This window comes from Vibrio sp. 03_296 (genome assembly GCF_002265885.1).
Genome location: NZ_NPKW01000140.1, coordinates 1 through 56,517 on the forward strand (window position 1 = coordinate 1; position 56,517 = coordinate 56,517).

A 56,517-nucleotide genomic window follows, 5' to 3' on the forward strand; every position below is an offset into this window, starting at 1 on the left:
GAGCAGATTAAGAATATCGCGAGCTAGTTTACGTCCCGGAGGGCGTAGCGAGCATCCATGTTGGTTTTCGCACGCTGATGTGCTGTGCTGACAATTCTGATTTCTTCCAGCGTTTCCTTTTCTTTATTATTTCTCACCACTTTTGCTTTTCTGACGTTTCTCATTTGGTTTGTCATTCTTGCGAACGCGGGGATCCATCTTAAAGCGAATGGATGTTTTTGAACCGATTAAATCAACGAAAAGAGTGCGTTCACGCTTGCTGAGGAATGGACTCCCTCCTGCGCGGGAATAACGAATGTAGACAGTGGCAAAATTTCTKACTGCCCTCGCTTGTGCTTRCTCGCCTCGCTTTTGCTCGTCATCCTCGCGAACGCGGGGGATCCATACTTAAAGCGAGAGAGGTATGTTTTGAATCGATTAAACCAACGAAAAGMGTGCGTTCAGCGYWTGCTGAGGAATGGATTCCCGCCTGCGCGGGAATGACGGATATCGAAAGTGGCGAAATTTCTTACCGCCCTTGGCTCTTGCTCGTTATCCTTGCGAACGCGGGGATCCATCTTAAAGCGAATGGATGTTTTTGAATCGATTAAACCAATGAAAAGCGTGCGTTCAGCGCATGCTGAGGAATGGATTCCCGCCTGCGCGGGAATGACGGATAGAGACAGTGGCAAAATTTATTACTGCCCTCGCTTGTGCTTACTCGCCTCGCTTTTGCTCGTCATCCTCGCGAACGCGGGGATCCATTTGACAGCGAATGGAGGAGATGGAGAGTCCCAACGTGAGGTGAAAAACATCAGTGAAGAAAAACAGGCCAAGACATTGAAAATCTAAGCCTATTTTCTTTAAAGCATATCCACCGCTTTCTCTAACGCAGCAATCAACTTCTCCACATCTTCCATGGTGTTATAAATGGCGAAAGAGACTCGGACGGTGCCTTTGACACCTAACGCATCCATGAGAGGATGGGCGCAGTGATGGCCCGCTCGCACGGCGATACCCTGCTGATCGAGCAGCGTTGCAATGTCTTGATGGTGAACGCCATCCATGACAAAAGTAATCACCGAAGCGTTATTTTGGTATCCGATCACACGGATATCCTCCATCCCACTGAGTGCTCGAAATGTGGCCGATTGAAGTTGGTGCAAGTGCGCTTCCACCTCGTCTCGAGCAAAACCTTGATACCACTCTATTGCCTTAGCAAGCGCAATGGCACCCGCGACATTGGGTGTCCCTGCTTCGAACTTCCCCGGTAGAGCTGAAAAGGTGGTTTTCTCAAACGACACTTTTTCCACCATCTTACCGCCTCCATGCCATGGTGGCATGGCTTCCAGCAGCGCCAGTTTGCCGTAAAGCACGCCAATTCCAGCGGGCGCATAGAGTTTGTGGCCGGAAAATACATAGAAATCGGCGTCCAATGTGCGCATATCGACAGGTTCGTGAACGATGCCTTGAGCGCCGTCCACCACCACAATGGCGCCGTGTTGATGGGCCAACTCGATGATGGACTCGATGGGTTGACGAGTGGCCGTGACGTTGGTGGTTTGAGCCACCGCAACAATCTTAACCCGCTCATTCATCAGTGTTTTAAGCGATTCAATGTCCAACTGACAGTCTGCGGTCATGGGGATTTTGACCACTTTGGCGCCCGTCTGCTCAGCTACCATTTGCCAAGGTACAATATTGGCGTGATGCTCCATTTCGCCGACGAGAATTTCATCGCCAACTTGAAGGGTGCTTCGGGCGTAAGTTTGAGCAATCAAATTGAGCGCTTCGGTTGCGCCACGTGTCCAAATAATCTCTTTACTGCTTTGTGCGCCAATAAAATGAGCGACGCATTCGCGGGCGGCCTCAAATTGGCTGGTCGCACTGGCGGTCAAACTGTGGCTGCCGCGGTGAACGTTTGCATTTTGGCTGCTGTAATACTGGGTGATTGCGTCAATCACGCACTGCGGCTTTTGTGTTGTCGCCGCACTATCTAAGTAGACCAGCTCATTTTGATTAACTTGTTGCGCCAATGCAGGAAATTGTTGGCGAATGGCTTGAACGTCAAACATTACTCATCACTCAATTTGTGGTAGTTGAGTACAGGCACTGTCACCATAGGTTCTGCCACTTGGCGCGCGTGCTGTTTGCCAGAAAGTAAGATGATAATTTCCATCGCAAATTCCAGCGCAGTGCCGGGCCCTTGACTGGTAAGAAGATTGTGGTTCACATCGTAAGTAACGCGCTTAGGACGCCAGTTTTGCTCGGCAATATGAGACATAAAGTTCGGATGGCAAGTCATGATGGCTTGAGGGTAGAGATTGTGATGTTGCAAAACCAGTGCGGGGGCGGCGCAAATGGCAGCGACCAGTTTTCCTTCATACATATGCTGTTTTAACATCTCAATCAGAATTGGGCTATCGCGGAAGGTTTCCGCTCCCGCGACACCGCCGGAGAGAACAATGACGTCGAACTGTTCATCGGCCACATCCACCAAGCGACATTGTGCGCCGAGGATAACGCCACGAGAGGCTGTTAGGGTCAGCTTGCCATCAAAATCGGCACTGGCGACCGTGACTTCATAACCTGCTCGCGCCATCATATCGATGACCGTTACCGCTTCCATCTCCTCGGTACCGCAAGCAATAGGCACTAAGATTTTTTTCTTCATTGTTCTGTCCAGCTTTGTTCAATCTGTTTGATGTGTTGATAAAGTTTAGCGTTTTCCGCTGCATCAATCTGGTGTTTATGCGCCGCTTGCAACAAATATCCAGTGATAAAGTCGATTTCAGTGCGGCGTTGATGGAAAACATCTTGGTGCATCGAGGAATAGTTTTCCGCCGTTGCATGAATCACGTTCATGATGGTTTTCTGTAAGGTATCGAAAGTAACCTCGATCCCTTCTTTGACCATAACGTCGACCAACTCTTGAGTGATGCGCTCAAGCCGTTGATGAAACCTCTCATCGGCCAGCTCGCCATTTTTACATTGATGAATCGCTGTTAACGGGTTGATGGCACAGTTGATGGCCAGTTTGGTCCAAAGTGCCTGTTGGATATTGGGATTCCATGTGACAGACGGTAAGGCGTGATCGAGCACCGCTTGAAGGAACTCGCATTGCGCACCTTGTGCATTAAAACCACCCAACTGCGTGATGCCTTGTCCGGTGTGTAAGACCTGCTGTGAATGGGGCTTATACGCGCCATGAGTGGTGGTTGCGACAACGATTGGGTTGTGCGCGAGCTTCTCTTCAACCTGAGATGCGGTTCCCATGCCGTTGTGCATCAGCAGGATGATGGTATCTGAGTGGATGTGTGGCAATAAAGGCTCAATCGCTGCCATCACCTGCCATGCTTTCACTGTGACCAAGATGAGATCAGCACTTTGCAAAGAGGGTTGGTGACGATGTTTAAACGTCATGACTGATGAGTCATCTAGTTGCAACGGCTGCTCAGGTATATCGCGTCTTCCCCACAATGTAACATTGTGCCCTGCGAGTTTGAGTTTTGTCGCCCAAAGTGAGCCAACGGCTCCCGGGCCTAAAATGAGGATATTCACCAAACACTCTCAGTAATAAGGTTTGCTGCAAGGATAATGAGGGAAATAAGGAAAGCAAATAAAAATGGCGCCAACAGGCGCCATTTATACAGAACTTAGGAGGTTCAATTAGAACTTGTAAGTCACTGCTACGTAGTGACCAAAGCCAGTTGACTTGAATCCGTCAGTGTCTTTGATACCGTAAACATCTTTGTAACCTTTAAGGCCGTAACCTACAGCAAAGCGATCTGAGTGCCAGTAGATACCGTTAAACATTGCACCGCCACTGCTTGCAGTTGAGTACTCAGACTTCAAGCCAAATTGGTAGTCAATGTAACCTTGGTAAGAAATGAAAGAACCGTTTTCGAAGAAGTAGAAAGGTTTAAACCAGTTGGTCGAAATTTGGAAACCGTTCCAATCTTTGCGGTTGCCATCGTAAGTACCGTAAAGGTTTAGACCGATTTTGCCTAACCATGGAACCATCACATCAGAACCAAGACCAACTTTTTGGTTGTTTACAGAAAACGGGTTAGTTTTGTAATCAGTACCGTCCCACTCAAATAGAGTTGCAACGTATAATTCTTGAACTGGACCGAAAGATAGGTCTTTACCTGTCAGGCCATCAATAGACATACGTGGAGCAAACTTCATGAAGATCTTAGGATCGCCAGCTTTATCACTGCCTTTGTCTGACGCAAGGTTGAACACATCAACGTAGCCATATAGGTCGAAAATACCAGAGCGACCACCAAATTCCATCTCTAGGTAATCATGTGAAGATTCACCTGGCAGCTCATCGATTGCAGCCATTAGGTTAAATTGCATCCACTTGTAATCGTTTTTGTGGATATCGCCATCTGAGTAGTCAGCGGCCATTACTGGTGCTGAAGTTGCTGCTAACAGACCAAGAGTTAATAGTGATTTACGCATAAGGGGAACTCTCTATATTTGTAACGGTGTTTAGACGCTAATCCTTGCGCTACGTGTTATCCGATTTGCGCGCATCATAGCGATTTAAATCGCAAATAAAAGTGACTTGAGTGCAATTTTTCATCAATTTGAGTGATGTAGATCTCCTTTTGAATCGAAAGTTGGGAACTTTTCTTTTGCTATAAATCTAGATGCATTTGTGATTTTGTTGAAACTGAGAGCTGTATGTAATTTGTTAATGCGTGGAGGGAATGTGATCTAGGTAAAGGTTTGCGCGTATAAAGTAGCGTGATTTTTAAGCGGGGTGATTATGAGAGAGTTAATGCTTTTTCCGTTAAGTTCGACGGTTTTGCCGGATGGAAAAATGAAACTTCGTATTTTTGAACCTAGATACCAACGAATGGTGAAGCAGTGCTGTGAACAAAATATCAGCTTTGGTATGTGCTTGGTCGATAGTAGTGGTGGGGCAAGCCGGTTGTCGTCGCTTGGTACAGAAGTCAAAATTATTGATTTTGATTCATTGTCGGATGGATTGCTGGGGATTACGGTGTTGGGATTACAACGCTTCACCATCAAACAAGTCCGTGTTGAGGAAGATGGCCTGCGCATAGCTTCGGTGGAGCAATTGACACAGTGGCCAACCATTGAGCTCAAGGCCCCTCAGAAATACATTGGCGACCAATTACAGCTGGTCCACCGTCAATTTCCAGAGCTTGGTGAGCTGTATCCTGAAAGTGACTACCAAGACGCCAATTGGGTGGCAAGACGTTGGCTTGAGATATTACCGCTCTCAGTCAAACAATTTGACCATTTGGCAGGAACGCAAAACTGTGATGCGGCGATGCGCTTTTTGTCTGAAGTAGTCGAGAAGTCTTCAGGCGAGGGAAAGGCTAAACTGAATTAAATGGCAAATAATTTGTAGGATCTGATGATCGTTTTTCTGTGGAATACGTATCAGGGTAAGTTTAAGTAAAGTCGGCGACAAAAAGGATAAGTTATGCGGACTCCGGTAGCGAACAGCCCTAGCTCGATGTCTAAGCAAGACTGGGCCGAGTGCATGGCGAAAGTGAAAGACAAAGACAAGCAAGCATTTGCCGTCGTGTTTCAACACTTTGCGCCCAAGTTAAAACAGTTTGCGTTTAAACATGTTGGCAATGAGCAAGTTGCCATGGAAATGGTGCAGGAAACCATGACAACAGTGTGGCATAAAGCGCATCTGTTTGACTCTGAGAAAAGTGCGCTGTCGACTTGGGTCTACACCATCATCCGTAATCTGTGCTTTGACTTACTTAGGAAGCAGCGCGGTAAGGATTTGCACATTCACGCGGACGATATTTGGCCGTCAGATTACTATCCTTTAGATCTTGTTGAACGCTATAGCCCAGAGCAAGACATGCTCAAAGAGCAGGTTATGCGTTTTTTGGATTGTTTACCCAAGGCCCAGCGAGATGTTCTGCAGGCTGTTTATATAGAAGACTTACCCCACCAGCAGGTTGCTGAAATGTTCGACATTCCTTTAGGTACCGTTAAATCACGATTGAGATTGGCAGTAGAAAAGCTTAGACACACAATGCAGGCGGATAAATTATGAGTACACATCCTAACAACATGTTGCTACAGGCGTACGCAAGTGGAGAAATTGATGCTGTCTCTGGTTTAGTCGTTGCAACGCATCTAGAAGTTTGCCCTGATTGTCGAGATCTGGTTGCTCAATTTGAAGGCGAGCAAGCGCAACATTTTGCTTCTGAGAAGCAAGATGAAATGAGTGCTCTGTCGCTGTTTGATGCGATGTTTGATGACATTGTTCAAAGTGATGTGAAAGAAGATGCACGAGAGGTCTACGAACCGAGACACATTGAGGTGAAGGGGAAACGTTTTGTTCTTCCACAGACACTTTGCCGCTATGCAGACCTGATGTCGGAATGGCGCAGCTACGGTGGCAAGGTGTTCAGTTCACAACTGGACTTTGGTGAAGAGGCAAGAGTGAATCTGATGTACATCAGCGAAGGTGTTCAGATCCCGCAACACACCCATAAAGGGTTGGAAACGACGCTGGTGCTGCATGGCAGTTTTAGTGATGAAGATGGTGAATATCAGCAGGGTGATTTCATGCAGCGTGACGCCAGTGTGAAGCACAGTCCTAAAACCAAAACTGGGGAAGGTTGCTTGTGCCTAACCGTGCTGACAGACCCACTGATTTTTACCCAAGGGGTGGCCAGAGTCTTTAATTTGTTTGGTAAAGGACTTTACCCTTAACCAGAGAAGAACAGCGCTGCCTTCAAAATGAGAATGCATCAAACGAGAAAAGGCTTGCCAATGCAAGCCTTTTTCGTGAAGGAACCACGCACACGAAGTGGCTTTAACTTTGTGGTGCGTCGATGTTGTCGTGAGGTTTTGGCTCTTCTTCGCTCGATTCCTTTCTCGCTTTTTCAAGCAAATCGTGGAAGTAATGACGCAGCGAATAGAGCATGATCAAGCTTGGGATAACCATCAGAGCCGTAATAACAAAGAACACAGACCAGTTGTCCAAGTAGTCAACCAACTCACCACTAAAGGAGGCTAAGGTCGTTCGACCAAAGTTACCGAGCGATGCCAGCAGAGCGTACTGCGTTGCCGAGAAGGCTTGCCCGGTCACCATGGTTAAGAAGGAGACAAACGCAACGGTTGAAAACGCAGAGGTAAAGTTGTCGACAATCAACGTCGCCAAGAACAGGTTTTCATTCGGACCAACTTCTGCCATCCAAGCGAACATCAAGTTACTGGCTGCCATGGCGATGCCGCCGATCATTAGACCGCGAACAATGCCAAACTTCACGTTGATCATACTACCAACCAGCGTAAAGAAGATGGTGATGCCCCAGCCCAACAACTTAGAGTAATAGCCAATTTGTTCGTTGCTAAAGCCCACTTCTTTATAGAACGTAATCGACATTCGGCCTAAGAACGCTTCACCAATCTTAAACAAGAAGACAAAGAGCAGTAGAGTCAGTGCCACTCGGACGCCATTGCGCTTGAAGAAATCAAGGAAAGGCTCGACCACGGTGACCGTCAACCATGCGACCACTTTGGAACCCACCAATTGGTTGTGGCGCTGTTCGGCCTCTTGTTGCAATTGCTCTCGGCGTGTGGTTGGCTCGCCAACCAGTAACGTAAAAATCATCAAGAGCGCGACAATGGCCGCCATGCCATAATACACGCCGTTCCAGCCGATTGAATCGGCGTTGATAAAGGCGAGGTAACCCGGTAAAGAGTAACCCGTCCACCAACCAATAACGGCCATCGCCGATGCTTGTGGCAGTTTGGATGAATCGGATTTCGGGAAGGTATCGATACGGAAAGCGTCGATAGCGATATCCTGTGTTGCTGACGCGATGGCGATGCCAAGTGCAAGTGCTGACGTCAGCATGAGATTGTTGGCCGGATTGACTCCCGCGATCAACAAAGTACAAATCAGTACAAAGGATTGGCAGAGAAATATCCAACTGCGGCGTTGACCCAAAGAGCGATGAAGTAAAGGAAGCTTTACTCGGTCTACCAAAGGTGCCCAAAGAAAGTTAATGGCGTACACAGCAAAGACACTGCCAAAGTAGCCAATAGCAGCACGCGTCAACCCCGCATCTTTTAGCCAGCCAGACATGTTTGAGCCAATGAGCACCCACGGGAAACCACTGGAACAGCCCAGCATAAAAACCCATAGCAAGCGTCGATCAAGATAACTTTGTACAGTTTCACGCCATGAAACTGTTGGTGATGAAGACATAACCTATCCTTGTAGTTAGTAGAATACGCCCCTTGCATTGCAAAGGGCGAGGATATTTATGGGAGCAGTGTGGCTTTGGTGATCACGATAGGTTCCACGGGAATATCTCTCATGTAGCCTTGGCTTTTTGTCGGCTTGCTCGCCATCTGTTGAATGACGTCAAACCCTTCGGTGACTTGACCAAAAACGGCGTAACCTGGAGGTTGTAGGTCATAGTCGAGAAACTCGTTATCCACCAAGTTGATAAAGAATTGTCGTGTCGCGGAGTTAGGATCTTGAGTTCGAGCCATTGCGATAGAGCCCGTCACGTTCTTCAGACCATTACTTGCTTCGTTCTTGATTGGTGCGTAACTGGGTAGACGATTCATTTTCTCATCAAAGCCACCACCTTGTGCCATAAAACCTGGAATGACACGGTGAAATTGAGAACCTACGTAACTGCCATCTTTCACGTATTTTACGAAGTTTTCGACGCTAATCGGCGCTTTTTCTTCATTTAACTCAACAGTGAAATTCCCCAGAGAGGTTTCGAATTCAACTTTTGGCCCAGCCAAGGCGAGGCTACTCGTGAGTACGAGTGAAGCACAGATAACTTTGAGCATTAGAAACGTTCCTTCATGTAGCTTTGCAGTTCTTGGTCATTGGCAATCTCAGCAAGTACCAATGTGATCACGTCATTTAGCACTTTTTCCACTTCTTGATCTGAGGCACTTAACATGCCACTGCGGCTTGCTGCACCGTTATAGGTTTTGACTAGCTTTCCTTTGGGTGTTTCTGCGGTGACTTCTAGAATCACTTTTGCGTCCATTTCGTTTTCCATTACGGAATGCTTTACATTGACCAATGCTTCTTGAACTTCAAGACTGATCAGGTTGTTGCTGTTTAAATCTGCTTTGTAGCCTTGTGACGCGAACTGCTGCTGCAGCAAGGTTTCAAGCGTAATGCGCATGTTTTGTTTAGCGTGTAGCGGTAGGATGTTCGAACGGCCACTGTCGATCAGCGCTACGTACTGCGCTGCACGTACATCTTTACTGGTCATGCTGTACGTTTTGTTCTGCACCATTGGATTTGTGCTTAACGTTGCGGTTGGTGCAAGATTAAGTTGTTCTGGTTGAGGGGCTGAACAAGCAGAAAGTAGTGCGATAGACGCAGCTAAAACCAATTTTTTCATCGTATATTCCTTTTCTAGCAGCAGAGGCTGTACGTAAACGTATATTAAAGTGAAGATTGTCTTTAATTAAAACTAGCAGGCTATTTAGTTGCCTGTAAAATCACAAACTTACTATTAGAAGCGACTAATTTCACATTCTTGTCACCATAAAGGCGTTTGAGTTTGCCATCATAACCAAGGTGGCGATTACCAATCACCTGCAGTTTTCCCCCTCTTTTAAGGACGCGTTTGGAGTCGCAAAACATCTGCCAAGCAATGTGATCCGTGATCGCTTGTTGTTGATGGAAAGGGGGGTTGCATAAAATCAGATCGGCGATCTCGCCAGCAAACCCGTCCAAACAGTTATTGGCAATATACTCAGCATCTATTGGCACTGTGACATTTTCTTGTAAATTGAGGCGAGCGGACTCAATGGCCATGTAGCTTTCATCCACCAAGGTTAACTTCGCCTTCGGGTTGAGCTGCGCGGCTTTGACGGATAACACCCCGTTACCGCAGCCTAAATCGATAATGTGCTTGAGGTTCTCATCTTGCGGGATGTGCTCGAGCATAAAACGCGCGCCCAAATCGAGACTCTCACCAGAATAGACGTTTGGCAAGTTGTTGAGTGTCATCTTGTGTTCTTCAACATTCCAACGAGTCACTGGGCTGATGTCATTCATTTGCGCACAGTCTGCTTGGCAAAAAACGAGACGATGTTTTTTCCAAGCAAGGGAGGTTTTTGTGGTCCCTAGGTACTTTTCAAACAGTTTGAGGGTTGAGGTATGGATTTCTTTGGCTTTATTCACGGCGACCACTGGGACGTCTGGTGAGAGCGTTTTCCGCAATTGAGTTAACTGCCAAGTCAAATGACGGTTGTTTTTGGGAAGTTGAAATAACACCAAATTGGTCTCTACTGGAATTGCGTCTAGCGTTGTCAGTAGCTTTACTTCACGGCATTGATTTCGTTGTAAATTTTCTTTTGTCCCTTGCTGAGAGATAAAAGAATCGCTCATCATAGTGACTTGGTGTTGAGCAGAAAACCAGCATGATAGAGCGCCGAAGTGATCGTTCAGGATAAGAATATTCTGTGGGGTGTCTAAGGCCAACTCTTCCACATAATTGATCAAGTATTCATCGCCCGCGTCCCATGCTTGCAGGGTTTCATTGGCGTTGTTTGGGTATCTGAATAGGGTGAGTTGTCGGTCAAAGAGATTGAGTTCGGTTTTCATACAATGGTGTTTGTTTCATTGAGTTTTAACGATATTCTCGCAGAAGGATAGCAAACAAGATAGGCACAGCTAGCAAAAAACACTCAGGGATCTTCGTCTAAGTAGTGAGACATTGTTAGAATGATGGCTGTTATTTAAGTGTGTGTAAGAAATTTCACGTTGGTTCGACTTATACTTTTTAAGTCGGTGAGTAGAGAGGGTTTGAATATGATTCAAGAAATCATAGAGACAAAATTACACAATACATTTGAACCTAGTCACTTGAGTGTGGTGAATGAGAGCTACATGCACAATGTACCACCGGGTTCGGAAAGTCACTTCAAGGTGATTGTGGTGAGCGATCTTTTTGAAGGTAAAAGATTGATCGCCAGACATCGTTTAGTGAATCAAGCATTGGCGAATGAGCTGGAAAATAACATCCACGCTTTGGCGATTCATACCTATACTGATCAGGAATGGAAGCTACAGCGAGATGGCGCGCCAGATAGCCCAATGTGTATGGGTGGTACCAACCACTGAGCAATTTCTAACCTGAAGTGTTAAATTTTCAGTTATTCTATTCAAAAAGATGGTCAAGCCATCTTTTTTTCTATGTGTACAAAACCGACAAATTGCGTGACAAATTTGGTTAAGAAATGCGTTAACACTGTTTCAACAAATGAACAGAATGAATAGGATGTTTCAAACTATGAATCTCACCTATTCATCTGGCACGATGGTTTTGGGCCATTTGTGCGACGTGTCAAAGTTATGAACAATAGTTAGCCTATATCTATCAATTCTTTCCAAATAATACGGCTAATGCGTTTATTGGTCATGGCATCGCGTTTGGAAAAGATGCTAAACTATCGCACCTGATAAATCTCTCCACTAAACTGTGAAGCGATTTTTAATAGGATGTTGCGATTTTGGCGTTTAAAACATCGCCAAAACCGGACACTGATGTCGTGTCTAAAAGTTACGCAATCATAAAGAATCTTTTTCCCGATAAAAGTAGTGCAAGTGCGTATGATTACAATAAAGAAGGGTTTGGACCTTCCTATCGCAGGAGCTCCTTCCCAGGTGATTAATGATGGTAAATCCATCACAAAAGTCGCCTTGCTTGGCGAAGAGTACGTTGGCATGCGTCCTACGATGCATGTTCGCGTTGGTGATGAAGTGAAGAAAGCCCAAGTTCTTTTTGAAGACAAAAAGAACCCAGGCGTGAAATTTACTTCTCCAGTGAGTGGTAAAGTTATCGAAGTGAATCGTGGCGCGAAGCGTGTACTTCAATCTGTAGTGATTGAAGCCGCAGGCGACGAGCAAGTGACCTTTGATAAGTTTGAAGCCTCTCAACTAGCAGGTCTTGATCGCGAAGTGATCAAAACTCAGTTGGTTGAATCTGGCCTTTGGACCGCTCTACGTACTCGTCCGTTCAGCAAGGTTCCAGCAATTGAATCGACAACTAAAGCGATTTTCGTTACCGCAATGGATACTAATCCATTGGCAGCGAAGCCAGAGTTGATCATCAATGAACAAGCGGAAGCGTTTGTTGCTGGTTTGGATGTGCTTTCAGCCCTAACAGAAGAGAAGGTTTACGTTTGTAAATCTGGTACGAGCTTACCTCGTTCTTCTCAGTCTAATGTGGAAGAGCACGTATTTGACGGCCCACACCCAGCTGGTCTAGCGGGTACCCACATGCATTTCCTATACCCAGTGAATGCAAGCAACGTGGCATGGAGCATCAACTACCAAGACGTGATTGCGTTTGGTCAGTTGTTCCTAACTGGTGAACTTTTCACTGACCGTGTTGTTTCTCTAGCGGGTCCTGTTGTGAATAACCCTCGTCTAGTTCGTACCATCATGGGTGCAAGCTTGGATGAGCTAACCGACAGCGAAATGATGCCAGGCGAAGTTCGTGTGATTTCTGGTTCAGTACTGACTGGTACTCATGCCACAGGTCCTCACGCTTACTTGGGTCGTTACCACCTGCAGGTTTCTGTTCTGCGTGAAGGTCGTGACAAAGAACTGTTTGGCTGGGCTACGCCTGGTAAGAACAAGTTCTCTGTAACCCGTTCTTTCCTTGGTCACTTGTTTAAAGGTCAGTTGTTCAATATGACAACCACCACAAACGGTAGTGATCGTGCAATGGTTCCAATCGGTAACTACGAGCGTGTAGTGCCTCTTGATATGGAACCGACTCTGCTGCTTCGCGATCTATGTGCAGGCGATACTGACAGTGCTCAAGCACTGGGTGCGCTAGAACTGGATGAAGAAGATCTAGCATTGTGTACCTTTGTATGCCCAGGTAAATACGAGTACGGTCAACTGCTGCGTGACTGCCTGAATACAATTGAGAAGGAAGGGTAAGTTTCATGGGCCTTAAGAAGTTTCTTGAAGACATCGAACACCACTTTGAACCAGGCGGCAAACACGAAAAATGGTTTGCTCTGTACGAAGCTGCGGCAACGCTATTCTACACGCCAGGTTTGGTGACGAAAAAGAGCTCACACGTTCGTGATAGCGTTGACCTAAAACGCATCATGATCATGGTTTGGTTTGCAGTGTTCCCAGCAATGTTCTGGGGTATGTACAACGCTGGTGGCCAAGCTATCGCGGCTCTAAACTACATGTACGCTGGTGATCAACTGGTACAAATCATTGCAGGTAACTGGCACTACTGGCTAACCGAGATGCTGGGCGGAACGATTTCTGCTGACGCAAGCTGGGGTAGTAAGATGTTGCTAGGTGCAACCTACTTCCTACCAATCTACGCAACGGTATTCCTCGTTGGTGGTTTCTGGGAAGTGCTATTCTGTATGGTGCGTAAGCACGAAGTTAACGAAGGTTTCTTCGTAACCTCGATCCTTTTCGCATTGATCGTTCCTCCAACGCTACCTCTATGGCAAGCAGCGCTAGGTATTACCTTTGGTGTTGTGGTTGCTAAAGAGATCTTTGGTGGTACTGGTCGTAACTTCCTGAACCCAGCGTTAGCAGGTCGTGCTTTCCTATTCTTCGCTTACCCAGCACAAATCTCGGGTGACGTAGTGTGGACAGCAGCAGACGGCTTCTCTGGTGCAACTGCGCTAAGCCAGTGGGCTCAAGGCGGCAACAGTGCACTAGTAAACACAGTGACTGGCGCGCCAATCACGTGGCTAGACGCGTTCATCGGTAACATCCCTGGTTCAATCGGCGAAGTTTCTACGCTTGCACTGCTTATCGGTGCAGCAATGATCGTTTACATGCGAATCGCATCTTGGCGCATCATTGCCGGCGTAATGATCGGTATGATCGTGGTATCGACACTGTTCAATGTGATCGGTTCTGATACTAACGCAATGTTCAGCATGCCATGGCACTGGCACCTAGTTTTAGGTGGTTTTGCATTCGGTATGTTCTTCATGGCAACCGACCCAGTATCGGCTTCATTTACCAACAAAGGTAAGTGGTGGTACGGCATTCTTATCGGTGCAATGTGTGTCATGATTCGTGTTGTTAACCCAGCATACCCAGAAGGTATGATGCTGGCGATTCTATTCGCGAACCTGTTTGCACCACTGTTTGACCATCTAGTGGTTGAGAAGAACATCAAGCGGAGACAAGCACGCTATGGCAAGTAATGACAGCATTAAAAAGACGCTGGGTGTTGTTGTCGGGTTGAGCCTTGTTTGTTCAATCATCGTATCAACAGCAGCAGTCGGTCTGCGTGACCAGCAAAAAGCTAACGCTGTTTTGGATAAGCAATCCAAGATCATCGAAGTAGCTGGTATCGACAGCAAAGGTAAGAAAGTACCAGAGCTTTTTGCTCAGTACATCGAACCACGTCTGGTTGATTTCGCAACAGGCGACTTTGTTGATGGTAATGCAGCAACGTATGACCAACGCAAAGCCGCGAAAGATCCTGCACAGTCTATCAAACTGACCGCTGAGCAAGATGACGCGAAAATTCTACGTCGTGCAAATACAGGTGTTGTGTACCTTGTGAAAAATGGCGACAGCATTTCTAAGATCATTCTACCGGTTCACGGTAACGGTCTTTGGTCAATGATGTACGCTTTCGTTGCAGTTGAAACCGATGGTAACACAGTATCAGGTATCACCTACTACGAGCAGGGTGAAACTCCGGGATTGGGTGGTGAAGTTGAAAACCCATCTTGGCGTGCACAGTTTGTCGGCAAGAAACTGTTTGACGAAAACCACAAACCAGCTATCAAGGTAGTGAAAAGTGGTGCGCCAGTTGGTTCTGAGCACGGTGTTGACGGCCTGTCAGGTGCGACACTAACTAGTAACGGTGTTCAACACACATTTGACTTCTGGTTAGGTGATATGGGCTTTGGTCCATTCCTAGCAAAAGTTCGTGACGGAGGCCTGAACTAATGTCTAGTGCACAAAACATTAAAAAGAGCATTCTTGCGCCAGTATTGGATAACAACCCAATCGCGCTACAAGTTCTTGGTGTATGTTCTGCGCTTGCAGTAACTACCAAACTAGAAACAGCGTTTGTTATGACACTAGCGGTAACGTTTGTAACTGCATTGTCTAACTTCTTTGTTTCTTTAATCCGTAACCACATTCCTAACAGTGTGCGTATCATCGTTCAAATGGCGATCATCGCATCTCTAGTAATCGTGGTAGACCAGATCTTGAAAGCTTACTTGTACGATATCTCTAAACAGCTATCGGTATTCGTAGGTCTTATCATTACTAACTGTATCGTAATGGGCCGTGCAGAAGCGTTCGCGATGAAATCTGCACCCGTTCCATCATTGATCGACGGTATTGGTAACGGTCTTGGTTATGGTTTTGTTCTTATTACTGTGGGCTTCTTCCGTGAACTATTCGGTAGCGGTAAGTTGTTTGGTATGGAAGTACTACCACTAGTGAACAATGGTGGTTGGTATCAGCCAAATGGTCTGATGCTTCTAGCGCCATCTGCATTCTTCCTAATCGGCTTCATGATTTGGGCGATCCGTACGTTCAAACCAGAGCAAGTAGAAGCGAAGGAGTAAGGGCAACATGGAACATTACATCAGTCTGTTAATTAAATCGATTTTCATCGAGAACATGGCTCTGTCTTTCTTCTTGGGTATGTGTACCTTCTTGGCGGTATCTAAGAAAGTAAAGACCTCTTTCGGTCTAGGCGTTGCGGTAGTTGTGGTATTGACCATCGCCGTACCAGTAAACAACTTGGTTTACAACCTAGTACTTAAAGAAAACGCGCTGGTCGAAGGCGTGGATCTGAGCTTCCTAAACTTCATCACCTTTATCGGTGTAATTGCGGCACTTGTACAGATTCTAGAGATGATTCTTGACCGTTTCTTCCCGCCTTTGTACAACGCGCTAGGCATCTTCCTACCGCTGATCACAGTTAACTGTGCCATCTTCGGTGGTGTATCTTTCATGGTACAACGTGATTACAACTTCGCTGAATCTGTAGTCTACGGTTTCGGTGCAGGTGTGGGTTGGATGCTCGCGATCGTGGCCCTTGCAGGTATCCGTGAGAAGATGAAGTACTCAGATGTACCTCCTGGTCTACGTGGTTTAGGTATTACCTTTATCACTGTAGGTTTGATGGCGTTAGGCTTTATGTCTTTCTCTGGTGTTCAACTGTAAGTCGGGTAAACCGCAACAATTAAGGAATAGTCAATGGACATTATTCTTGGTGTCGTGATGTTTACTCTGATCGTACTGGCTCTAGTACTAGTGATTCTTTTCGCTAAGTCTAAGCTTGTACCAACAGGTGACATTACAATTTCTATCAACGGCGACGCAGATAAGTCGATCGTTACTTCTCCAGGTGGCAAGCTACTAAGCGCGTTAGCTGGTGCAGGTGTATTCGTTTCTTCTGCTTGTGGTGGCGGTGGCTCTTGTGGTCAGTGTCGCGTAAAAGTGAAGAGCGGTGGTGGTGATATCCTTCCAACTGAGTTGGATCACATCACTAAAGGTGAAGCGCGTGAAGGTGAGCGTCTAGCGTGTCAAGTGGCTGTGAAAACAGACATGGATATCGAGCTACCAGAAGAAATCTTCGGCGTTAAAAAGTGGGAATGTACGGTTATCTCTAACGATAACAAAGCAACATTCATTAAAGAGCTTAAGCTACAAATTCCAGATGGCGAATCAGTACCTTTCCGTGCTGGTGGTTACATCCAGATTGAAGCACCAGCTCACCACGTTAAATACGCAGATTTCGACGTACCAGAAGAGTACCGCGGTGACTGGGACAAGTTTAACCTGTTCCGTTACGAGTCTATCGTAAAAGAAGACATCATCCGTGCATACTCAATGGCGAACTACCCTGAAGAGTTCGGCATCATCATGCTAAACGTACGTATCGCGACTCCGCCGCCAAATAACCCAGACGTAGCACCGGGTCAGATGTCTTCTTACATCTGGTCACTAAAAGAAGGTGACAAGTGTACGATTTCTGGTCCATTTGGTGAGTTCTTCGCGAAAGACACTGATGCAGAAATGGTCTTCATCGGTGGTGGTGCAGGTATGGCTCCTATGCGTTCTCATATCTTTGACCAACTTAAGCGTTTGAAGTCTAAGCGTAAGATGTCTTACTGGTACGGCGCGCGTTCTAAGCGTGAAATGTTCTACGTAGAAGATTTCGATGGCCTAGCGGCTGAGAATGATAACTTCGTATGGCACTGTGCACTGTCTGATCCGCTTCCAGAAGATAACTGGGATGGTTACACAGGCTTCATCCACAATGTGCTTTACGAAAATTATCTGCGTGATCACGATGCACCAGAAGATTGTGAATACTACATGTGTGGTCCACCGATGATGAACGCGGCTGTTATTGGCATGCTGAAAAATCTCGGTGTAGAAGATGAAAACATCCTACTGGATGACTTCGGTGGTTAATTTCATCTAACCCATTGAAACTATGGCTGGCTCGTAGGAGCCAGCCATTCTTTTTTTTCCTCGCTATTCTTTTTTGAATAGTGCGCCAAATGGCCATAGAAAATCGGTGTATTAACCGTGAACCTATTTTCCATATCCATTTAATAACAATAGGAGTTTAACAAGTGAAAAAGTGGCTTGTTGCTTTTGCTTCTCTATTGGTGCTTGCTGGTTGCGAAAAGCCCGCAGAGCAGGTACATCTTAGCGGCCCAACGATGGGCACGACATACAATATCAAATACATCGCTCAAGAAGGTTCGCCAAAACCAGACGTGCTTCAGCAAGAGATCGATCGCTTGTTAGAAGAAGTTAACGACCAGATGTCAACGTACCGAAAAACCTCTGAATTGAGCCGTTTTAATCAGTCTCGTGATTCTGCGCCGTTTGCGGTTTCACAACAAACGGCCACCGTTGTTAAGGAAGCGATTCGTCTCAATCATTTGACCTTGGGGGCATTGGATGTCACCGTTGGGCCTTTGGTTAACCTGTGGGGATTTGGTCCTGAAGCGCGCCGTGATGTTGTGCCTAGTGCTGAGGATTTAGCTGAGCGTAAAGCACAAACAGGCATTGAGCATTTGTCGGTTGTCGATAACACGTTGATCAAAACCTTGCCTAATCTCTATGTGGATCTGTCGACGATCGCGAAAGGTTGGGGCGTTGATGTGGTTGCAGACTATATTCAATCTCAAGGTGTACAAAACTACATGGTCGAAATCGGCGGTGAAATTCGCTTAAAAGGGGTTAACCGTGAGGGTGTGCCTTGGCGTATCGCGATTGAAAAACCGTCGGTAGAAGAGCGCGCTATCCAAGATATTATCGAACCGGGCGATATGGCGATCGCGACTTCTGGTGATTACCGTAACTACTTTGAGCGTGATGGTATTCGTTATTCTCACATCATTAATCCAAAAACAGGCATGCCAATTAACCATAAAGTGGTTTCTGTCACCGTGTTAGACAAATCCTCGATGACAGCAGATGGTCTTGCAACCGGTCTAATGGTGTTGGGCGAAGAAAAAGGCATTGAGATCGCTAATCAAAATGGCATCCCAGTGCTAATGATCGTGAAAACAGATGATGGCTTTACAGAAATCGCTTCTGATGCGTATAAGCCATATTTGAAGAATCAATAAGTGATATAGGTTTGTTGATATGAGTACATTTCTAATTACCTTTGGTGTGTTTGTTGCCGTGATTGCCGCGATGGCAGTGGGCTACATCTTTCAGAAAAAGGTGGTGAAGGGAAGCTGTGGCGGTTTGGGTGCTGTTGGCATTGAAAAAGTGTGTAACTGCCCTGAACCCTGTGATGCGCGTAAAAAACGCGAAGCACGTGAAGCCGCGCGAGCGGAAAAATTGGCTCAGTGGGACAAAGACCGCATCGCTTAAAATGAAAAACGCCCGCATCGGGCGTTTTCTTTATCGGCTAACTATTTGGTTTCGCCCGTTGGCTTTGGCTTGGTACAAGTAGCCGTCGGCTTCTTTGATTTGATTTTCGAGCTCATCTTGCAAAGAGGCTACACCAATACTGATGGTAATATGAATGTTGTGCTCTTTGTGTGTAATGGTGGTTTTTTCGACCCGCTGCCTCATGTGCTCTAAGCGAGTGACAAAGTCGTCGTAACTTTGACAGGATTGGATACAAAACTCCTCGCCACCAAATCGTACCACCACTTCATTGGGGAAGTAAATTTTTAGAATGTTAGCGACAGTCTTTAAGGCGATATCGCCACCATCATGGCCATAGGTATCATTCACTTTTTTGAAATGGTCGATATCAAGCATCGCAATATGGCGCAACTCACAGCCTTTGCACTCTTGTCCAAAGAGATAGCGCCGATTCCAGAGCCCAGTGAGTGCGTCTTGGTTCGCCATACGATAGAGCTCATTCGTTGCTTCTTTCATGTCGAGTATTTGATGGACACGGCAGAAAAACTCTTCCTGATTAAAGGGCTTATAGAGAAAGTCATTCGCGCCTGCTTTCAAGAAACGTGCAGTCATCGTTCGATCGTCGCTGCCAGACAGCCCCAAAATGGCCAACTTGTTCTTATCGGTATGTACGCGAATTTCACGAATCATGGTGATGCCGTCTTTTTCTGGCATGTCGTGGTCGGTGATCACAAACGTCACTTCGGGATGTTGTTTCAGGACCTCGAGCGCTTGAGTGCCATTTTCCGCTTCCAGTGCTTCTATATATTGGTGTTCCAGTAACTGTGTAATGTGTTTTCTCACCACTTTGGAATCGTCAACCACCAATGCTTTATGCTGACGGTTGTTAGTGAGGCGTTTAATTAGAGGCAACAGGTAAGAAACTGACGCCATACTGTCTTTCAAAATGTAATCCAAAACCCCTTTGGCAAGCACTTTAGAGCGAATCTCTTCGCTAAACATGGCCGTTAGGACGATCACTTTTTGCTGGTGATGTAACGCAAGATCAATCACTTCACCATCTTGACCGTCCGGCAGACAATAATCCAAAACGGCGCAAAGAAACTCGTGATTTTCTGCAAGGAAAGTTTGCGCTTCAGCTAAATTCTCTGCCGCAAAAACGTCATATCCCGCTTGGGAGAGTTGTTGCTGGAGGTAATTACGAAAGGCTCGGCTATCTTCTACAACTAGTATTTTATTACCCAAGGAAGAGGCCTCCGGACCATTATTAACAACTAACATAAATAATATGTAGGACTAACAAAGTTGCCACAAATAAGCGATTTTTTTGTTTGCTAATTGGGCTGAATCTCAAAATAACGACATGCATACGGATTCATTAGTGGCGATAGAGAGCGATTGAGAATGTCCCATTTGTCTGTATACTGTGTTTTTATCCAGTTATTAATTGTGTTGTTGTATGTCTACGCAAATGCGAAAAATCATCCATATCGATATGGACTGCTTCTATGCCGCAGTAGAGATGCGTGATAACCCCAATTTCCGCGGTCGACCTCTGGCGGTTGGAGGGCACGAAAAGCAGCGTGGGGTCATCAGTACCTGTAATTATGAAGCGCGTAAGTTTGGCGTGAGAAGTGCGATGCCAACGGCACAAGCGCTTAAACAGTGCCCTAGTTTGCTGGTTGTGCCTGGGCGAATGCAGGTATACAAAGAGGTTTCAACGCACATTCGCAGTATTTTCTCACGTTACACTCACTTGATTGAGCCACTCTCGCTCGACGAAGCCTATTTGGATGTAACGGATTCCACGCAATGTCATGGTTCGGCAACCTTAATTGCCGAAGCGATTCGTCGTGACATTTGGAATGAGCTGCAACTCACGGCCTCGGCAGGCGTTGCTCCGATTAAATTTCTCGCCAAAGTGGCCTCGGACATGAACAAACCGAATGGCCAGTTTGTGATTCCACCAGAGCAAGTTCAGAGTGTGATTGATACTTTGCCTTTACAAAAAATCCCTGGGGTTGGCAAAGTGAGTTTAGAGAAGTTGAACCAAGCGGGTTTGTACGTTTGCCAAGATGTGAAAAACAGTGATTATCGTCAGTTACTCAAGCGATTTGGCCGTTTAGGGGCGTCGCTATGGCAGCGCAGCCATGGTATTGATGAGCGAGAGGTGATCGTCGAGCGAGAACGGAAATCAGTTGGAGTCGAACGCACTTTTACGCAAAACATTGTGACATATGAACAATGTTGGCAAGTGATCGAAGAGAAATTGTTTCCCGAGCTGGCCATTCGTTTAGAAAAAGCCAATCCTGAAAAAGCGATCATTAAGCAAGGGATCAAAATGAAATTCGCCGACTTTCAATTGACGACGATAGAGCATGTTCACCATGAGCTCGAACTGGCCTATTTCCGAGAATTGTTGCAGGACATTCTTCAACGTCAAAAGGGGCGTGAAATTCGCTTACTAGGGCTTAGTGTGATGCTTAAGCCAGAAGAGCAAGCCCGGCAACTCAGCTTGCTCTAATCGCTTTGTATTGTTGTTTCCCTAGGTCTGATTAGCGTCGTTTACTGACAAGTGCGAGTACTTCTCCATAAGGTGCGCGTTCTAACTGCGCAAATCCCTTCAACTTTTTCGCTTTTAGTTGAGTGAGCTTAGGTGTGCTGATCCCACAAAGGAAACGCGTGATGAGCTCTGCACTCAGCGGCTGTGAGGTTTGACTCTTCAACTGAGCAATCCATTCATCAAGCGCTTGCTGAGGAATGTCCGTCAGCATTTCTTTAGGAAGAGTGGCTTGGTGTCCTCGGCATGCTGAGCAGTGGCCACATTGCTGTGGTGCGTTATGATCAGAAAAGTAGCGCGCGAGCTTATGACTGAGGCAGTCACCTGATTCAAAAAAGTGGAGCATATGATGAATCCGTTCGACATCACTTTGCTCTTTGTTTTTGAAGAGATGATAAATCTGTTCGGTGAGATCTTCTGTGGAATACTCAATCGGCTTTACCGCAAACACGTCCGTCATTTGCTTACTTTCCAGTTCTATCCAGCCTTGTTGATGAAGGTAATCTAGCGCAGCCACACAACGTGATCGTTCGGCATGATAGCGATGCCAAAGTGCCTCGAAATCGGTTTGACACCAGACCCTCGCTTGTGGAGAACAATCAAAAACAGCCTGCAAAAAGGCGCCTCGTTCACCCTGAAAACGCTGCACAATTTCACTGGCAGGACGAAGAAACTTGAAACGATACTCGGCAAAATAGGCGTACATGGGTTCGATCAGGCCAGCCATTTCGAGGTATACCAATAGTGTCTTTAGTGGCAGTTGGCGAATGTTGGTATCGTTAGAAAGTCGGGCGATAATCACCTCCCATCGTTCACCAGAGGCTTGTATTTGTTGGATCACCGAGCTGATGTCATCTCGTTCAGGCGTATCGCCATAAATGAAATTTTCCAGTGTGCTTAACCCACTTTGATTGGCCAAGACGATGCAATCGGACTTCTGGCCATCACGACCGGCTCGACCGATTTCTTGGGCGTAGTTTTCAATCGATTTGGGTAAGTCAAAATGGATCACTCGGCGAATGTTGGCTTTATCTACCCCCATTCCAAAAGCGATGGTTGCCACGATACAGTCCACTTGGCCTTGCATAAACTGCGTTTGGATCGTGCTGCGCAACTCGTTATCCAATCCTGCGTGATAGGCTGAAGCGCGTATGCCTTCGTCTTGCAGTAGGGTAGCAACTTGGCTTGCGGTCTGTTGCAACGTGACATAGACAATGGTTGGGGCGTTAGGGACTTGTTGTACTATTTTCAGCAGTGCGTCAGCTTTGTCTTCATTGCGACAAGGGGTCACGTGGAGATCAAGATTGGCGCGATAAAACCCGGTGACAACCACATTGTCCTTGTTGATGGAAAATTTGCGTTGCATGTCTGCTATCACATTTTCAGTTGCAGTGGCGGTCAGCAGCAGAACTTGTGGAATGTTTAATGCCGCTTGATAGCTCGGAAGTTTGAGGTAATCCGGGCGGAAATTATGCCCCCACTCAGAAATACAGTGCGCCTCGTCGACCACGAGCAGTGAAATCGGTACTTGGGCGATGAACTGTCGGAAACGTTCGTTCTTGAGGCGCTCGACAGAGATCATCAGTATTTTTATTTCCCCGGCATTGACCGCTTGCATAATCGTCTGAGTTTGTTCTTTGCTTTGGCCTGATTCGATGGCTGCGGCCGCAATACCTTTGCTATGCAGAAAAGCCAGCTGATCTTTCATTAAGGCAATGAGCGGTGAGACCACCAGCGTTAAGTGGGGGAGGTGCAAAGCGGGTAACTGATAACAAAGAGATTTACCTGAGCCGGTTGGGAAAATGGCGGCCGCAGAATGGCCTGACAGTACCGCATCGACGACTTGTTGTTGGCCTTGGCGTAATGTCTCAAAACCAAAGATATGGTGTAACGTATCGCGAATGTCGTGTTGCATCGTGGGGATGGCTCTTGCTAGGGAAATCAGAGTGCTATCATACCGAGAAAGTCCGTTTTTCTCACCTTCAAGATGGGGTGAAAAAGTATGATGTTTCGCGTCTCTACCCTCAATGACGGGAATTTGTGCGTGTGAAAAGAGGCGAATAACGAGACAAGAGTTGTGACAATTTACTGACAAAATACACATCACCAACTGTTATAGTTCGGCAAAAAACAATTAAGGAAAAGTCATGAAAAAGCTGGCCATCTTTCTTCCACTGGTTGTGACCACTTCGGTTCATGCAGCGCAGTGTCGTGTCGATATCAAAAATGAAGTCCGCCTAGATGGTGAAGTCTTGGAAATTCATCAAACCAACGGCGACAAAGCCGTGGTGGATGCGAGCAACAATCTTTACATCCATGGTGAGAAAATCGAGCTCAACGGTGATCAACAAGCGGCCATTGAAGAGTATCGTGAAAACCTTAATGCCTATCTGCCAAGAGCGAAACAAGTGGCGGAAGAGAGCTTAGCGCTGGCGAACGACATCATTGATGATATTGCCGTTAGCCTTGATGCACCCAACGCATTTGATAACGTAAAAACGGCGGTAAAAGATTTTTTTACCGATGTTGAATCTCGTTATTACAAAGATGGTGATTTGATTTTACCTGCAGATAGCTTTGCGTCTATGACGGAGTCTTGGCAGGATGACTTCCAACGAGCGCAAGAGATCTTCAACAAAGAGTTTATCAGCAGTGCGTTTGACGCGATGTCGAGCAAAATGAAGCAAGAAGGCGGTTTGAATCTGTCTGCGATGTCGCAGAGCATGACGGAGTTGAAGCAGAAAGTGCAAGAGCGTTTGCAGCAGCACAGCAAAGAAATTGAACAACAAACTCAGGATTTTTGTGATTCGTTAGACGATATGGCCGTGCAAGAGCAAGACTTGCTGAAGAAGATACCGGAGTTAAAAAACTATCAGGTATTTACCATCTAATTTCGTAACAAAGAGAGCACCCGTCGTGGTGCTCTCTGGTTTTACAGACATTTGTGTTTAGCGGGCATTCATTTGCGTTAGTTTATCTCCCACAGGTTTGGAGAAATTGAAACCATCATGCTCATCCCAGTTGATTGACCAAGTCATTACGCCAGCATAATTCGGGTAGTTGAACGCTGGTCGCACCGTGGTGCATTTTGTGCCTAATGTTAAACAATCGAGTGCATCTAGGATATTTTGAGTCGGCGCTTGGCCAGAGTTCGCTGAGCTTGGCCCTGAAGGAAGGCCAATGGCTACCTGGTCGTCGCGAAGCGGCTCAAAACGAGTGCCATCGGCGAGTTCAAAGCCTTCGATCAACATCTTAGATTGTGCAACCATCATATCGACAGAGCCTTCAGGAGCGGCGCTCGGTAGGTAAGGGTTGGGTAAGCCACCATTGTTGTAGAGCTGAACATGAAGTAAGTCGAGTGTGCTGCGAGTGGCGTTAATGACCGGAATGTAGGCGCCCCAAATTCCGCTGTAGGCCACCATACCGCCTTGAACGTAAGGATGTTCTGGTGCCATGGTGAGGTACATGTCACCACCGATATTTTGTTCAATTTGCAGTAGGGCTCTGCCCAATCTTGCCTGAATTTTCGAACCGTGGACAAGGTTTGAGCCACTTTCTAGATCCACATCGAGTCCATCAAATCCCCATTCTTTGATCAGCGCGGTTAAGCTAGAAACAAAATTCGCTTCATCTTGATCGGTATTCAGAGTAATGGTGCCTTCTGCTCCGCCAAGGGAAAGTACAAACTTTTTACCTTGCGCTTGCAGTGCCGCCATATCTTGTTTGAACTGGACCGGATCAAGCGGCGCACAGCTGCTGTAAATATCCCCTGAGTAAAGGTTGAAGTGGACCGTACCATTGCTGTTGCGATCGTTTTCAGCAAAAGCAATATCAATCACATCCCATGTGTTTGACATGTCTGCGAGACGTATCGGACAGCCAGCCCCATTCACAAAGTTGTGCCAATAGCCAATCAGTTTGTGGCGTTTTTCCGACTGTTCAACCACCTTGATTGCTGCCGCTTCCGAGAGTGCTTGATTACCCGCTAAGTCGACCGCTTGAGCACTGACGGTAAAGTTACCGATCGCCGCAGGTGTCCAAGAGACAGAGTACGGAGCGCTATTGTCGGTTGCAATCACACTGCCGTTGACGACAAAGTCGACTTGTTTGATCGCGGAAGTGAGGGAGGTCGCGTCGGCACTTAGGGTCACGTTTTTACCCAAACCAACCGTTTGGCCAGCCGTTGGTGAAGTGAGCGTGACGACAAGCGCTTGATCACTGACCGTGACATTGACCAGCGACTCACTCACGTTATTGTCATTGTCGGTTGCGATCGCTTTTAGCTGATTGGCCCCAACGAAAGTTGCACTCCAAGTCTGTACGTAGGGAGGCTGAGTCACCACACCTAAGCTCGAGTTATTCGCGAAAAACTCGACTTGGGTGACGCTGCCATCTGCGTCACTAGCATCAGCGCTGAGGGTTAGGTTACTGCCTGCGAGTACCACCGCACCGTCATTAGGTGAGGTGATGGTAATTTGCGGTGGGGTTGAGCACGCGCCCAATCCACTCCAAGCATCTTGCCAGTATTGGCCTACGCCAGGCTCGTAAGCCCAAGCAGCATTAGAAGAACACCAGCCTGCGACATCGCAACGGTATTTCTGATTGAGATTGGAGACCAGCGCACCCGCTTCGTAGCGTGTGCCAGCCAGATAAGGAACCGCATCCGCGCAGCCATCAGAATGGCTGCCACTGACAACCAATGAGACGTTTTGGCTCATGGTGGTTAAATTGGCATCATCGGTCGCTTGTGCTTTGAATGTATGGGTGCCCGCAACCGCATTCCAGAGGTACTCGTAAGGCGCGTTGGTATCTACAAAGACCGATTGATTATCGACGAAGAACTCCACTTGCGTCACGATGCCATCGCTGTCTGCCGCTTGAGCGCTCACGACTAAGCGGTCTTTATCGCTCAGTGTTTCACTTCCGGTTGGGCTGGTCAGAGAAATCGTTGGTGGCGCAAGCTCTCCTTGAGGCAACACGCTGATGTTGACGTTGGTGGACTGGATTGCCCCTTCATTGTCCGTGGCAATGGCCGTTAATTGAGAGGTACCTTTTACCGCTGTCCATGGGGTTTCAAATGGTGCTTGTGTGACCACCGCAATCAATTGTGTTCCTGCAAGAAACTCGACTTGGCTAACTTGGCCATCTTCATCGCTGGCATTCGCCAACAAAGTGATGCTCGCGCCTTCTGGAATTTCTGCATTATTGGTTGGAGAAGAGAAGGTGATGCTTGGTGGTAGATTACCTCCGCCGTTGTCACATTGCCCAAGAGATTTCCATGCCTCCCAAGGGCCAGAGTTCGTGATAGGATCATTGCCTTGAGTCCAGTAGGCGGCTTCGAATGCTTGGTTCTCTTTTTGAACTTGACTACCGGATGTGTAGATCTCGCTGCTATTCCATGTTGCTAGGCTTTGGCAGTTATAAGCCTGCGCTTGATAGCTGACGCCAAGCGCACTGATCAGCGCGCTTGATAACAAAGTGACTCTCATTTTTCTCTCCATTAATAAAAACATCTCAAGAGTAATAAGTAGCCAAGTTGGAGCGTTTTGCAGGCTAAATTGCTGATTAAATGATATTTACTCCCTCGATATCACGTACAGTTCACTGATGTAACAGCACTCGACATGAATTTTTCGGCGCACTTCAAGGTGTTCTATGGAAAGTAAAGCTGGTGTGTATGCCAAATTTTACGATGTGATTGTCTGATATTTTTGTTAAGTGTCGAGTTATTGACCAGCTAAAGATTGTTATGCCAAACATGTTTCTGTATTGTACTAGCTAACTAGTTCACAAGTGCAGTTAGGTCGTATGTCACAGCAAACAACTTCTCAACCGAGGGAACATTTTGGTTCTCGATTAGGCTTTATTCTAGCGGCAGCGGGTGCGGCTGTTGGCTTAGGGAATATTTGGGGCTTCCCGACACAAGCCGCCTCAAATGGTGGTGGTGCTTTTCTTTTAGTTTATTTAGTCATGATTTTGATCGTTGCTTTTCCAATGCTGGTGGTGGAGATGGCGATTGGTCGTCATGGGCAAGCGAACCCCGTCGATAGTATGCGCGCACTCGCCAGTCACCCTGTCGGTAAAAAAGTTGGTGGGCTGGTTGGTTGGATTGGTCTTAGCGTGCCAAGTGCCGTGTTGGCATTTTATTCGATTGTCGGCGGTTGGATCATCTGCTTCATGCTAGGCGCAATCACAGACTTGCTCGGCATGGAAGCGGCGACTGCATGGTTCAAAGGATTCAGTGTTGAGCGCAACCTTTTCGGTACGATTACTTTTTATGTGCTCACTATTTTGATCGTTCAAGGTGGCGTGAAACAAGGTATTGAAAAGTGGTCAACCCGCTTAATGCCAGCTCTGTTTGTGCTCTTTGCTGTGCTGTTTGTCTATATCATGACGCAAAATGGCGCGATGGAAGGGCTAAAACACTATCTAGTGCCAGATTTTGATAAGGTGTGGGATCGAAAATTGATTCTGGCGGCAATGGGACAAGGTTTCTTCTCGTTAACCATTGGTGGCTGCTCAATGCTGATCTACGGTTCGTACCTTAGCAAAAAAGAGAACTTACCGAAGATGGCCATGAATGTCACATTGGTGGATACTGCCGTGGCCTTTATTGCCGGTTTGGTTGTGCTTCCCGCGATGTTTGTTGCGATGCAAAAAGGGGTGCAAATCTATGCGGAAGATGGCTCTTTACTGAGCTCAGATACGCTGGTGTTTACTGTGCTACCACTGATGTTTGATAGCTTGGGGCTTCTCGGCCAGATATTTGCCGTGGTGTTTTTCTTGCTGCTGACGATTGCCGCACTCACTTCTTCAATCTCCATGTTGGAGTGCCCTGTTGCGCTTGTAGGCGAACGTTTTAATACCAAACGCAGTACCACGAGTTGGGTCTTGGGTGGCCTCATTGCATTGTTCAGCGTGGTGATTGTGTACAACTTCGGCGCGCTGTTTGGACTGGTGGCAACCGTCGCTACACAATATCTGCAGCCAACGGCCGCTTTGCTGTTCTGTTTGTTTGGTGGTTGGGTGTGGAGTCGTCACAGCAAAATCAAAGAGCTTGAGCAGGGCAACCCTGAGTTCACCTTGGGTTGGTTTGGTAAAGTTTGGCCTTCGTATGTGAAGTTCGTTTGTCCGGTGCTGGTGGCCACGGTGATTTGGGCTTCCTTTGGTTAACGCCAGAGAGCAGTAGATAAAAAAGCTTGATGCGGTGGCATCAAGCTTTTTTAATTAATCGAACCTCGAACCTCGAACCTCGAACCTCGAACCTCGAACCTCGAACCTCGAACCTATCGAAATTGTCCTGCGTCGGGCAGAAACTCAAAACCCGCAGTGGCCAATTTGGCTTCTAATGCTGCACGATCAATATCGAAATAACGCACGAGTTTATCGAGGTCACCGGAAAAATCGTCACGCAGCTTCATGTTGACGATGCTCATCAACATGATCGGATCCATGGATGCAAAGTTTGCCAAGTTCATCAATCAGTCCTCAAAATCTGAAATGAGTAAGTTGGCGGCGGCAAAAGCGGCTTTCTCACGTGTTTCTTTCGGTAATGTTTCATCTGCGGCAATATCATTCAGTGCTTTAACTGCACACGAGATTGCTTGCGGAATGTACCCTTGGTCACCACTACCAATTTGAGCGTAAAGCTCACGAACTAACTCACAACAGCCGTATACTTGCATGGCGTTTTCCTTGAACTTAAACAAATGATAACTGCTCTCAAATATACACAGTGTGGTTTTGAAACTCAAAGCTCAGAGTTGTTTTGGCGCAAGTTAATGCTCCCCCTGAGCAAAGATTCATCAACGCAGTTGCAGTTCAAGTTGTTCGATGACTTCTGGAGCCAGCTGTAGCTGCTTAGCCAGTTCTTGCAAATAAGCTTTTTCCATAAAGCTTTGCTCGTCCGCGATGATCAGCGAGGCGAGGTAAATTTCACTTGCTTGTTGTGGTGATGTCGCTAACTTGGCAATGTCGGTTGGGTCGAGGGGCTTTTGTAGCTCTTGTTGAACGAGTTGTCGCACCCGTTCATCGGCGTTCATCTCACTGAGCGCTTGCTCTATCTGGGCCATTTCCTGCTGGTCAATATGACCATCTGCTTTGGCCATCGCAATCATTGCTTTGATGATCAGCACTGAGTGGTGATTGTCTTGTGGGTCGTAAGCTTCCGTCACGCCAGTGTTTGGTTGAGTTCCTTGCCAGTCGTTGTAAACCTTATAAGCCAACGCACCTAAGGCTGCGGCGCCACCAATTTTGAGTGCATTCTTGCCGAGTTTCTTGGCCATCTTTCCGCTTTTTTTCGAACCCATCAGCATGCCGATGAGGCCGCCACCCAATGCGCCAGCACCGAGTGTTTTGAGTTGACTGGCGTTGGTGTTGTTTTTGATATTTTGGGTCTGTTTGTTCAATGCCTCTGAACCTTGTTTTAAAAGATCAGAGTTGAGGGCTTGATTGAGAAGACTTTTTAGATCCATGACGACTCTCCTGACTAAACATAAGGCAAGCATAACGGGAGAAATCTGAACCAAAGATTAATAGAAAAGGGATTGGCCTTGACCAATCCCTTTTAACTGTTGTTATAACACCGAGCTCGGTGTTATTTCAGTTGCGCTTTGATGTGCTCAACGATATCAGCCATCGCGACAGGTGTTTTTTCACCAGAACGACGGTTCTTATACTCAAAGTGACCTTCGTCCATGCTGCGATCGCCAATCACGATAGTGTGAGGGATACCGATCAGTTCCATATCAGAGAACATGACGCCTGGGCGCTCTTTACGGTCATCGAACAGCACTTCGATACCCATCGCTGTCAGCTCAGCGTATAGTTTCTCTGCGGCTTCTTGAACGCGCTCAGACTTGTGCATGTTCATTGGTACGATAGCCACTTGGAAAGGCGCAAGTGCGTCTGGCCAAATGATGCCGTATTTGTCGTTGTTTTGTTCGATAGCCGCAGCAACAACGCGAGAAACACCGATACCGTAACAGCCCATCTCTAGGATCACGTTTTTACCGTTGGAATCGAGAACGCCACAGTTCATCGCTTCTGAGTACACATTACCGAGTTGGAAAATGTGACCCACTTCGATACCACGTTTCAGCATCAATGTGCCTTTTCCACATGGGCTTGGATCGCCTTCGACGACGTTACGTAGGTCAGCAACTTGGCCAAGCTCTACATCACGACCCCAGTTAATACCGAAGTAGTGTTTGCCATCGATATTTGCGCCTGCACCGAAATCGCTCATAACAGCAACCGAGCGGTCAACGATGAATGGTAGTTTAAGGCCAACAGGGCCAAGAGAACCTGCACCTGCACCAATCAGTTCACGCATCTCTTCTTCCGTTGCCATCTCTAAAGGCGTCGCCACTTCAGCTAGGTTTTCTGCCTTGATTTCGTTGAGTTCGTGGTCACCACGAATGATCAGTGCAACGATAGGCGCTTCAATTGCGTCCGACGCTTTAACGAATAGCGTTTTAACGGTTTTCTCGATTGGTAGATCGAATTGCTCAACCAGTTCAGCGATGGTTTTGGCGTTTGGCGTATCCACTAGCGTCATCTCTTGAGTTGGCGCTGCACGCTCAACCGCAGGAGCGACGGCTTCTGCTTTTTCGATGTTGGCTGCGTAATCTGATTCCGTTGAGAAGGCGATCAGGTCTTCACCACTTTCAGCCAGTACGTGGAACTCCTGAGAACCGTTACCACCGATCGCACCTGAGTCTGCGAGAACAGGGCGGTACTCAAGACCCATGCGGTCGAATGCTTTACAGTAAGCATCGTGCATTGCTTGGTAAGATTTTTCTAGACCAGCTTTGTCGATATCGAAGCTGTACGCATCCATCATGCAAAATTCACGTGCACGCATTACACCAAAACGTGGACGACGCTCATCGCGGAATTTGGTTTGGATTTGGTATAGGTTGATCGGTAGCTGTTTGTACGAGCTTACTTCGTTACGAACAAGCGCAGTGATCACTTCCTCTGCTGTTGGGCTGAGTACAAACGGACGAACATGGCGGTCAGTAAAGCGAAGAAGTTCCGGGCCCATTTTTTCAGAGCGGCCAGTCTCTTCCCATAGTTCAAACGGCTGCACAACGGGCATCAAGGTTTCAATTGCACCTGCATTGTCGATCTCTTGACGAACGATGTTTTCGACTTTACGCAGTACACGTAGACCAGTAGGCAGCCAGGTGTAAAGACCTGAAGCCAGCTTACGGATCATACCTGCACGTAGCATGAGCTGATGGCTCACTACTTCTGCGTCGTTTGGAGTCTCCTTCAGAGTAGAAAGAAGATATTTACTGGTACGCATTCTATGGTATCCGTTTCATCATGGTTTGAATAACCCCTCAAAAATGAGGGAACAAAATTAAGCTGACTATGATATCAGCCATTTGTGATTGTCAAAAGCGTTCGATGCGGCTAACCGTCACTATCTTATCTTGGATGACGAATTTGATGTTCAAATCGAACAAATTTACCGCATATTCTTTCTCATCCGGTTTGTTTTTCTTATAGGCAGGGCGAGGATCTTGTGCCAAGACTTGCTCTATGACCTGTTTTTCAAGTGGTCCATTTGGTCGTGTCGCCAATAGGGCGTCTGCTTCACTGGAGAAGATTACTGGTGAGCGCTCTGGTTCTGACTCTGCGTAGCCACCGATGGCATCGGGAATGCTGTCGGAATAGGGGATGTAAGGTTTGATATCAATGATGGGGGTGCCGTCGACTAAATCTACACTGCCAAGATCGAGATAGACCTGATCGCCTTGCTTGCTTATCCCTTTTATTTCCACCGCTGACATGCCAATGCCGTTGGGGCGAAACGTTGAACGGGTGGCAAATACGCCCATGCGCTCATTGCCACCTAGGCGAGGAGGGCGAACGGTGGGTTTCCAACCCGCGGCTAAGTTTTGATCAAACAAAAACAGCAACCAAACGTGGGAAAATTGCGCCAAACCTCTTACTGACTCGGGGGTATTGGCACTGCCCACCAGTTTTACCCGTGCCGTCGCAGCAGGGACTAAGCGAGGTTGTCTGGGTACCGCGAATTTCTCTTTATAGGGGCTCTCAATAAAGCCAATAGGATCAATGGAGTGCATAGTGAGTCAAATAAAAAACAACAGATGAGTTGAAAAATATCACAGTTTTCTCTTGCATTTCTTGTTGATAATAATTATTAACTAATACGTTATAACATAACAATTGTCGGAGAGAGAAAAATGAAACCAGGAATCCATCCTGAATATCGCAAAGTCGTGTTCCACGATACCAGTGTTGATCACTATTTTATTGTCGGTTCGACTTTGCAAACTGACCGCACCATCGAATGGGAAGATGGCCAAACCTACCCGTACTTCACCATTGAAGTCTCCTCGGAATCACATCCGTTTTACACCGGTAAGCAAAGAGTGGTGCAAAAAGAGGGTCGAGTGGCGAACTTCAATCGTCGTTTTGCTCAGTTTGGTTCGAAAGAAGGTTAAGAAATGAAAGTACTGAAGTCACTGAAGAGCGCAAAAGCGCGTCATCCAGATTGCCAGATCGTCAGACGACGTGGTCGCTTATACGTTATTTGCAAAAGTAATCCACGTTTTAAAGCGGTACAAAAATAAACGACGGTGCACGACATTGACTGGAATAGCCTTCAGAATTGAATGGTTATTTATATCGTATAGTGTTGGTTTGTTTGCTTATTTATAATTCCAGTTAATAACAATAAACTGGTTTATAAGGCCATATTTTAAACATTAATTGGTTAATAATATTGCTATCGGAAAAGTTTTGTAACATTTGTAATTTCGTTTTCCCTCTCTTGTCGAGTAACCTGCCCAGGCTTTTGACATTTTTGTCACAAATGCACAGGAAAAACTACAAGGAGGGAACGGATGAGTTCATCTGCTTCGATTAAGCAAACTTCACCTAAGAAACCGCTCTTTACGCGCTTTCTAGACACGGTTGAATATTTGGGGAACTTGTTACCCCACCCAATCACACTTTTCGCCATCTTCTGTTTGGCAATCTTAATTTCTTCTGGCATCGCGGGCTATTTTGAAGTCTCCGTTGTCGACCCTCGCCCTGAGGGTGCCAAGGGCCGAGCTGCTGACGGTATGATTCACGTTGTGAGCTTACTGAACGCAGACGGACTAGAGCTGATCGTGACCAATCTCGTTAAAAACTTTGTCGGCTTTGCTCCTTTAGGCACAGTACTGGTGGCCATGTTGGGTGTTGCGATTGCAGAACACTCCGGTCTACTTTCTGCGGCTATGCGTGGCATGGTGATGGGTGCGTCTAAACGCATGGTGACCGTCACGGTTGTCTTTGCAGGTATCATCTCGAACACCGCCTCTGAGCTTGGCTATGTGGTTCTGATCCCGCTTGCGGCAATGCTGTTCCACTCACTAGGTCGTCATCCTCTTGCGGGCTTGGCGGCTGCGTTTGCGGGTGTGTCTGGTGGTTACTCGGCAAACTTGTTGATCGGTACGGTGGATCCCCTGCTTTCAGGCATTACTGAAACGGCAGCAAAAATGATCGACCCTACTTACACGGTTGGTCCTGAAGTGAACTGGTACTTCATGTTCGCGTCAACCTTTGTCATTGCAGGTTTGGGTGCGTTTGTCACCGAAAAAATCGTTGAGCCTAAACTGGGTAAATACAACGTTGAGGAAGCTGCAGAAGATCTCTCAAACGATAAGATGGGCAGTCTCACTGACATTGAGAAGAAAGGTCTGAAACTGGCGGGCGTTGCGGTATTAGTCGTATCGGCATTACTTGCTTGGACGATTGTGCCAGCTGACGGTGTGTTGCGCTCTGACGCAGGCACGGTAGCGGGTTCCCCATTCCTTAAGAGCATTGTGGCGTTTATTTTTGTCTTCTTCGCAATCCCTGGTTTTGTTTACGGGAAAGTCGTTGGTACGATGAAGAATGACCGCGATGTGATTGATGCGATGTCAAAATCCATGTCATCAATGGGTATGTACATTGTGTTGGTGTTCTTTGCTGCTCAGTTTGTTGCTTTCTTTAAGTGGACTAACTTCGGTCAAGTTTTCGCAGTGGCGGGTGCTGATTTCCTACAGACCATTGGTCTTACTGGCCCGATGCTGTTCTTTGCCTTCATTCTTATGTGTGGCTTCATTAACTTGATGATTGGTTCTGCCTCTGCTCAGTGGGCGGTTACTGCACCGATCTTTGTTCCAATGTTGATGCTGGTGGGTTATGCGCCTGAAACGATTCAAGCGGCATACCGTATCGGTGATTCCGTAACGAACATCATCACGCCGATGATGAGCTACTTCGGTCTGATCCTTGCTGTTGCCACTCGCTACATGAAGAACATGGGTATCGGTACACTGATCTCTGTGATGCTGCCGTATTCTATCGTCTTTATGGTGGGTTGGAGCTTGTTGTTCTACGTATGGGTATTTGTGTTTGGTTTGCCAGTCGGCCCAGGCGCAGCAACCTACTACACGCCATAAGCCTTAACTCGACATCTCGACTCGAAAAAACAAAAGCCTGCGAATATCGCAGGCTTTTTGTATTGGATGAACCAAGGCGAGAGCTGAGCTTGATAACGAATTATCGCTTAGCCAAAATGCGATCCAAATGATTGGCAAATTCGCGGCGTTCGGTTTGCGAGAGAGCCGCAGGGCCGCCAGTTTGGATTCCACTTGAGCGCATGGTTTCCATAAAGTCACGAATGTTAAGGCGTGCTTTAATGGTGTCTTTAGTATACAACTCACCACGTGAACTTAAGGCAAGTCCGCCTTTGGTGATCACTTCATCGGCGAGCGGAATATCAGAAGTAATCACCAAATCGTTTGGTTCCACACGTTTGACGATCTCGTTATCCGCAATGTCGAAGCCGGCAGGCACTTGCAAACTGTGGATGTTGGGCCTTCTTGGTACTGGTACAACGTGATTCGCAACAAAGGTGCATTCGACACCGGTTCGCTCTGCTGCGCGGACAATGGTTTCTCGAATCACTTTTGGACAGGCGTCGGCATCAACCCATATCTTCATTGGTTTTTCTCTTTTAGCTGTGCTTCTAATGCATCGATACGAGCAGCCAACTTCAGGACGGTGGCTTCGAGTTGGGCAATACGTTCTGCATCTTGATTGGTTTGACTTGCCACTTCGATCTTCGGTACGCGCTGGGCGCTCTTCCAGCTTTTGATCGCGGCAATGATCGCAGGCATGGGGACCGATGTTTTTAATCGTGCTTTCACGAGCGCGACAGAGGGCTCTTTTCCTTGTTGCTGAAGCTGTTCAAGCACCGCTTCCAGCTCTTTGGTGACATCTTGAGTTAACATTTTTTCTTCCTGATAACGATATGTTTATCATGATACGTGGCACTAAGGTTTTTGGCGAATAGCAATTTCGGTAATCGCGTGTGAGAGATCTCTTACACAGCTTGTGCGAGAAAGCTAATTCATCGTAAGAGGAATGGATATTAAAAAACCCTAACTTAATGATTAATAAGGAATGTTAATGCGATGTAATGGTTTGCACAAGCGTTTTTCTTTGCCAGTGGATTGCTCCGTTCAAGAAAAAGAGTAAATTAAACCTTGTCGGAAGGATGCTGACACGGAACAGGAAACGCCAAGGATTTGGTTATCGTCAGGAAGACGATTTGGTTGCTCAGGATGAGGAATCAAGCAAGGAGCGAAGGACCTTGTAAGGAAACAATCATCAATAGGATGTTGATGACAAAGGAATGACGTGGACACCTCGAGGATTGAGGCAAGGACAGTATCAGGACGATACCAAGGACACCGCTCAAGGAACAAGTGATGTGCGCTAACAGGAATGGTTAGCTATCAGGAAGATTTAGGACACCGCTAGGAAGGCGATGTACGGATTCGCTGAAGGATTCAGCCACTATTAAGGATGATGCAGGGAGCATTATTAGTAGCCGGACTGCTGCGAGTAAGACCATAGCCCCGATACGAAAGTGTCGGGGCTTTTCTTATCGTCATCTCTTCACACTCTCTACCGTCAGAACGATATAACTATTTTATAAACAACGTTAAAAAACAATCTGGATCAATAACTCTTTGTTCAAGTTGGTTTAATTTTTCGGCTTCTCAATTGGGCGTAACGAATTTGCAACGCGCTAAATCGGTATCGCCATATCAAGGATAGAATGTGACCATAGTAACTCGAAGGACATTGCTCCTTCCTTACAATGAATCATTAAAGCTCGAATTCGTGATGCTAAATTGCTGTGCGAAGAATCGTGCGCAACTCAATGGTCCATACACGGTTGCCAATGCCAAGCTTCTGTTTGATAAAGTATTGAATGATAAAACGATCCATGCCAGAGCCGTATTGGATAACTACAATCGCGAATACATGGGGCATGTCTATATCGCGCATTTAGATAGTCAACCTGAACTGGAGTTCATGTTTGATAAATCGTACTGGGGTAAAGGGATCGCCAGCGAAACATTGAAGGCGTTTGTGCCCAAAGCGATGCATGAATTGCAGTTGGAGAGCTTAACGGCACACATCAAACCTCAGAACATCGCTGCAATCAAAGTGCTCACCAAGCTGGGCTTTTATGATGTTACCCAGCTTAGTCAGTGTAATGCGCTCGTGACAATGCGTTTTACATCCGATGAGGTGGCAGGAAAAAGTTCAGCGGCCTGAATCCGGTCATCATCAGTTGTCCTTGGTAGCAGTCGTCACCGAGTGCTGAAAATTCAAATAAATAGACAGTATGCCAACGCCAGCTTCCCTCTGGCGTTTTTAATTTGTGCCCGCCAAACGCAACACTAATGAGTTGTAACTCCAGTTGGTCGCATTTGCGTGCTATCGCAGCCTTGGCCAGTTCCGATTGGCGACGTTGTTGCCAAAAGAGAAAACAGAAGAAACACAATCCTAAAATGGCAAACAAATCACCGACCATGGTTTATCCTTTTGTAGCCTGTTGTAGATTTAAAAGTGCATTGGCCAGCTCTGGTGATGGGCTGGAGTGTAGCAGAGGCAGTAGCACCATTCTAAGCTGTGGAAGCATCACTAAGTCGGCAAACAGTTGATTGAACAGGTTTTGATTACCCGTTTGTGCCAAACGAACCAAAAAGAGCTGTGCGACCTCCGTTTCGGCCAACCAATGCCAAGCGCGACCTGCAATACCAATCAACACTTCCTGATGGCTCAATCTAGGGCTGGCTAGCAGTGTATTCAGCAAGGGTTTCACTTGTGCTTGTTCTGCGCCTGACAGCGCACGAATCAGCGCGGAGAGCAAAAACAGATCAGGGTGTGGCTTGGCGATTTCACTTTCAGTGAGCTCAATTAAGCGGGCCGTTAGCTTTTCAGGCAAGGTGACATGCTCTAAAGCTCCGAGCAGAGCATACAATGGCGTTGAAGGAAGGTGTGTCAGTGCTTTACGTATTAGCACGCCATTTTGCTCTTGATCCAATCGAGCACAGATGTCGGTAATGCCCTGCAAGCCAACGGTTTGCCAGTTCTCCCAACCCAATTTCCCTTGGAAATAGATTTGGGCGTGTTGGTAATATTGGCTGGTCGGTAACTGCAGTTGTGCGCGCACCAAGCTATGAAACACCGCCATTTTGTCTTCAGAAGGTTTAAACGTATAAGGATTATTCGCCAACTTTTGTTGCTGTTCCTCACTCATTTCTTGCGACAAACGCGTTCCCATCGCTTCTACGACAAACTTAATGAAGTTGCCGATGTCGGCTTGTTTCAATAGACCACGCTCATCGAGTTCAAATTTCAAAAACCAAATCCATGGTTGCTTTTGCTCATTCCAATACACAATCGCCAAATTGGCTTTACGTTGTAGAGGGTAGGGATAAGGCGCTGAGCCTTTTTCTATCTCGGCAAATTGCGCTTGGCTGATTGGATTGATACGACGGCCCAAATCATAAATAGCGTATTGGCAGTCGCTGGCGGTAAGGAGTTGACTGAGAGTGTGTATGGTATCCATGAAGCATGTTGTCCTAACTTTATTTCTTCAATAAATGGTATCATTCGCGGCTAATTCAAGGTTCGGAATGTAAAGATTAATGACAAACACCTCAACTTTGACGGGATTATTGCGACAACTTGAGTTGGAGCTGAAACGTTTTGGCTGGTGGGATGAAATACCCCCAGAGCCTGCCTTGTTGCAAAGCGAAATGCCTTTTGCAGTCGACACGTTATCGCCGCAACAATGGTTGCAGTGGATCTTCATCGCTCGCATGCAGCAGATGATGGCACAAGGGGCGTCACTGCCTAAGGGGTTTCTGCTCACCCCTTATTTTGAAGAAGCTTGGAAAGAACAGCGTGATACACAAACGTTGTTGAGTGTTTTGCGTACGATTGATGAGGTAAGCCAGTAATGCTGGAGATTGTGTATCAGGATGACTATTTTGTGGCCGTGAATAAACCGGCGGGCATGCTTGTGCATCGCAGTTGGCTGGATAAACATGAAACGCAATTTGTAATGCAAACATTGCGCGATCAAATTGGTCAGCATGTTTTTCCGCTTCATCGCCTGGATCGTCCAACCTCTGGGGTGCTGGTTTTTGCACTGTCCTCTGAAGTTGCATCTCAGGTTATGCCCATGTTTGCCGGACAGGAGATGAGCAAAACCTACCATGCGATTGTGCGCGGCTGGATAGAGGAAGAAGGAGAGCTAGACTACGCGTTGAAGGTCGAACTGGACAAGATTGCGGACAAGTTTGCTTCGCAAGAAAAGGAAGCACAAGACGCGATTACGTTCTACAAACCGCTTGCCAAAGTGGAAGTCCCTTATTCAACGGGCAAATTCCCAACGACCCGCTATGGGTTAATGGAGCTCAAGCCGAAAACTGGTCGTAAGCATCAACTTCGTCGCCATATGGCGCATCTTCGTCATCCGATCGTGGGGGATACCACCCATGGTGACGGCAAACACAATAAGCTGTTCCGTGAAGAGTTTGACGCGCCGAGATTGCTGCTGCACGCCTCTGAACTCAGATTTGTCCATCCGTATACGCAGCAAGAAGTGGTGATTCGAGCAGAGGTCGATAAAGTTTGGCAACAGCTGTTTGAACGTTTTGAGTGGCCGAGCACCTTGCTTACCGCAAGCCACTAACGCATTCATATTGGGTGAGCACAGTAAAAAGGGTTGATGTCCTATCAACCCTTTGTCATTTATGCAGTTTTAAACCAATGAGGCGAGCTTCGCTTATTTGAGTTTTTCGAGATCCGCTTCAATTTCGGCAATTTTGCTCGCCACCACTTTCTCAAGATGCTTCAGATCGGTGAGGATCTTTTGTTTGATATCCACATCTTCTTGTTTGGGGGGCTTGGTGATTTTATTGAGCTCATCAATGACTAAGGTGAGGTTGCGATTAATTTCCGTGACTTCTTTATATTGATGACTACCGCTATCAACCAGGACATTTTTGACTTGTCGTGGATACTTGAATTTCACGCTTTTGGCAAAAAACTCGCCTTTTTGCTTGTGGAAATAGATTTTTAATACGTCTTTGTGTGCTTCCTGACGGAGCGAGTAGCGTTCAATCTGGCTAGGATCATGAATACCCAGTCCAGTGAGGTGTGGATACATAAGCGACCTCTATTTAGGTATGACTGTTAAGATTCAATGTAGCAGTCAAATCATGTGGTAGATAGCTGATAATCCGACCAATTGACTAAGTTGTGCACGAGATCGCGCTCGGTATCCTTGGTGCAAAAATCCCTCAGCAGAGCATGCTGAGGGATTTATCAAAAGCAGAATTTTATGATGAGCTTAAGGGGCGAGTTCGGCGATGTTGTGAATCAGTTTTTCGCGTAACTGGACTTCTTGCTCTTCGCTGAGTCGTCCGCCATTCTCACTCGTCAGAATAAATAAGTCTTCCGCTCGTTCACCTATCGTGGTGATTTTTGCCCCATGTAAGTTGAATCCCATATCAGCGAAGGTCGCGCCTGTAATCGCAAGTAGCCCTGGAGTATCGAGCGCCACCAGTTCCATCAAGGTGCGTTTTTTACTCTTCGTGGGTAGGAAATCCACTTTGGTTTTCACTTTGAAATGTTGCAACTTATAAGGCGTGCGACGGGTTTTCACTTTGGTGGGGCGACCATCAGTTAGCACGTGCATCAGATGCTTGATGACCGCTTTGTGATTGTCGACGTCGATTGCTTGGCCGTGTTGGTCGAGTACCATAAAGGTATCCAGTACGTAACCGTCTTTGCTGCTCATGATCTGTGCGTCATGCACGTTAAAATTACGACGGTCTAGCTCTGCCACCACGGTGGCAAAGAGCGCATGTTGATCTTTGGTGTAGACAAAAACCTCGGTGCCGCCACGAGTGGCCTTTTTACTCATGAGCACTAAAGGCTGCTCAGGGTTGTCCATACGCAGAATATGTTCGCAATGCCAGGCGATCTGTTTATGAGTGTGGCGCAGGAAATAATCCGCTTTGAAACGTTGCCACAATACTTCGATTTCACGCGCGGTAAAGCCTTCTTTACGCAGCAAAGCCGAAGCGAGTTGTTGGTTGTGACGAATACGCTCACGCACGTCGACTGGATTTTCTAATCCACGTCGTAAGGCTCTTTGGGTGGAATAAAACAGCTCCGCTAGCAAGGTGCGTTTCCAACTGTTCCAAAGCTCTGGGTTGGTGGCACAAATGTCTGCGACGGTTAGGCAAACCAAGTATTCCAAACGTTCTTCATCGCGTACTTGTTTGGCAAACTCAGTGATCACCTCGGGGTCATAAATGTCGCGACGCTGAGCCGTGACCGACATCAGCAGATGGTGTCGCACCAGCCAAGAAACCAGTTTGGCTTCGGGCTTGGAAAGACCGTGTTCAATACAGAAATCGTACGCTTCCTTCTCGCCAATTTCTGAGTGATCGCCGCCACGTCCTTTGCCGATGTCATGAAAAATCGCGGCAAGAATCAATAACTCTTTCTTTTGCAGCCTTGGATAAAGCTCACAACAGATGGGGTGTTTGTCGTGATTCTTCGCATAACTAAAGGTGTTAATGTGATTGAGCAGTCGCACACTATGTTCATCCACGGTATAGACGTGGAAAAGGTCAAACTGCATCTGCCCGACAATCTGACTCCATTGAGGCAAATAAGCGGCGAGTACCCCAAGCTTATGCATTAAGCTAAAGGCTCGATGAAGTGCATTCGGGTGACGAACCAGCTCCATAAATTTTTCACGCGCTTCCGGAATGGTATGAAGAAATTTGTTCAAACGGCGGCGAGCGGTGCGCAATTGGCGTAGCGTTGGCGGGCTGACACTGTCGATGGTGGAATCGTTGGCGATGTGCAAAAACATATCAAGAATGGTTTCTGGACGTGCTTGGAACAATGCCGGTTTACGCGCCTCGATTAAACGGCCTCGGCGTTGAAAATCTTCATTGATGATGATCGCAGGCTCGGTTTCCCCGCCGTTAATGATGGCTTGGTCAAACAGCTTGAGCAGCATCTTATTGAGCTCCGCAACACGGCGTAGTGTGCGGTAGAACTCCTTCATCATCATTTCAATGCCGCGGTTTCCTTCACCTTTAAAGCCCAAATGTTCAGCGACCTGTATTTGATGGGCGAAGGTCAATCGATTGTCATAACGTTTTAGCTCGATGTGTAGCGCAAAACGCACTCGCCATAGAAAATCTTGGCATTCAACCAGTTCGCGATACTCGGCATCGGTCAGAAAACCATAGCGGCTCATTTCAAGCAGCGAAGTGGCACCAAAATGACGACGCGCTACCCAACTTAAGGTATGAATGTCGCGTAATCCACCCGGTGTCGATTTTATGTCGGGCTCCAAATTGTAAGTGGTATCGTGATAACGAGCATGGCGCTCGCGCTGCTCTTGAATCTTGGCACGGTAGAAGGTCTCACTGGGCCAGAAGGAGTCAGAGAGCACCACTTTTTTCAAATCTTGGAAGGTGTTTTCACTGCCGCACAACAATCGAGCTTCCTGCAGGTTAGTGGCGACGGTCAAATCTTCGCGGCCTATTGCTGCGCACTCTTCAACCGTACGGACAGCATGACCCACTTCTAAGCGCAAATCCCAAAGTAAAGTGATGAACTCGCTCAGTTTGGCCTCTAACTCGCTGGGTAGTTTGTGTTTAGAGAGCACCAGTATATCGATGTCGGATAGCGGGTGAAGCTCACCTCGGCCATATCCCCCTACCGCGACCAAGGAAATATTGTGAATTTCGCTAAACCCGTAGTAGCGCCAAAGACGGGTCAATAGCAGATCCATGTATTCCGCGCGTGAGAGCACTAAGTCTGTCACCGGATGATGGTTAAGAAACGCTTGTTTCTGCTCATTGGCAAAAAGATCGAGCTGTGATTTAAGTTGGGCAACCGTCAGTTGTTCGTCATTGAAGGTGAGTGGAGATTGAAAAGCCATAGTTTGCTATCCGTGCAATCGTTATCTGCTAAAGAATGTAACAGAGTTGCGACTGATAAAAAATATCCCCGCATAGGCGGGGATAGAAAAACGAAATGATCCGATGGGATTAGATATTCTTCATAAGGCGAGGGATGGATTCTTCACTGCGCAGAGTGAGCACTTCACAACCGTCTTTAGTGACGAGAATCGTGTGTTCCCACTGTGCTGAATTTTTACCGTCACCAGTGTAAACCGTCCAATCATCTTCAGCATCGACAGTACAACCGAATTTACCTGCATTGATCATCGGCTCGATAGTAAAACACATGCCTTCTTTTAACACACGACGATCGCTATTGCGGTAATGAACGACTTGAGGTTCTTCGTGGAACTCATCACCAATGCCGTGACCACAGAAATCTTTCACAATAGAGAACTTATTGCGTGGGTTGTTTTTATTATTGTCTTTGATGTATTTCTCGATCGCGGTACCAATATCACCCACGGTCGCACCCGGTTTGACTTGACGCATACCAATGTACAGGGCTTCTTGTGCCACCATGCATAGGCGTTTGTTGGCTGGAGAAACATCGCCAACGAGGAACATTTTTGATGTATCACCGTGGAAACCTTGAGGACGAAGCGAGAGATCGGCTTTCTCGTCATCAGGAATGATCACCGTGATATCAACGTTAACGATGTCGCCATTTTTCAAAATCGCAGGTTTCATTTGGCCGTTGCTGCCGATTTCATCTTTTGATGCTGGAATGCCGTGACAAACAATGTGGTTGATTGACGTGCAAATCGATTTAGGAAAACCGTGGTAATCCAATGGCGCAGAGTAAGCACCTTTTTCTAGAGCGTAATCGTGACAAATCTGATTCAGTTCATCCGTTGTCACCCCTTCCTTGATGTATGGCTCAATCATTTCCAGGATTTCTGCGGCCAGTTTACCGGCAATTCTCATGCGCTCAATTTGCTGAGTAGTTTTAATCTTAATTGACATTGGCTTTCTCTACTTAATTCGGGGGCACATCAGAGTGTGCTGATGCGGCATTCTAACAGGAAGAAATGAGAATGTGTATTTGTCTGAAAAACGAGAGCCTATCCAGGGCTATTTTTTATGGGTTGCATTCGTTTGGCTTCATGGCTAAATGCATTTTTTTTTGCCTTCAATGGGCAAAATATGGTATAAAGCGCGCCGGAAATGAGGACTGTTCTCTTCGTTAAGAGAAACTTAATGGCGAAGCAGGCTTCTTCCAAAAACACTTTTTCTTTAAATCACACACATTCCGACACATGTTCCGGGGTGCCCAGCGATTAGGCTAGGGTCGGATACATGGGGGATGTGGAGGCCTAACCCCATAGAGGATTTTAAAATGGCAACTGTATCAATGCGCGATATGCTGAAAGCGGGTGTACACTTCGGTCACCAAACTCGTTACTGGAACCCAAAAATGAAGCCATTCATCTTTGGCGCTCGTAACCGCGTTCACATCATCAACCTAGAAAAAACTGTACCAATGTTCAACGAAGCTCTAGCTGAGCTAGTTAAAGTTGGCGAGAAAAAAGGTAAAGTTCTTTTCGTAGGTACTAAGCGCGCTGCATCTGAAGCTGTTAAAGAAGCTGCAATCGCAAGCAACCAGTACTACGTAAACAACCGTTGGTTGGGTGGTATGCTGACTAACTACAAAACTGTTCGTCAGTCAATCAAACGTCTAAAAGAGCTTGAAGTTCAGTCTACTGACGGTACTTTCGACAAGCTTACTAAGAAAGAAGCTCTAATGCGCACTCGCGAAATGGAGAAGCTAGAGAAGTCTCTTGGTGGTATCAAAGATATGGGTGGTCTTCCAGACGCTCTATTCGTAATCGATGCTGATCACGAGCACATTGCTATCAAAGAAGCGAACAACCTGGGCATTCCAGTATTCGCAGTAGTTGATACAAACTCTAACCCAGACGGCGTTGATTACATCATCCCAGGTAACGATGACGCTATCCGCGCAGTTCAACTATACCTGAACGCTGCGGCATCTTCTCTAACTGAAGGCCGTAACAAAGACGTTGCAGCTGTAGCTGAGAAAGACGGTTTCGTAGAAGCTGAATAATCGCGGCTCTGTGTCACACTTAGTCCATGTGCAACCTGTTTGTCGCATAAACTAAGTTATAGTTAGCATCAGGGGCCGAAATACTGGCCCCTGATTTTTACCGTATCCAGAATTAACTGAGGAATAGAGAATGGCTGTTACTGCTGCTCTAGTAAAAGAACTGCGCGAACGTACTGGCGCAGGTATGATGGAATGTAAGAAGGCGCTTGTTGAAACTAACGGCGACGTTGAACTAGCAATTGAAAACATGCGTAAGTCTGGCGCAGCGAAAGCAGCTAAGAAAGCTGGTAACGTTGCAGCTGAAGGCGCAATCTTCATCAAAGAAGAAAACGGTGTTGCAGTTCTTCTTGAAGTAAACTGTCAGACTGACTTCGTTGCTAAAGACGGTAACTTTACTGCATTCGCTGGCAAAGTTGCAGCTGAAGCATTGGCATCTAAAGCGTCTATCGAAGAGCTACAAGCTAAATTCGAAGAAGAGCGTGTTGCTCTAGTTGCTAAGATCGGTGAAAACATCAACATCCGTCGCGTTCAGTTCGTTGAAGGTACTGCGCTAGCTTCTTACCGTCACGGTGAGAAAATCGGTGTTGTTGTTGCTGGTGAAGGTGATGCTGAAACTCTAAAACACATCGCAATGCACGTTGCGGCTTCTCGCCCAGAATACGTGAACCCAGAAGACGTACCAGCTGACGTTGTAGCGAAAGAGCGTGAAGTTCAAGTAGAAATCGCTATGAACGAAGGTAAGCCAAAAGAAATCGCAGAGAAAATGGTTGAAGGCCGCATGAAGAAATTCACTGGCGAAGTTTCTCTGACTGGTCAACCATTCGTAATGGAACCTAAGAAATCTGTTGCTGAAATCCTTAAAGAGCGTGGCGCTTCTGTTGTTACTTTCGTTCGCCTAGAAGTTGGTGAAGGTATCGAGAAAGCTGAAGGCCTAAGCTTCGCAGAAGAAGTTGCACTGGCTCAAAAAGGTTAATCCTTAGAGATTGTGCAAAGATTAGACCGTAGCCAAGGCTGCGGTCTTTTTACGAATAAGCGGTAAATTTTAGCCGTGATGAATTGGGATTGAACACTGACTTTTGTATTAGCCAGTGACGAAATGAGAGTGAGAAAGTCATTCCTCACCACGCTCTTCCCTAATCTCAATTCATGACTGTTAACCAACAACTCTCTTTTGTAAGGTGTACTCCATGACGACTAACCCTAAACCAGCGTATCAACGTATTCTGTTAAAACTGAGTGGCGAAGCTCTGCAAGGCTCAGAAGGTTTTGGTATTGATCCTACTGTACTTGACCGTATGGCTCAGGAAGTAAAAGAATTAGTAGAACTTGGTGTACAAGTCGGTGTGGTTATCGGTGGCGGTAACTTGTTCCGTGGTGCTGGTTTAGCGCAAGCAGGCATGAACCGTGTTGTGGGTGACCACATGGGGATGCTGGCAACGGTGATGAACGGCCTAGCGATGCGCGATGCGCTACACCGTGCTTACGTTAACGCTCGTGTGATGTCAGCTATCCCTTTAAAGGGTGTATGCGACGACTACAATTGGGCTGACGCCATTCGTGAACTTCGTCAAAGTCGAGTGGTTATCTTTGCTGCAGGTACTGGCAACCCATTCTTCACTACGGATTCTGCTGCTTGCCTACGTGGTATTGAGATTGAAGCGGATGTCGTTCTAAAAGCGACTAAAGTGGATGGCGTATTTACTGCTGACCCGGTAGCCAACCCAGACGCAGAGCTGTATGATAAGCTTTCTTACACCGATGTTCTTGAAAAAGAACTGAAAGTGATGGATTTGGCAGCATTTACATTGGCACGTGACCACAAAATGCCAATCCGCGTATTTAATATGAACAAGCCGGGTGCTTTGCGCCGCGTGGTGATGGGTGAAGCTGAAGGTACGCTAATTACCGCCTAAGCTGTTAATATGCCATTGCAGATAAAGCAATGGCGTAAACGAACCCCGAACAAGCTTTCTAGTAGAAAGACGACATTTTTAAGGTGAAACCGTGATTAACGATATTAAAAAAGACGCGCAAGAGCGCATGGAAAAAAGTGTTGAAGCGCTTAAAAACAGCCTGTCTAAAGTTCGTACTGGTCGTGCGCACCCAAGTCTGCTGTCTGGTATCTCTGTAGATTACTACGGCGCAGCAACGCCGTTAACTCAAGTGGCGAACGTAATTGCGGAAGATGCGCGTACACTGGCTATCACTGTTTTTGATAAAGAGCTAACTCAGAAAGTTGAAAAAGCGATCATGATGTCTGACCTTGGTCTAAACCCAATGTCTGCAGGCACTGTTATTCGCGTTCCACTTCCACCGCTAACAGAAGAACGTCGTAAAGACCTAGTTAAAATCGTTCGTGGTGAAGCTGAAGGTGGTCGTGTCGCAGTTCGTAACATCCGTCGCGACGCAAACAGCGATCTTAAAGCGCTACTGAAAGAAAAAGAAATTTCAGAAGATGAAGATCGTAAAGCGCAAGACGAAATTCAAAAACTTACTGATGCTGCAGTGAAGAAGATCGACGACGTTCTTGCGGCAAAAGAAAAAGAGTTGATGGAAGTTTAATATTTCCATTCACATCACTGTTGGAAAACGCTGTGTTCGCAGCACAGCGTTTTTTTGTGTTACTCTATCCAACTGATGGAACTCAGTTAACTCTTTATGCAAAATTCTCAACTCTTCACCGAATCTCTTCCTAAGCATATTGCCATTATTATGGACGGCAATGGTCGCTGGGCTAAATCTAAGGGTCAACCTCGCGTCTTCGGACATAAAAAAGGGGTTAGCGCCGTTCGTAAAACCATCGCAGCTGCATCGAAACTGAATATCCAAGCCATTACGTTGTTTGCTTTTAGTAGTGAAAACTGGCGTCGTCCTGAAGAGGAAGTCGGATTGTTGATGGAACTGTTCATCACCGTACTGTCTAGCGAAGTGAAGAAATTACATAAGAACAACCTGCGTTTACGCATCATCGGTGATACCTCACGTTTTAGCGAACGTTTGCAAAAAAAGATTGTAGAAGCACAAGAGCTAACAGCAAGTAACACAGGTATGGTGATTAATGTTGCTGCTAACTACGGTGGCAAATGGGATATCACTCAGGCCGTACAAAAAGTGGCGCAGCAAGTGGCACTTGGTGAGTTGTCGGCTGAGGGCATTACGGAAAACGACATTGCTAAGCATCTGACCATGTCAGATCTGCCAGAAGTGGACCTGCTCATTCGCACAAGTGGAGAATGCCGCATTAGTAATTTTATGTTGTGGCAAATGGCTTATGCTGAAATGTACTTTACGCCCGTATTTTGGCCTGATTTTGGTGAAGAAAGCCTGATTGAGGCGATCACATGGTTTGTAAATCGCGAGCGCCGTTTTGGTTGTACTGGCGAGCAAATCAAGGCCCTGATGAGTGCTCAATAAGGATCAATGAGTTTGAAACAAAGAATAATTACTGCACTAATTCTTGCACCTTTGGTAATTCTGGGGATTTTTGAATTATCTCTACCACTTTTTATCGCAGCGCTGACCGCCGTGACTTTTTTGGGTTTTTGGGAGTGGACTCAATTTGTTGAGGCAAAGTCTCGTATCAAAGCCATGCTGCCAGCGGTTGTTGTGACGATCGGCAGTTTTTTCTGGATTGAAGCTGATTCTGCCAGTCTGAACCAAATTGGCCTGCCGCACTATCTTATGCTAGCTGCAGGCAGTATCTGGTGGCTCTATGCCAGTGCTTTGGCCATCACTTATCCTAAATCCACACAGAGTTGGCAAGGTCACAAATCTCTACGTCACCTTTTTGGCTTGCTTACCCTTATCCCTTTTATGTGGAGCGTGATTTTATTACGCGCCGTTGATATTGAAAGTGCCCCTTATTTTGGTGCAAAACTGGTGATGTTTGTGTGTCTCTTGGTTTGGGCTGCAGACAGCGGTGCCTATTTCGCTGGTAAAACGTTGGGTAAGCGTAAAATGGCACCTAAAGTGAGTCCAAATAAAACCATTGAAGGCCTTATTGGTGGTGTAATTACTGCCATTGTTGTTGGTTGGTTCTTCTCTGGTTGGTTTGACATTCCATTCTCTAGTCCACTACACATGGTTTTGATTACGCTTGCCACCGTGGTTATTTCGGTGCTTGGAGACCTTGTCGAAAGTATGTTTAAGCGAGAGTCGGGCATCAAAGACAGCAGTAATATCATTCCTGGTCATGGCGGTATCCTTGACCGAATCGATAGCCTTACTGCCGCATTTCCGATTTTTGCTCTTCTTTATTTCTTGTTCTGATATTTATAAGGGGAGATGATGCCGTTTCCCCTTTTGTTTCTCTATTCGGTCAACAGTTATGCAAAAGCTAACGATTCTAGGTGCAACAGGCTCAATTGGTGCAAGCACTCTAAAAGTCATTGAACAAAACCCAGATAAGTTTTCTGTGGTTGCCTTGGCTGCAGATTCAAATGTGGAGAAAATGCAGCAACTTTGCCAACGATGGCAGCCGGAATACGCTGTTATGGCCAATAAAGAAGCTGCGCTGCGTCTTAAAATGGCGCTTGCCGTCTTGGCTCCCAACACACAAGTTCTTGGCGGACAAGAGGCACTTTGCTATGTCGCTACGCTTGAGCAGGTAGACAGCGTGATGGCCGCGATTGTTGGCGCGGCAGGTCTAGTCCCTACCATGGCGGCAGTCAAAGCAGGCAAACGAATTTTGCTGGCGAATAAAGAAGCCTTAGTCATGTCTGGGCAGCTGTTTATTGATGAAGTCGAAAAATCAGGCGCTCAGTTGTTGCCTGTGGATAGTGAACATAACGCCATTTTTCAATGTTTACCTCAAACCGTTCAGGGCAACCTTGGTCGCTGTGACTTAGCGTCTCAAGGGGTGAGTCATATTTTATTGACAGGGTCTGGCGGGCCGTTTCGTTACACTGATGTGGCCGAATTAGAAGCCGTGACACCAGAGCAGGCGATTGCGCATCCTAACTGGTCGATGGGGCCAAAAATTTCGGTTGATTCTGCGACAATGATGAATAAAGGCTTAGAGTATATCGAAGCCAAATGGTTATTTAATGCCAGCAGAGATCAGCTTAAAGTGATCATTCATCCCCAGTCAGTGATCCATTCGATGGTGCAATATCTCGATGGCTCGGTGTTGGCTCAGATGGGCGAGCCAGATATGGCGACGCCGATAGCGTTAACCCTCTCTTACCCCGAACGCGTTAAAGCAGGTGTGAAACCGTTGGATTTCACGCAAATTGGCGAACTCACTTTCCTACAACCTGACTTCGAACGTTACCCGTGTTTGGCACTAGCGATTGAGGCGTGTTACTTAGGTCAGCATGCAACAACGACGCTCAATGCAGCCAATGAAGTGGCGGTGGCGGCATTTCTTGCTCGCCAAATTAAATTTACAGATATCGCTCGGGTGAATGACTCAGTTTTAAACCAAGTATGTAAACAGTCGTTAGCATCCGGCCTAGATAGCTTGGAAAGCTTATTAGAGCTCGATAGAATGGCAAGAACATTAGCCGATGAAGTTGTTAGAGAGCGTGCACAATGACAGATATCTTGTGGAACCTAGTCTCCTTTATCGTTGCGCTGGGCATTTTGGTGGCCGTGCACGAGTTTGGCCACTTTTGGGTCGCACGCCGCTGTGGCGTGAAAGTAGAGAAGTTTTCAATTGGCTTCGGTAAATCCATTTGGAGTAAGGTCGGCCAAGACGGCACCGAGTACAGTATTTCCGTGATTCCTTTAGGGGGCTACGTCAAAATGCTGGATGGACGCGTTGATGAACTCAATGACGATGACCGTCAATATGCTTTTGATAGCAAACCGTTATGGAAGCGTACTTCCATCGTAGCTGCAGGGCCGATATTTAACTTCTTGTTTGCGATTTTTGCCTACTGGTTGGTCTTTCTCATCGGTATACCAGCCGTCAAACCTGTGATTGGCTCTGTGACCTCAAACTCTATTGTCGCTGAAGCGGGAATTGAAACCGGAATGGAACTAAAAGCCATTTCAGGTATCAAAACTCCCGATTGGGAATCGGTCAACATGCAGTTGATTTCTCATATTGGTGATGCTCAGATGGCGGTTACGGTAGCGCCTTCCGAGGAAATAGGCTCCGAACGCACGGTGATGTTGGATATTTCCAATTGGAAGTTTGACCCTGAAAAAGAGTCAGCGATGTTGTCACTCGGTTTTCGTCCTTTTTCACCCGAAATTTTCACGCGTTTAGCCAATGTTTCTCAGGGCGGCGCAGGAGAAAAAGCGGGCTTAGTGAACGGTGACCGATTAGTGTCCATCGATCAACAACCAATTGAACAGTGGGATGATGTTGTAGAGTGGATTCGTTCGAATCCTTCTAAATCGTTGTCCGTTGAAGTTGAGCGTGCTGGGCAGAGGCAAGTGCTCACATTAACACCAGACAGCCGTTCTTTGTCTGATGGTAGTGTGATCGGTTTTGCAGGTATTGCTCCAGAAGTCGCAGAATGGCCGGAAAGTTATCGCTTCGATCTCCAATTTGGTGTATTCGAATCTGTAGCCAAAGCCGTTGAGAAAACTGGGCAAGTTATCGATCTGACCATTAGCATGCTGAAGAAGCTGATAACTGGTGATGTGGGTTTAAATAACCTAAGCGGGCCGATCTCTATTGCCAAAGGCGCAGGTGCCACAGCAGACTATGGTTTAGTCTACTTTCTTGGCTTTCTTGCCCTTATCAGTATCAACTTAGGGATAATTAACTTAGTGCCACTTCCAATGTTAGATGGTGGACATCTGTTGTTTTTTGCCATTGAGGCAGTCATCCGACGCCCAGTGCCTGAGAAAATTCAGGAAATGGGATACCGCATCGGCGGTGCAGTGATTTTTTCACTGATGGCGTTGGCATTATTTAATGATTTTACTCGTCTGTGATGGTTCAGAGACAAAGAGCAGTAGCAAGGAATAATTAAAACAATTATGGCGATCAAGCAGATTCTGTTCGCAACATTATTGGCAACCAGCGTGTCCGCAAACGGAGCCCAAAACTTTGTTGTACAAGACATTAAAATTGAAGGACTACAGCGTGTAGCACTCGGTGCTGCATTGCTTAAAATGCCCGTCCGCGTGGGTGATACGGTTGAACAAAAAGACGTATCGGCAATCATTAAGGCGTTATACGCATCAGGTAACTTTGAGGATGTCAAAGTTCTCCGTGATGGCGATGTGCTGATAGTGCAAGTGAAAGAGCGACCAACGATCGCGAGTATTTCGTTTTCTGGTAACAAAGCGATCAAAGAAGAACAGCTTCAACAGAACCTTGATGCTTCAGGTATCCGTGAGGGCGAGGCGCTTGATCGAACGACCATCAGCAATATTGAGAAAGGTCTCGAAGATTTCTATTACAGCGTGGGCAAATACAACGCAACAGTAAAAGCGGTTGTGACGCCATTGCCACGTAATCGTGCCGATTTAAAATTTGTCTTCACTGAAGGCGTATCTGCCAAAATTCAGCAAATCAACTTTATCGGCAATACCGTTTACTCTGATGAGGAGCTACTTTCTCGTTTTAACTTGAACGTGGATGTGCCTTGGTGGAACTTCCTTGCTGACGAGAAGTACCAGAAACAAGTACTGTCTGGTGATATTGAAGCGTTGCGCTCTTTCTACCTTGACCGAGGTTACTTAAAGTTCAATGTGGAATCGACTCAAGTGGCTATTTCACCGGACAAGAAGGGTGTTTATATCACTCTCGTGCTGGATGAGGGCGAACCGTATAGCGTCAAAGAGGTTAACTTCCGCGGTGAACTGATTGGCAAAGAGGAAGAGTTTAAGGCTCTCGTGCCTTTCGAAGCGGGTGAAACGTATAACGGTTCTGCCGTCACTACGCTTGAAGAAAACATCAAACGTGTATTGGGTGAAGCAGGTTACGCTTACCCTAAAGTGAGCACGATTCCTGAATTTGACGATGAGAACAAACAAGTTTCACTGGTTGTTCACGTTGAAGCTGGTAACCGTATCTATGTTCGTGATATCCGCTTTACCGGTAACAACTCAACACGTGATGAAGTGTTGCGTCGTGAAATGCGTCAAATGGAAGGTAGCTGGCTGAACTCAAAAGCAATTGAAACGGGTAAAACGCGTTTGAATCGTCTCGGTTTCTTTGAAACGGTGGATGTGCAAACCGTTCGTGTACCGGGCAGCGAAGACCAAGTAGATCTTGTTTACAACGTAAAAGAAGCAAACTCAGGTAGCGTGAACTTTGGTATTGGTTACGGTACTGAATCGGGCGTGAGCTTCCAGGTTGGTTTGCAGCAAGACAACTTCTTGGGTAGCGGAAACCGCGTTGGTATCAGCGCGATGATGAACGATTACCAAAAGAACGTGAGCTTAGATTATCGTGACCCATACTGGAACCTCGATGGTGTGAGCTTAGGCGGTAAGATCTTCTACAACGAGTTTGAAGCATCTGAAGCGGGCATTGTTGACTATACCAATGAAAGTTATGGGGCCAACTTGACATGGGGCTTCCCCTTCGATGAGTTGAACCGTTTCGAAATTGGTGTGGGTTATACCCACAACAAGATCGGTAACTTGTCACCTTACTTACAGGTAGAACAATTCCTACAAGCACAAGCGTCGAATATTGACTCTGATGGGGCTTTAAACACCAATGACTTTGATGTCACACTGTCGTGGACGCGTAACAACCTGAACCGTGGTTACTTCCCAACCGCAGGTAACCATCAGCGTGCATTTTACAAGATGACCGTACCTGGCTCTGACGTTCAGTACTTCAAAATGCAGTACGATGTGAGACAGTATGTTCCGTTAACGAAGAAACATGAGTTCACTTTGTTGTTCCGTGGTCGCTTGGGTTACGGTAATGGTTATGGTCAAACGGATGGCAATGACAACTTGTTCCCATTCTATGAAAACTATTACGCAGGCGGTTTTACCACCTTACGTGGCTTCGGTTCGAACTCAGCAGGCCCGAAAGCGGTTTATCGTGACTACAGTGGTTCAAATAACGGTTCGGATACCGCAACGGATGATTCAGTGGGTGGTAATGCCATTGCACTGGCCAGTATTGAGTTGATCGTTCCAACCCCATTTGCGTCTGATGAAGCGCGTAGCCAAATCCGTACCAGTATTTTCTATGATATGGCGAGCGTTTGGGATACGGAATTTGACTACCGTAAATCCGGTGCCGATTACGGCAATCAGTACTACTACGATTACTCCGATCCAACCAATTACCGTTCTTCTTACGGTGTGGCGTTGCAATGGATGTCGCCGATGGGGCCTTTGGTCTTCTCGTTAGCGAAACCTATTAATATTTACGAAGGTGACGACGAAGAATTCTTCACTTTCACAATCGGCAGAACCTTCTAAAACAGAGGAAATGATTTTGAACAAAATGATCAAAGCGGCTGGTGTTGGCCTTCTAGTACTAAGTTCTTCTATGTTTGCAACAGCAGCTGAAGCTGCGCAGAAAGTTGCTTACATCAACACAGCGCAAGTTTTCCAAGCATTGCCACAGCGTGAAGTGGTATTGCAGAAAATGCAGGAAGAGTTCAAAGACAAAGCCGCTGAACTGCAAGCGATTCAGGCGGAAGCTAAGACTAAGATCGAAAAGCTAAAACGCGATGGCGAGCTTTTAGGTCAAGAAGAGGTTGAAAAACTGCGCATCGAGATTGGTCAGCTAGACAGCAAGTACAAGATCAAAGCTCAAGCACTAGAGCAAGCGAGCGCGCGTCGCGAAGCGGAAGAGAAACAAAAACTGTTTAAAGTGATTCAAGATGCCGTCAAAGTGGTTGCAGAGAAAGAAGGCTACGACATGGTCATCGACATCACTGCACTACAATATGGTAAGCCTGAGTACAATATCTCTGAGAAAGTGATTAAATCAATTAAATAATTATTCTTATGATGACACTGACATTAGCTGAATTAGCAAAAATTACCGGGGGAGAGTTGCACGGAGATGAAACGGTTTGCGTTTCGCGTGTGGCTCCAATGGATAAAGCGGGTGAAGGAGACGTCACGTTTCTTTCTAATCCAAAATACGCAGTACATTTAGCCGAGTGTAAGGCGACGGTTGTGATGCTCAAGGCAGATCAACGTAAGCATTGTTCTGGTCACGTTCTTGTGGTCGACGACCCTTATGTTGCTTTTGCTAAAGTCGCGCAAGCCTTAGACACCACACCAAAACCGGCGGATGGCATTGCGTCGTCGGCAGTAATTGCTGCTGACGCGGTATTGGGTGAGAACGTTTCTATCGGCGCAAATGCAGTGATCGAAACAGGAGTGACGCTTGGCGATAACGTCGTCATCGGCGCGGGTTGCTTTATCGGTAAAAATGCCACAATAGGTCAAAATACCAAGTTGTGGGCTAATGTCACCATCTACCATCAAGTTCAAATTGGTGCGGACTGTTTAATCCAAGCGGGCACCGTGATTGGTTCGGATGGTTTTGGTTATGCAAATGACCGTGGCGAGTGGATTAAAATCCCACAGTTGGGTTCCGTGCGTATCGGAAACCGTGTGGAGATTGGAGCATGTACCACCATCGACCGCGGTGCGCTTGATGATACGATCATTGAAGATAACGTGGTGTTGGATAACCAACTGCAAATCGCACACAACGTGCACATCGGATATGGTACCGTGATGCCTGGTGGTACAGTAGTCGCCGGCAGTACTACCATTGGTAAGTATTGCGCGATTGGTGGAGCATCGGTGATCAACGGTCACATTACCATTGCTGACGGTGTCAATATCACTGGTATGGGCATGGTGATGCGCAGCATCGAAGAAAAAGGTGTCTATTCTTCAGGTATTCCGTTGCAAACCAATAAAGAGTGGCGTAAAACCGCAGCTCGCGTCCATCGCATTGAAGAAATGAATAAGCGTTTGAAGGCGATTGAGAAAATCGTCGAGCAGAAAAAGGAAGATTAATTCCAATTTCTTGCAAAAGGCTCGCCAACAGCGAGTCTTTTTCTTCTATAATGACGCGCTATATTTCCAAGAATTAATATAGGAATAAGACTTTGACTACTGAAAAGAAAACGATGAATATCTCTGAAATTCAAGAGCTACTTCCTCATCGCTACCCATTCTTGCTGATCGACCGTGTCGTAGATTTCCAAGAAGAAAAATATCTTCATGCGATTAAAAATGTGTCGGTTAACGAGCCTCAGTTTACAGGTCATTTCCCGCAACTTCCGGTCTTCCCTGGTGTTCTGATTCTTGAAGCCATGGCTCAGGCAACCGGTTTATTGGCATTTAAATCGTTTGGTGCTCCTTCTGAGAACGAGCTGTATTACTTCGCCAGCGTTGATGGTGCTAAGTTCCGTAAACCAGTTGTACCCGGTGACCAACTTATCATCGAAGTCGAATTCATTAAAGAGCGTCGCGGTATTGCCGCTTTCACCGGTGTGGCGAAAGTGGATGGTGACGTTGTTTGTTCTGCTGAACTGAAATGTGCTCGTAGAGAGTTTTAATATGATTGATGCAACTGCGCAAATCCACCCAACAGCGGTGGTAGAAGAAGGCGCTGTGATAGGTGCCAACGTTAAAATTGGTCCTTTTTGCTATGTGGATAGCAAAGTTGAAATTGGCGAAGGCACGGAACTGCTTTCTCATGTTGTGGTGAAAGGACCAACCAAAATTGGTAAAGAAAACCGCA

The 56,517-nt window shown here is 46.6% G+C and carries 58 protein-coding genes (1 of these 58 only partly in view); 35 read left to right on the forward strand and 23 right to left on the reverse strand.

Translation table 11 applies throughout. The features are described from left to right. Window positions 1-594: 594 nt before the first annotated feature. Window positions 595-831 (forward strand): hypothetical protein, encoded by a 237-nt coding sequence (locus tag CIK04_RS17915; RefSeq protein ID WP_128824637.1) that lies wholly within the window; start codon window positions 595-597, stop codon window positions 829-831. Window positions 832-842: 11 nt separating this feature from the next. Here CIK04_RS17915 and csdA read toward each other — a convergent pair whose 3' ends face one another. From csdA to CIK04_RS17935, 4 genes are all read right to left on the reverse strand, one after another. Next, window positions 843-2,054: a cysteine desulfurase CsdA gene (csdA, locus tag CIK04_RS17920; RefSeq protein WP_097352132.1), complete on the reverse strand. Its 1,212-nt coding sequence runs from the start codon at window positions 2,052-2,054 to the stop codon at window positions 843-845. Further along, a complete protein-coding gene (locus CIK04_RS17925) occupies window positions 2,054-2,653 on the reverse strand; it encodes a DJ-1 family glyoxalase III (RefSeq protein WP_097352133.1) in 600 nt (199 codons plus the stop codon). The genes csdA and CIK04_RS17925 overlap by 1 nt, the downstream gene beginning before the upstream one ends. Continuing rightward, window positions 2,650-3,540 (reverse strand): 2-dehydropantoate 2-reductase, encoded by an 891-nt coding sequence (gene panE / locus CIK04_RS17930; RefSeq protein WP_176463368.1) that lies wholly within the window; start codon window positions 3,538-3,540, stop codon window positions 2,650-2,652. The genes CIK04_RS17925 and panE overlap by 4 nt, the downstream gene beginning before the upstream one ends. Window positions 3,541-3,648: 108 nt before the next feature. Next, window positions 3,649-4,449: an outer membrane protein OmpK gene (locus tag CIK04_RS17935; RefSeq protein ID WP_039545722.1), complete on the reverse strand. Its 801-nt coding sequence runs from the start codon at window positions 4,447-4,449 to the stop codon at window positions 3,649-3,651. A gap of 310 nt (window positions 4,450-4,759) precedes the next feature. Between CIK04_RS17935 and CIK04_RS17940 the strand changes: the two genes are divergently transcribed. From CIK04_RS17940 to CIK04_RS17950, 3 genes are all read left to right on the forward strand, one after another. Next, window positions 4,760-5,353 carry an LON peptidase substrate-binding domain-containing protein gene (locus CIK04_RS17940; protein ID WP_176463369.1) on the forward strand — a complete coding sequence of 198 codons (594 nt, stop codon included), beginning with the start codon at window positions 4,760-4,762 and terminating at the stop codon, window positions 5,351-5,353. A 93-nt stretch (window positions 5,354-5,446) separates the two neighbouring features. Beyond that, window positions 5,447-6,040, forward strand: a complete 594-nt coding sequence (locus CIK04_RS17945; RefSeq protein ID WP_045627798.1) for an RNA polymerase sigma factor — start codon at window positions 5,447-5,449, stop codon at window positions 6,038-6,040. Then, on the forward strand, window positions 6,037-6,705 hold the full coding sequence (locus CIK04_RS17950; RefSeq protein WP_097352135.1) for a ChrR family anti-sigma-E factor: 669 nt from the start codon (window positions 6,037-6,039) through the stop codon (window positions 6,703-6,705). Before CIK04_RS17945 ends, CIK04_RS17950 begins: the two co-directional genes overlap by 4 nt. 103 nt (window positions 6,706-6,808) lie before the next feature. Here CIK04_RS17950 and CIK04_RS17955 read toward each other — a convergent pair whose 3' ends face one another. The 4 genes from CIK04_RS17955 to CIK04_RS17970 all read right to left on the reverse strand — a co-directional run bounded on the left by CIK04_RS17955 (window position 6,809) and on the right by CIK04_RS17970 (window position 10,591). After that, the gene (locus CIK04_RS17955; protein ID WP_017420227.1) at window positions 6,809-8,209 is read right to left on the reverse strand and encodes an MFS transporter; all 1,401 of its coding nucleotides are present in this window, start codon (window positions 8,207-8,209) and stop codon (window positions 6,809-6,811) included. Window positions 8,210-8,265: 56 nt separating this feature from the next. Continuing rightward, complete coding sequence (locus tag CIK04_RS17960; RefSeq protein ID WP_011150989.1) at window positions 8,266-8,811, reverse strand: peptidylprolyl isomerase; 546 nt, start codon at window positions 8,809-8,811, stop codon at window positions 8,266-8,268. Then, window positions 8,811-9,380 carry a YajG family lipoprotein gene (locus CIK04_RS17965; protein ID WP_017420225.1) on the reverse strand — a complete coding sequence of 190 codons (570 nt, stop codon included), beginning with the start codon at window positions 9,378-9,380 and terminating at the stop codon, window positions 8,811-8,813. Before CIK04_RS17965 ends, CIK04_RS17960 begins: the two co-directional genes overlap by 1 nt. A gap of 80 nt (window positions 9,381-9,460) precedes the next feature. Next, a complete protein-coding gene (locus CIK04_RS17970; RefSeq protein ID WP_097352136.1) occupies window positions 9,461-10,591 on the reverse strand; it encodes a methyltransferase in 1,131 nt (376 codons plus the stop codon). A gap of 207 nt (window positions 10,592-10,798) precedes the next feature. On the opposite strand from CIK04_RS17970, the gene CIK04_RS17975 reads away from it, so the two are divergent. The 9 genes from CIK04_RS17975 (at window position 10,799) to nqrM (ending at window position 18,865) form a co-directional block, all read left to right on the forward strand. Next, entirely contained in the window at window positions 10,799-11,110 is a 312-nt protein-coding gene (locus CIK04_RS17975) for a BolA family transcriptional regulator (RefSeq protein WP_097352137.1), read from the forward strand. A 489-nt stretch (window positions 11,111-11,599) separates the two neighbouring features. Then, entirely contained in the window at window positions 11,600-12,940 is a 1,341-nt protein-coding gene (locus tag CIK04_RS17980; protein ID WP_038969774.1) for a Na(+)-translocating NADH-quinone reductase subunit A, read from the forward strand. 5 nt (window positions 12,941-12,945) lie between these two features. Then, on the forward strand, window positions 12,946-14,190 hold the full coding sequence (locus CIK04_RS17985) for an NADH:ubiquinone reductase (Na(+)-transporting) subunit B (protein WP_097352138.1): 1,245 nt from the start codon (window positions 12,946-12,948) through the stop codon (window positions 14,188-14,190). Then, complete coding sequence (locus CIK04_RS17990; protein WP_097352139.1) at window positions 14,180-14,947, forward strand: Na(+)-translocating NADH-quinone reductase subunit C; 768 nt, start codon at window positions 14,180-14,182, stop codon at window positions 14,945-14,947. The genes CIK04_RS17985 and CIK04_RS17990 overlap by 11 nt, the downstream gene beginning before the upstream one ends. Continuing rightward, window positions 14,947-15,579, forward strand: a complete 633-nt coding sequence (locus tag CIK04_RS17995; RefSeq protein ID WP_011079730.1) for an NADH:ubiquinone reductase (Na(+)-transporting) subunit D — start codon at window positions 14,947-14,949, stop codon at window positions 15,577-15,579. Before CIK04_RS17990 ends, CIK04_RS17995 begins: the two co-directional genes overlap by 1 nt. A gap of 7 nt (window positions 15,580-15,586) precedes the next feature. Continuing rightward, entirely contained in the window at window positions 15,587-16,183 is a 597-nt protein-coding gene (nqrE, locus tag CIK04_RS18000) for an NADH:ubiquinone reductase (Na(+)-transporting) subunit E (protein ID WP_011079731.1), read from the forward strand. A 33-nt stretch (window positions 16,184-16,216) separates the two neighbouring features. Continuing rightward, window positions 16,217-17,440 (forward strand): NADH:ubiquinone reductase (Na(+)-transporting) subunit F, encoded by a 1,224-nt coding sequence (nqrF, locus tag CIK04_RS18005; protein WP_011079732.1) that lies wholly within the window; start codon window positions 16,217-16,219, stop codon window positions 17,438-17,440. Window positions 17,441-17,604: 164 nt separating this feature from the next. Continuing rightward, window positions 17,605-18,612, forward strand: coding sequence for an FAD:protein FMN transferase (locus tag CIK04_RS18010; protein WP_017788884.1), 1,008 nt, complete (start codon window positions 17,605-17,607; stop codon window positions 18,610-18,612). Between the two features lie 19 nt (window positions 18,613-18,631). Further along, window positions 18,632-18,865 carry a (Na+)-NQR maturation NqrM gene (gene nqrM / locus CIK04_RS18015; RefSeq protein ID WP_011079734.1) on the forward strand — a complete coding sequence of 78 codons (234 nt, stop codon included), beginning with the start codon at window positions 18,632-18,634 and terminating at the stop codon, window positions 18,863-18,865. A gap of 30 nt (window positions 18,866-18,895) precedes the next feature. Here the strand turns inward: nqrM and CIK04_RS18020 are convergent, their stop codons facing one another. Continuing rightward, window positions 18,896-20,110: a response regulator gene (locus CIK04_RS18020; protein ID WP_026060776.1), complete on the reverse strand. Its 1,215-nt coding sequence runs from the start codon at window positions 20,108-20,110 to the stop codon at window positions 18,896-18,898. 214 nt (window positions 20,111-20,324) lie between these two features. Here CIK04_RS18020 and dinB point away from each other — a divergent pair, with 214 nt between their 5' ends. Then, on the forward strand, window positions 20,325-21,389 hold the full coding sequence (gene dinB / locus CIK04_RS18025; RefSeq protein WP_097352140.1) for a DNA polymerase IV: 1,065 nt from the start codon (window positions 20,325-20,327) through the stop codon (window positions 21,387-21,389). A gap of 31 nt (window positions 21,390-21,420) precedes the next feature. Here dinB and CIK04_RS18030 read toward each other — a convergent pair whose 3' ends face one another. Beyond that, on the reverse strand, window positions 21,421-23,340 hold the full coding sequence (locus CIK04_RS18030) for an ATP-dependent DNA helicase RecQ (RefSeq protein ID WP_097352141.1): 1,920 nt from the start codon (window positions 23,338-23,340) through the stop codon (window positions 21,421-21,423). A 232-nt stretch (window positions 23,341-23,572) separates the two neighbouring features. Here CIK04_RS18030 and CIK04_RS18035 point away from each other — a divergent pair, with 232 nt between their 5' ends. Beyond that, window positions 23,573-24,316 carry a YggN family protein gene (locus tag CIK04_RS18035; protein ID WP_017420219.1) on the forward strand — a complete coding sequence of 248 codons (744 nt, stop codon included), beginning with the start codon at window positions 23,573-23,575 and terminating at the stop codon, window positions 24,314-24,316. A gap of 57 nt (window positions 24,317-24,373) precedes the next feature. On the opposite strand, the gene CIK04_RS18040 is transcribed toward CIK04_RS18035, so the two are convergent. After that, window positions 24,374-26,914: an Ig-like domain-containing protein gene (locus CIK04_RS18040; protein WP_097352142.1), complete on the reverse strand. Its 2,541-nt coding sequence runs from the start codon at window positions 26,912-26,914 to the stop codon at window positions 24,374-24,376. Between the two features lie 319 nt (window positions 26,915-27,233). Here CIK04_RS18040 and CIK04_RS18045 point away from each other — a divergent pair, with 319 nt between their 5' ends. Continuing rightward, window positions 27,234-28,598 (forward strand): sodium-dependent transporter, encoded by a 1,365-nt coding sequence (locus tag CIK04_RS18045; protein WP_097352143.1) that lies wholly within the window; start codon window positions 27,234-27,236, stop codon window positions 28,596-28,598. 113 nt (window positions 28,599-28,711) lie between these two features. Here CIK04_RS18045 and CIK04_RS18050 read toward each other — a convergent pair whose 3' ends face one another. From CIK04_RS18050 to tsaA, 5 genes are all read right to left on the reverse strand, one after another. Beyond that, entirely contained in the window at window positions 28,712-28,903 is a 192-nt protein-coding gene (locus CIK04_RS18050; protein ID WP_097352144.1) for a DUF4250 domain-containing protein, read from the reverse strand. A gap of 3 nt (window positions 28,904-28,906) precedes the next feature. Next, on the reverse strand, window positions 28,907-29,110 hold the full coding sequence (locus CIK04_RS18055) for a YaeP family protein (RefSeq protein ID WP_017420216.1): 204 nt from the start codon (window positions 29,108-29,110) through the stop codon (window positions 28,907-28,909). 120 nt (window positions 29,111-29,230) lie between these two features. Further along, complete coding sequence (locus CIK04_RS18060) at window positions 29,231-29,899, reverse strand: tellurite resistance TerB family protein (RefSeq protein WP_038941306.1); 669 nt, start codon at window positions 29,897-29,899, stop codon at window positions 29,231-29,233. 122 nt (window positions 29,900-30,021) lie between these two features. Next, a complete protein-coding gene (locus CIK04_RS18065; RefSeq protein ID WP_017420214.1) occupies window positions 30,022-31,737 on the reverse strand; it encodes a proline--tRNA ligase in 1,716 nt (571 codons plus the stop codon). A 91-nt stretch (window positions 31,738-31,828) separates the two neighbouring features. After that, window positions 31,829-32,524: a tRNA (N6-threonylcarbamoyladenosine(37)-N6)-methyltransferase TrmO gene (gene tsaA, locus CIK04_RS18070; protein WP_017420213.1), complete on the reverse strand. Its 696-nt coding sequence runs from the start codon at window positions 32,522-32,524 to the stop codon at window positions 31,829-31,831. A gap of 120 nt (window positions 32,525-32,644) precedes the next feature. Between tsaA and CIK04_RS18075 the strand changes: the two genes are divergently transcribed. The 3 genes from CIK04_RS18075 (at window position 32,645) to CIK04_RS18085 (ending at window position 34,894) form a co-directional block, all read left to right on the forward strand. Next, window positions 32,645-32,905 (forward strand): type B 50S ribosomal protein L31, encoded by a 261-nt coding sequence (locus tag CIK04_RS18075; protein WP_017420212.1) that lies wholly within the window; start codon window positions 32,645-32,647, stop codon window positions 32,903-32,905. A 3-nt stretch (window positions 32,906-32,908) separates the two neighbouring features. Further along, a complete protein-coding gene (ykgO, locus tag CIK04_RS18080) occupies window positions 32,909-33,034 on the forward strand; it encodes a type B 50S ribosomal protein L36 (RefSeq protein WP_011150971.1) in 126 nt (41 codons plus the stop codon). Window positions 33,035-33,307: 273 nt separating this feature from the next. After that, window positions 33,308-34,894: an AbgT family transporter gene (locus CIK04_RS18085; RefSeq protein WP_017420211.1), complete on the forward strand. Its 1,587-nt coding sequence runs from the start codon at window positions 33,308-33,310 to the stop codon at window positions 34,892-34,894. A 100-nt stretch (window positions 34,895-34,994) separates the two neighbouring features. Here CIK04_RS18085 and CIK04_RS18090 read toward each other — a convergent pair whose 3' ends face one another. Together CIK04_RS18090 and CIK04_RS18095 are read right to left on the reverse strand one after the other, a co-directional pair. Beyond that, window positions 34,995-35,438, reverse strand: a complete 444-nt coding sequence (locus CIK04_RS18090; protein WP_017420210.1) for a YaiI/YqxD family protein — start codon at window positions 35,436-35,438, stop codon at window positions 34,995-34,997. Then, window positions 35,435-35,728 carry a hypothetical protein gene (locus CIK04_RS18095; protein ID WP_011079754.1) on the reverse strand — a complete coding sequence of 98 codons (294 nt, stop codon included), beginning with the start codon at window positions 35,726-35,728 and terminating at the stop codon, window positions 35,435-35,437. The genes CIK04_RS18090 and CIK04_RS18095 overlap by 4 nt, the downstream gene beginning before the upstream one ends. An 835-nt stretch (window positions 35,729-36,563) precedes the next feature. On the opposite strand from CIK04_RS18095, the gene CIK04_RS18105 reads away from it, so the two are divergent. After that, a complete protein-coding gene (locus CIK04_RS18105) occupies window positions 36,564-37,067 on the forward strand; it encodes a GNAT family N-acetyltransferase (protein WP_017420207.1) in 504 nt (167 codons plus the stop codon). On the opposite strand, the gene CIK04_RS18110 is transcribed toward CIK04_RS18105, so the two are convergent. Next, the gene (locus CIK04_RS18110) at window positions 37,027-37,326 is read right to left on the reverse strand and encodes a DUF3301 domain-containing protein (protein WP_017420206.1); all 300 of its coding nucleotides are present in this window, start codon (window positions 37,324-37,326) and stop codon (window positions 37,027-37,029) included. The two genes, CIK04_RS18105 and CIK04_RS18110, sit on opposite strands and share 41 nt — an antisense overlap. Window positions 37,327-37,329: 3 nt before the next feature. After that, window positions 37,330-38,367, reverse strand: coding sequence for a DUF3549 family protein (locus tag CIK04_RS18115; RefSeq protein WP_097352146.1), 1,038 nt, complete (start codon window positions 38,365-38,367; stop codon window positions 37,330-37,332). 79 nt (window positions 38,368-38,446) lie between these two features. On the opposite strand from CIK04_RS18115, the gene CIK04_RS18120 reads away from it, so the two are divergent. Both CIK04_RS18120 and truC read left to right on the forward strand, forming a co-directional pair. Beyond that, on the forward strand, window positions 38,447-38,761 hold the full coding sequence (locus CIK04_RS18120; protein WP_097352147.1) for a YqcC family protein: 315 nt from the start codon (window positions 38,447-38,449) through the stop codon (window positions 38,759-38,761). Continuing rightward, window positions 38,761-39,498 (forward strand): tRNA pseudouridine(65) synthase TruC, encoded by a 738-nt coding sequence (truC, locus tag CIK04_RS18125; protein WP_097352148.1) that lies wholly within the window; start codon window positions 38,761-38,763, stop codon window positions 39,496-39,498. Before CIK04_RS18120 ends, truC begins: the two co-directional genes overlap by 1 nt. 93 nt (window positions 39,499-39,591) lie before the next feature. Here truC and CIK04_RS18130 read toward each other — a convergent pair whose 3' ends face one another. The 3 genes from CIK04_RS18130 to map all read right to left on the reverse strand — a co-directional run bounded on the left by CIK04_RS18130 (window position 39,592) and on the right by map (window position 43,768). Further along, complete coding sequence (locus CIK04_RS18130; protein ID WP_011079759.1) at window positions 39,592-39,975, reverse strand: DUF3461 family protein; 384 nt, start codon at window positions 39,973-39,975, stop codon at window positions 39,592-39,594. A gap of 183 nt (window positions 39,976-40,158) precedes the next feature. Beyond that, the gene (glnD, locus tag CIK04_RS18135; RefSeq protein WP_097352149.1) at window positions 40,159-42,780 is read right to left on the reverse strand and encodes a bifunctional uridylyltransferase/uridylyl-removing protein GlnD; all 2,622 of its coding nucleotides are present in this window, start codon (window positions 42,778-42,780) and stop codon (window positions 40,159-40,161) included. A 109-nt stretch (window positions 42,781-42,889) separates the two neighbouring features. Further along, window positions 42,890-43,768 carry a type I methionyl aminopeptidase gene (map, locus tag CIK04_RS18140; RefSeq protein ID WP_017419568.1) on the reverse strand — a complete coding sequence of 293 codons (879 nt, stop codon included), beginning with the start codon at window positions 43,766-43,768 and terminating at the stop codon, window positions 42,890-42,892. A gap of 373 nt (window positions 43,769-44,141) precedes the next feature. Here map and rpsB point away from each other — a divergent pair, with 373 nt between their 5' ends. The 13 genes from rpsB to lpxA all read left to right on the forward strand — a co-directional run. Continuing rightward, window positions 44,142-44,870, forward strand: a complete 729-nt coding sequence (rpsB, locus tag CIK04_RS18145) for a 30S ribosomal protein S2 (protein ID WP_011079762.1) — start codon at window positions 44,142-44,144, stop codon at window positions 44,868-44,870. Window positions 44,871-45,000: 130 nt separating this feature from the next. Further along, a complete protein-coding gene (tsf, locus tag CIK04_RS18150) occupies window positions 45,001-45,843 on the forward strand; it encodes a translation elongation factor Ts (protein ID WP_011079763.1) in 843 nt (280 codons plus the stop codon). A gap of 214 nt (window positions 45,844-46,057) precedes the next feature. Further along, window positions 46,058-46,783: a UMP kinase gene (gene pyrH / locus CIK04_RS18155; protein ID WP_026050195.1), complete on the forward strand. Its 726-nt coding sequence runs from the start codon at window positions 46,058-46,060 to the stop codon at window positions 46,781-46,783. Window positions 46,784-46,874: 91 nt separating this feature from the next. Then, window positions 46,875-47,432 (forward strand): ribosome recycling factor, encoded by a 558-nt coding sequence (gene frr / locus CIK04_RS18160; RefSeq protein WP_011150962.1) that lies wholly within the window; start codon window positions 46,875-46,877, stop codon window positions 47,430-47,432. Between the two features lie 96 nt (window positions 47,433-47,528). Then, window positions 47,529-48,284 (forward strand): isoprenyl transferase, encoded by a 756-nt coding sequence (locus CIK04_RS18165; RefSeq protein WP_017419566.1) that lies wholly within the window; start codon window positions 47,529-47,531, stop codon window positions 48,282-48,284. A gap of 12 nt (window positions 48,285-48,296) precedes the next feature. Next, the gene (locus CIK04_RS18170; protein ID WP_026050194.1) at window positions 48,297-49,139 is read left to right on the forward strand and encodes a phosphatidate cytidylyltransferase; all 843 of its coding nucleotides are present in this window, start codon (window positions 48,297-48,299) and stop codon (window positions 49,137-49,139) included. Between the two features lie 58 nt (window positions 49,140-49,197). Continuing rightward, window positions 49,198-50,406, forward strand: a complete 1,209-nt coding sequence (gene ispC / locus CIK04_RS18175) for a 1-deoxy-D-xylulose-5-phosphate reductoisomerase (protein WP_039469590.1) — start codon at window positions 49,198-49,200, stop codon at window positions 50,404-50,406. Continuing rightward, complete coding sequence (gene rseP, locus CIK04_RS18180) at window positions 50,403-51,761, forward strand: sigma E protease regulator RseP (RefSeq protein ID WP_094867497.1); 1,359 nt, start codon at window positions 50,403-50,405, stop codon at window positions 51,759-51,761. The genes ispC and rseP overlap by 4 nt, the downstream gene beginning before the upstream one ends. A 45-nt stretch (window positions 51,762-51,806) precedes the next feature. After that, window positions 51,807-54,221: an outer membrane protein assembly factor BamA gene (gene bamA, locus CIK04_RS18185; RefSeq protein ID WP_097352150.1), complete on the forward strand. Its 2,415-nt coding sequence runs from the start codon at window positions 51,807-51,809 to the stop codon at window positions 54,219-54,221. Between the two features lie 16 nt (window positions 54,222-54,237). After that, entirely contained in the window at window positions 54,238-54,747 is a 510-nt protein-coding gene (locus CIK04_RS18190; protein WP_013571265.1) for an OmpH family outer membrane protein, read from the forward strand. An 8-nt stretch (window positions 54,748-54,755) separates the two neighbouring features. Next, window positions 54,756-55,787, forward strand: a complete 1,032-nt coding sequence (gene lpxD / locus CIK04_RS18195) for a UDP-3-O-(3-hydroxymyristoyl)glucosamine N-acyltransferase (protein ID WP_013571266.1) — start codon at window positions 54,756-54,758, stop codon at window positions 55,785-55,787. A gap of 92 nt (window positions 55,788-55,879) precedes the next feature. Beyond that, a complete protein-coding gene (gene fabZ, locus CIK04_RS18200) occupies window positions 55,880-56,332 on the forward strand; it encodes a 3-hydroxyacyl-ACP dehydratase FabZ (RefSeq protein ID WP_011079773.1) in 453 nt (150 codons plus the stop codon). Window position 56,333: 1 nt separating this feature from the next. Further along, a protein-coding gene (lpxA, locus tag CIK04_RS18205) for an acyl-ACP--UDP-N-acetylglucosamine O-acyltransferase (RefSeq protein ID WP_013571268.1) crosses the window boundary here: on the forward strand, window positions 56,334-56,517 show its start. The gene runs 605 nt beyond the window's last position; only the first 184 of its 789 coding nucleotides appear in the window; its start codon is at window positions 56,334-56,336; its stop codon lies off the right edge, out of view.

Excerpts from the sequence above, each read along its gene's own strand:
- CIK04_RS18095 (WP_011079754.1), bottom strand. The coding sequence starts at position 35,728 with ATGTTAACTCAAGATGTCACCAAAGAGCTGGAAGCGGTGCTTGAACAG.
- CIK04_RS17975 (WP_097352137.1), top strand. The coding sequence starts at position 10,799 with ATGATTCAAGAAATCATAGAGACAAAATTACACAATACATTTGAACCT.
- CIK04_RS17915 (WP_128824637.1), top strand. The coding sequence starts at position 595 with ATGAAAAGCGTGCGTTCAGCGCATGCTGAGGAATGGATTCCCGCCTGC.
- dinB (WP_097352140.1), top strand. The coding sequence starts at position 20,325 with ATGTCTACGCAAATGCGAAAAATCATCCATATCGATATGGACTGCTTC.
- CIK04_RS17955 (WP_017420227.1), bottom strand. The coding sequence starts at position 8,209 with ATGTCTTCATCACCAACAGTTTCATGGCGTGAAACTGTACAAAGTTAT.
- CIK04_RS18090 (WP_017420210.1), bottom strand. The coding sequence starts at position 35,438 with ATGAAGATATGGGTTGATGCCGACGCCTGTCCAAAAGTGATTCGAGAA.
- rseP (WP_094867497.1), top strand. The coding sequence starts at position 50,403 with ATGACAGATATCTTGTGGAACCTAGTCTCCTTTATCGTTGCGCTGGGC.
- CIK04_RS17935 (WP_039545722.1), bottom strand. The coding sequence starts at position 4,449 with ATGCGTAAATCACTATTAACTCTTGGTCTGTTAGCAGCAACTTCAGCA.
- CIK04_RS18085 (WP_017420211.1), top strand. The coding sequence starts at position 33,308 with ATGAGTTCATCTGCTTCGATTAAGCAAACTTCACCTAAGAAACCGCTC.
- CIK04_RS17995 (WP_011079730.1), top strand. The coding sequence starts at position 14,947 with ATGTCTAGTGCACAAAACATTAAAAAGAGCATTCTTGCGCCAGTATTG.
- CIK04_RS17980 (WP_038969774.1), top strand. The coding sequence starts at position 11,600 with ATGATTACAATAAAGAAGGGTTTGGACCTTCCTATCGCAGGAGCTCCT.
- CIK04_RS17960 (WP_011150989.1), bottom strand. The coding sequence starts at position 8,811 with ATGCTCAAAGTTATCTGTGCTTCACTCGTACTCACGAGTAGCCTCGCC.
- glnD (WP_097352149.1), bottom strand. The coding sequence starts at position 42,780 with ATGGCTTTTCAATCTCCACTCACCTTCAATGACGAACAACTGACGGTT.
- CIK04_RS18045 (WP_097352143.1), top strand. The coding sequence starts at position 27,234 with ATGTCACAGCAAACAACTTCTCAACCGAGGGAACATTTTGGTTCTCGA.
- CIK04_RS17965 (WP_017420225.1), bottom strand. The coding sequence starts at position 9,380 with ATGAAAAAATTGGTTTTAGCTGCGTCTATCGCACTACTTTCTGCTTGT.
- nqrE (WP_011079731.1), top strand. The coding sequence starts at position 15,587 with ATGGAACATTACATCAGTCTGTTAATTAAATCGATTTTCATCGAGAAC.
- bamA (WP_097352150.1), top strand. The coding sequence starts at position 51,807 with ATGGCGATCAAGCAGATTCTGTTCGCAACATTATTGGCAACCAGCGTG.
- rpsB (WP_011079762.1), top strand. The coding sequence starts at position 44,142 with ATGGCAACTGTATCAATGCGCGATATGCTGAAAGCGGGTGTACACTTC.
- tsf (WP_011079763.1), top strand. The coding sequence starts at position 45,001 with ATGGCTGTTACTGCTGCTCTAGTAAAAGAACTGCGCGAACGTACTGGC.
- CIK04_RS17985 (WP_097352138.1), top strand. The coding sequence starts at position 12,946 with ATGGGCCTTAAGAAGTTTCTTGAAGACATCGAACACCACTTTGAACCA.
- CIK04_RS18060 (WP_038941306.1), bottom strand. The coding sequence starts at position 29,899 with ATGGATCTAAAAAGTCTTCTCAATCAAGCCCTCAACTCTGATCTTTTA.
- CIK04_RS18035 (WP_017420219.1), top strand. The coding sequence starts at position 23,573 with ATGAAAAAGCTGGCCATCTTTCTTCCACTGGTTGTGACCACTTCGGTT.
- CIK04_RS18130 (WP_011079759.1), bottom strand. The coding sequence starts at position 39,975 with ATGTATCCACACCTCACTGGACTGGGTATTCATGATCCTAGCCAGATT.
- ispC (WP_039469590.1), top strand. The coding sequence starts at position 49,198 with ATGCAAAAGCTAACGATTCTAGGTGCAACAGGCTCAATTGGTGCAAGC.
- ykgO (WP_011150971.1), top strand. The coding sequence starts at position 32,909 with ATGAAAGTACTGAAGTCACTGAAGAGCGCAAAAGCGCGTCATCCAGAT.
- pyrH (WP_026050195.1), top strand. The coding sequence starts at position 46,058 with ATGACGACTAACCCTAAACCAGCGTATCAACGTATTCTGTTAAAACTG.
- CIK04_RS17940 (WP_176463369.1), top strand. The coding sequence starts at position 4,760 with ATGAGAGAGTTAATGCTTTTTCCGTTAAGTTCGACGGTTTTGCCGGAT.
- CIK04_RS17950 (WP_097352135.1), top strand. The coding sequence starts at position 6,037 with ATGAGTACACATCCTAACAACATGTTGCTACAGGCGTACGCAAGTGGA.
- CIK04_RS17970 (WP_097352136.1), bottom strand. The coding sequence starts at position 10,591 with ATGAAAACCGAACTCAATCTCTTTGACCGACAACTCACCCTATTCAGA.
- CIK04_RS18110 (WP_017420206.1), bottom strand. The coding sequence starts at position 37,326 with ATGGTCGGTGATTTGTTTGCCATTTTAGGATTGTGTTTCTTCTGTTTT.
- nqrM (WP_011079734.1), top strand. The coding sequence starts at position 18,632 with ATGAGTACATTTCTAATTACCTTTGGTGTGTTTGTTGCCGTGATTGCC.
- map (WP_017419568.1), bottom strand. The coding sequence starts at position 43,768 with ATGTCAATTAAGATTAAAACTACTCAGCAAATTGAGCGCATGAGAATT.
- CIK04_RS17925 (WP_097352133.1), bottom strand. The coding sequence starts at position 2,653 with ATGAAGAAAAAAATCTTAGTGCCTATTGCTTGCGGTACCGAGGAGATG.
- csdA (WP_097352132.1), bottom strand. The coding sequence starts at position 2,054 with ATGTTTGACGTTCAAGCCATTCGCCAACAATTTCCTGCATTGGCGCAA.
- truC (WP_097352148.1), top strand. The coding sequence starts at position 38,761 with ATGCTGGAGATTGTGTATCAGGATGACTATTTTGTGGCCGTGAATAAA.
- CIK04_RS18165 (WP_017419566.1), top strand. The coding sequence starts at position 47,529 with ATGCAAAATTCTCAACTCTTCACCGAATCTCTTCCTAAGCATATTGCC.
- CIK04_RS18075 (WP_017420212.1), top strand. The coding sequence starts at position 32,645 with ATGAAACCAGGAATCCATCCTGAATATCGCAAAGTCGTGTTCCACGAT.
- CIK04_RS18040 (WP_097352142.1), bottom strand. The coding sequence starts at position 26,914 with ATGAGAGTCACTTTGTTATCAAGCGCGCTGATCAGTGCGCTTGGCGTC.
- CIK04_RS18050 (WP_097352144.1), bottom strand. The coding sequence starts at position 28,903 with ATGAACTTGGCAAACTTTGCATCCATGGATCCGATCATGTTGATGAGC.
- tsaA (WP_017420213.1), bottom strand. The coding sequence starts at position 32,524 with ATGCACTCCATTGATCCTATTGGCTTTATTGAGAGCCCCTATAAAGAG.
- CIK04_RS18120 (WP_097352147.1), top strand. The coding sequence starts at position 38,447 with ATGACAAACACCTCAACTTTGACGGGATTATTGCGACAACTTGAGTTG.
- CIK04_RS17990 (WP_097352139.1), top strand. The coding sequence starts at position 14,180 with ATGGCAAGTAATGACAGCATTAAAAAGACGCTGGGTGTTGTTGTCGGG.
- lpxD (WP_013571266.1), top strand. The coding sequence starts at position 54,756 with ATGATGACACTGACATTAGCTGAATTAGCAAAAATTACCGGGGGAGAG.
- CIK04_RS18065 (WP_017420214.1), bottom strand. The coding sequence starts at position 31,737 with ATGCGTACCAGTAAATATCTTCTTTCTACTCTGAAGGAGACTCCAAAC.
- nqrF (WP_011079732.1), top strand. The coding sequence starts at position 16,217 with ATGGACATTATTCTTGGTGTCGTGATGTTTACTCTGATCGTACTGGCT.
- CIK04_RS18115 (WP_097352146.1), bottom strand. The coding sequence starts at position 38,367 with ATGGATACCATACACACTCTCAGTCAACTCCTTACCGCCAGCGACTGC.
- CIK04_RS17945 (WP_045627798.1), top strand. The coding sequence starts at position 5,447 with ATGCGGACTCCGGTAGCGAACAGCCCTAGCTCGATGTCTAAGCAAGAC.
- CIK04_RS18055 (WP_017420216.1), bottom strand. The coding sequence starts at position 29,110 with ATGCAAGTATACGGCTGTTGTGAGTTAGTTCGTGAGCTTTACGCTCAA.
- CIK04_RS18030 (WP_097352141.1), bottom strand. The coding sequence starts at position 23,340 with ATGCAACACGACATTCGCGATACGTTACACCATATCTTTGGTTTTGAG.